The organism is Dyella jejuensis (assembly GCF_044904675.1).
Classification (GTDB): Bacteria; Pseudomonadota; Gammaproteobacteria; order Xanthomonadales; family Rhodanobacteraceae; genus Dyella_B; species Dyella_B jejuensis.
The window spans coordinates 57,400-106,049 of the sequence record NZ_JADIKJ010000018.1; the positions used below are offsets into that span (position 1 = coordinate 57,400).

Sequence of the window (48,650 nt, forward strand, 5' to 3'; positions counted from 1 at the left end):
GATACGTCCTTTCCCGGCGGCATCATCGCGGTGGCTTCGATCCTTGCCGCCGACCGCGCGCTGGCGTGGATATGCACGCGCTCGACGTGGATCAACCGCGTGGTCGAAGGCCGCCCGACGGTGCTGGTGCACGATGGCGAAGTGGTGCCCGGCGCGCTGGAGCGTGTAAGCATGCCTGCGGCAGCGTTCCGGCGTGCGTTGCACGCGGCCGGCCTGGAGGACGTCGCAACGATCAGCATCGCCAGGCTGGAGCCCAATGGACGCATCACGGTGATCAAGCGAACGCCGTGAGTCGCCTTGACGACCCCTCGACGCCCTGACGAGTAAAGCTGATTTCGCTCTTACATCGGAGATGTTTCCATGCCTGAGAAGAAGACTCGCCAAGCCGCTGCCAAAGACAAGCGCGAAGGAAAATCGGCCAGTACCCAGGCCGGCGAATACGTGCACGAGGAGATCGAGCACGTGCGCAAGGGCAAGCACGGTGCGCGTTCGCCGCAGCAGGCGATCGCCATCGGCCTGTCGAAGGCGCGCCGTTCGGGAGTCAAGGTGCCGCGCAAGAAAGCATCGACCAAAAAAGCATCGACCAAGCAAGCGTCGGCCAAGAAATCAGCCACCAGGAAAGCGGCGCGAAAGAGCGCCAGCACCAACAAGGCCGCCGCGCATCGCAAGCGTGGCAGTACCGCCAAACGGGCTACCGCCAAGCGTGCGAGCAGCAGCAAGCGTGCGAGCGCTTCCTCGAAGGCGCTGCGCCGGGAAGGTTCGAGCGCGGCATCGAAGCGTTCGCTGTCGGCGCACGCCAAGCGCGCTTCGTCCAAGCGCAGCGCCGCGTCGCGTTCGGCGGCGGCCAAGAAGGCAGCGCGCACGAAAGGCGCAAGCGGCCGTTCCACGGCGGCAAAGAAGGCCGCCAAATCGAGACGTTCTGGCTCGTAAAGCGGCGCTGGCTGGCCCCTCCCGCCGACAGGGAGGGGCGTGGGGATATACCTTTCAGCTTGGCTGTTACTCCTGCGCGTTTGCCGACGAGGAGGCGTTCAATGCCGCCGCTACCGCCGCATCGCCGTTGACCAGTTCGGTCCACTTCAGTTCGATCCCTTTGCGATGAGCCTTCCTGGCGATCTTGATGCCCGTTGCATCGAGCACCACGGTATAGGCCTGGCCTTCGATGTCGATCTCGCGTCGCAGCGGTTTATCCAGCATGGTCGTCATAAGCAATCTCCGTGCACATGAAAGGAATGGCAGTTGCCGTCATGGAGCTTTGTTCAACACTGCAATGGCCGAATCGAGCGACTGCCCGATCGCGGCGATGCCCTCCCACGGGTCCTTGCGCAGCCGCGCCAAGCGCCGGGGCAGGGTGTGAATGGTGAAAGCATCGCCGCGCTCGATTTTCGATAGTTCTTCCCAGCGCAGTGGCGTGGCGACCGGAGCACCCTTGCGGGCGCGCAGCGAATAATTGGCGATGCTGGTGGCGCCGCGGCTGTTGCGCAGGTAATCCACGTAGATCTTGCCGGCACGTTTGGCTTTGCTGGCCGTGTCGACGAATTCCTGCGGATGCATCGCGGCCATGGTCGAAGCCATGGCGCGCGAGAAATCCTTGACCTGCGCCCATGGACAGCCGGGATTGAGCGGCACGACCACGTGCAGGCCCTTGCCGCCGGTGGTGCGCAGGAACGATTGCAACCCGATGCGGCTCAACAAGCCGCGCAGCAGACGCGCCGCGGCGACCACGCGCGCCCAGCCCACCTTGGGCGCGGGATCCAGGTCGAACACGATCCGGTCAGCGTTATCCGGACGCGCGGCGGTGGCGCCCCATACGTGGAATTCGAGCGTGCCGAACTGCACCAATTCCAGTACCGAGTCGGCGTCCCTGGCGAACAGGTAGACCGCTTGCGAACCTTTTTCCTCCTTGAGCCGCACGGTCCCGACGCGATGCAGGCCCTGGATCGGGTGTTTCTGGAAAAAGCAGGTTTTCTCCGCGCCTTCCGGACAGCGGATGATCGACAAAGGCCGATCCAGCACGCCCGGCAGCAGCCATTTCATGATGCTGCGGTAATACTCCGCCACTTCGCCCTTGGTGATGTTGTCGCTGGGGTACACCACGCGATCGGGATGCGTGATGGTCACCGTGTCGTTGCCGGCGGATGCGGCGGGAGCGCGGCCGGATACTTTCTTTGCCGTGCCGTGTCGGATGGCCGGGCTTGGCCCCGGGGTTGCCTTTGCGACGCGGCGATCGGGTTTCCTGAGGTCGTCCGGGGATTTGTCCATGCGCAAGGTCTTCAGGCTGGGTTGCCGCAACAGATGGTTGTTGCCGATGCCGCGGTAATACACCTCGGCGACCAGGGTGGGAGAAATCCAGCGTGCGTCGCGCAGCAGCGGATCAATATTCTTCAGGTTCGATGGCGCGTTCCGCGATGGATGGGCGGTGATCAAGCTGGCCGTCTCGGCCAGCGAACGATCGGAAAAGCCGGTGCCGACGCGGCCGGCGAAAATCCATCCGTCACGGCGTTGCGGATCGGGCCGTGCCAGCAACAGCGAACCGAATCCGCTGCGGCTGCCCTTAGGCGGCGTGTAACCGACTACCGCGAATTCATCGCCCTCCAGCCGTTTCGCCTTGATCCAGTCGCCGCTGCGGCCAGCGTGATAACCCGAATCGGCACGCTTGGAGATGATGCCTTCCAGCTGATGCTCCACGGCGCGCTCCATCGCCGCGGCGCCGTCGCCGCGCGTGTGCGTGCTGAGCGCCAGATGCCGGCGGCCATCGCCCAGCATGCGCTCCAGCAATGCTTTGCGTTCGACCAGCGTCACACGGGAAAGATCGTAGCCTTCGAAGTAGGGCAGGTCGAACAATACGTAGACCAGCGGACGCTGCGCTTCGCCCGCCAGGGTCTGCTGCAGGGCATTGAAATCGCTGCGGCCCTGGTTATCGGTCGCAATCAGTTCGCCGTCCAGGTGCGCCGATTCCAGCCCCAGCGATTCCACCGCTTGCAGAATGTCAGGTATTTTTTCATCCCAGCGCAGCGCATTGCGCGACCACAACGCGACTTTTCCCTTGGCGATGGTGGCCAGAATGCGGTAACCATCCCATTTCACTTCGTGGATCCAGTTGTCGCCGGCCGGTGGCTCATCGCGCAACTGCGCGAGCGCAGGCTTGAAAAACGCCGCGCTCGGAGATGCTTTTCTTGCGTGCGGTAATTTTTGCGCCCGCGTCAGCAACGGCGTCTTGCGCACGGCGGCGCGCTTGGCAGGTGGCTGGCGGACTCGTGCGGTCGATTTCCTGGCCGCGGCGCGCGTGCTTTCCGACCTGGCGGCCCGGCGCGTGCTCGCACGCATGTTTTCGTCCATCAGGTCGTCGGCTTCCACGTCGCTGGCGTAGGCATCATCGGCCTTGATCAGGAACCATGACGGCTGGCGCTCCTTGCGCCCGCTGCGCACGAGATGCCAGCCGCCCTTGAGCCGCTTGCCGAACAATTCGAAGTGCAGGTGGCCCTTTTCCAGTTGCGCCAAAGGATCGCCTGCGCTGGACCACACGCCGAGGTCGAACTGGTCCACGTGGCCCTTGCCGTAGCCTTCCTCGATATCGCCCTCGAAATCCGCATAGGCTACCGGGTGATCTTCCACTTCCACCGCCAGTCGCTTGACCTCGGGGTTGTAGCTGGGGCCTTTGGGTACCGCCCAGCTTTTCAGAACATTGCCGACCTGCAGGCGAAAGTCGAAGTGGCGGCGCGATGCGTGATGCAATTGCACCACGAACAGCGCGCGCTTTCCTTCCGGCACGGCGGCATCCGGCTTCGGTTCTTTGGTACTTTCGAAACGGCGCTTGCGCTGGTATTCCCGAAGGGTCACGAATGCTCCGCGATCTCATGGCGACAAGGTGCACGGTGACAGCCATGCGCAGATGTCGATGGATTCGCGCACACCGTGCAACTAACTTGCAACGAATAACGTCAAGGACAAGGCAACCGGATGTGACCGGGATGTTCGGCAGTCAGGCAGCGCGCATCTATCGAACCGATGCACCCTAGATCAGGCCCAGCTTCTGCTCGAGCTTGTGCGCATCGAACGGCGCCTTGACCTTGGTGTCGTTGTCGAAATAGCAATAGATGTCGCGGCCGGTGCGCCGGCGTGGGCTTTCCCCGCTGTGGCGCCTGGCGTCCCGGGGCTGGCGCCCGTGCTGCCAGGCATCGATATGCCGGCGCCATCGTTGCAGCGCGGCGTTCGTGTAGCCGCTGGCGTAAAGCTCCTTGTCGCCATGCAGGCGCAGGTACATGAAGCCGGCGGTGACGTCTTCCAGGAATGGCCATTTCCCGGCTGTGTCGGCCACCACCAGCGCCACATCGTGGCGACGCAGCTGCGCGATGAAAGCGTCGTCCTCGAAGCTTGGATGACGCACTTCCATCGCATGCCGCACGCGGCGCTTGCGGTCCGCCTTGATGCTGGCCTTGGCGATGGTACGGTCGTGCCGGCGCGCGATCGCGGCGAGTTGTTCGGTGTCGTGCGGCAACTGCGATAAGAACGTTTCCAGCACTTCCTCGTCGTAGCGCAGGCTGGGCGGCAGCTGCCACAGGATCGGCCCCAGCTTTTCGCGCAGCTCCAGGATGCCGGAGGCGAAGAAATTGGCGAGCGGCTTTTCCGCGTTCTTCAGGCGCCGGATATGGGTGATGTAGCGCGGTGCCTTGACCGCGAACACGAAGCCGCGTGGCACGTCTTCGTACCACTTCCGATAGCTGCCGGGGCTTTGCAGCGAATAGAAGCTGCCGTTGATCTCGATGGTGCCGAACTGGCGCGAGGCGTAGTGCAGTTCTTCGCGTTGCGGCAGGTCTTCGGGATAAAAGACGCCGCGCCAGGGTGGATAGCGCCAGCCGGAGATGCCGATCCTGATTTTGCTCATGGCCGGATCGGTCGGCTGCATGGCAAGGGTGCCGGCATCCTGCTTTCTCTGCCTTTCGCGGAGAAGGCCCAGCTGAGCGGCCAACCTCGCGGCAAATGTCCGTGGCGGTCTGCTTTGGTTCGCTGCAGTCGCGGGTGGATCCGCTCAGCCCCAGCCTTTCCCCATGGAGAGCAGCGAGCAGCGGTATGCATGATTGCGGTGACGGTCATGGCTCGATTTTCAAAAAACGTCAACTGGCCTTGCGCCGGGTGCCCGATTTCTTCGCGCTCTTTTTCGCCGTTTTCTTGGTTGTCCGGCGCGCCGGCTTTGACTGGCCGGTTTTCTTGGCTGGCGTGCGCTGTTTGGTGTCGATGCTTTTCTTGAGCAGTGCCATGAAATCCACCACATTGGTGGTGTCCTCGGTTTCGTCCGCCTCGGGCTCTTCGATGCTGGCGAGTGCGCCCTTGGTCTTCATGCGTTTCTCGATCACTTTCTTCAGGCGATCGCGGAACTCGTCCTTGTACTCGACAGGCGCCCACTCGCCGGTCATCGATTCGATCAGCTGTTCGGCCATCGACAGTTCCCGTTCGCTGATGCGGTAGTGTTTGAAGGCTTCCTTGGGGATCGCGTATTCATCCGGGTCGACCAGTTCCTGCTGGAAGCGCATCAGCACCAGCACCAGGGCGTAATCCCTGGGCATGACGGCGGCGAGGTACTCGCGCGTGCGGATCACCACCCTGGCAATGCCCGCCTTGCGCGTGCGCTTGAGGGTTTCGCGCAACAACACGTAGCCTTTTTCGGCCTTCTTGCCAGGCACCAGGATGTAAGGTTTTTCGAAGTATTCGGCGCCGATGTGTTCGGCGTTGACGAAGGCTTCCACTTCGACCGATTCGCGGTTCTCGCTGGCGGCCGATTTGAGGTCCTCCGGTTCGAGCACCACATAGTTGCCTTTCTTGTATTCGAATGCCTTGACGATTTCCTTCCAGGGCACTTCCTCGCCAGTTTCGGCGTTGACGCGCTCGTAGCGCACGGGAGCCTTGTTGCGGCTGTCCAGCATGCGGAAGTGCAGGTCGGTGCCGCGTTCGCCGGACATCAGCGACACGGGCACGTTCAGGAGTCCGAATGTCAGGTTGCCGGTCCAGATGGGACGCGCCATGACGACCTCCGCCTAACGGGGAGGTTCTTTATTCCGGATCGGCCGTGATGCCGGCGAGAAGTCAGGCGGGCAGCAGCATGGGTTCGGCCAGCAGCGTGACCAGGAGGTTCTCGCGACGGGTATCGCAGCGCCGTACCGCATGCAACAGGTCATTCATGCCGTAAGGCTTGCGCAGTACCGTCATGTCGCGCTGGCAGCTGGGCTCAAGCGCATCCCATTCGCCGGAGGCGAGCACATAGTGCCCATGGGGCAGGTACTGGCGCATTTCGTGCGTCATTTCGAGGATGGAAAGGCGATGGCCACGATGCATGTCCATGATTACGACGCCGATATCCGGATGCAGCCGCGACAGGCGCAGGGCATCGGATACCCCTCTGGCGAGGGATACTTCGTAACCGGCCTTGAGCAAGGCGTGATGAAGCAGATCCCTGGTATCAAGATCGTCTTCAACAACAAGCACGTGCATGTATCGTTCCCCAAGCATAGCTGCGGCATCCTGTCCCCCAACCTGCGTATCATTCATGCCGGTCGTGACCCAGATGTGAAGGACATGTGTCCAGCCTGGGGCGGCACGGATTACCCGCCGCCCTGGGAGCTGGCCGAAAACGGCGGCTTGGCGAACCAGATCGCGACCATGGCAAAGCCGAAGATCAGGCTGAAGCACCAGAACACATCATTGATGGCCAGCGTGGCAGCCTGGCCGTCGACCACCTGGTTCATGGCCGCATAGGCTGGTCGGCCCTGTATGCCCAATTGCTGGACGCGATCCAGCCACTCGTTGGTGGCACGCGCGTCGGTATGCGTATGTTCGCTGAGTACCGCGTGGTGGTAGATGCTGCGGTGCGTGTAGAGGGTGGTGCTGATCGCGGTGGCGACACTCATCGCGATGGTGCGGAAGAAATTTGCCAGTCCCGACGCGCTTGCGACCTTGGAGGGTGGAAGGTTGGAAAGAATGATCTGGTTCACCGGCACGAAGAACAGCGCGATGCCGCAGCCCATCATCATGCGTGGCAGCGCCAGCTTGAAGTAGCTGACCTGGTCGTTGTAGCCCGACATCCAGTACGAGCATACGGCGAAGATGGCGAAGCCCATGGTGTTGAGCACGCGCAGATCGAACTTGTGCTGGAACCGGCCGACCAGCGGCGACATGAAGATCGCCGGGATGCCGATCGGCGCCACCGCGAAGCCGGCCCAGGTGGCGGTATAGGACATCACCTGCTGCACCCAGGTCGGCAGTACCACCGTGCCGCCAAAAAAGGCGAACATGCCCAGCGCCAGGCACAGCACGCCGACCGCGAAATTGCGTTGCTTGAATAAATACAGATCGACCACGGGCTGATCGTGCATCAGTTCCCAGGCGATCAGGAAGGTGATGCAGACCACGGCGATCAGTGCCAGGGTCAGGATCATGTTCGATGAAAACCAGTCGTAATCGTTGCCGTTGTCGAGCATGAACTGCAGGCAGCCCACGCCGACGGCGAGCAGGAACAGGCCCAGTCCATCGAGCTTGACCTTGCTGGTCTTGCTTTCGCGGTCGCGCAGCAGCATGTAGGAGATCAGCAGCGCGAACAGGCCTACCGGCACGTTGATGAAGAAGATCCACGACCAGTTGTAGTTGTCGGTGATCCAGCCGCCGAGGATCGGGCCGAAGATCGGCGCGACCACCACCATCATCGACCACAGCGCCAGCGCGATCGAGCGCTTTTGCGCTGGATAATTATTGAGCAGCAGGGTCTGCGACAGCGGCACCATCGGCCCGGACACCGCGCCCTGGCAAAGGCGGAACACGATCAGCATCGGCATGCTGGTGGCGAAACCGCACAGGCACGAGAACACGATGAACAGCATCACCGCCATGGTGAAGGTTTTCACTTCGCCGAAGCGGCGCGCGATCCAGCCGGTCAGCGGCTGCATCACAGCGCTGGCCATCGAATACGCGCTGATCGCCATGGTGCCTTCGGTGCGGCTGACACCAAGGTTGCCGGCGATGGTGTAGACGGCAACGTTGACGATGGAAATATCCAGCACTTCCATGAAGGTCGCCAGCGACACGCCGGCGGTCAGCAGCACCAGCATGCCGCCAGTGAGGGGCGGCTTGGATGAGCCGTCGGACTGTTCGTCGGCCATGCCTCAGTGTTCCGAAAGCGAGGACAGGTTCGCCCGCGCGCACGGAGCGGGTAGCACCGAGTGCGCGCTGGCCGGCTTGCCTTGCACGCAGAACACATCGGAAGAGGGCGCCGATACGGTATTGGCGCGGATGATCTCCTCGGCTTTTTCGTCCGCCTGGTTGACCTCCCGTTCGTACACGTCGGTACTCATCAGCGGGTGGTTCCTGACGCGGGTCGGCAGCATGATGCCGTTGCGGTTGTGCGTATCGACGTTGACATAGGTGGACAACCCGACCATCAGCGGATGCTTGCGCAACTCGTTCGGATCGAGCGACACGCGCACCGGCAGGCGCTGCACCACCTTGATCCAGTTGCCGGTGGCGTTTTCCGCCGGCAGCAGCGAGAAGGCGCTGCCGGTGCCTGCGTTGAAGCCCACCACCTTGCCGTGGTACGTGGCGTGCGAATAGATATCCGTGGTGATGGTTGCCGGCTGGCCGATGCGGATGTTCTGCAACTGGGTTTCCTTGAAGTTCGCGTCGACCCAAAGATCCGTCAGCGGCACGATGGTGAGCAGGTCCTGTCCCGGCTGCACGCGCTGGCCGACCTGCACCTGGCGGCGCGCCGCAATGCCGTCGATCGGCGAGACGATGGCGTTGCGGTTGTTGTTGATCCATGCGTTGCGGAACTGCGCGCGCGCCTGTACCACTGCCGGGAAGCTGTGCACATCGGTGCCGTCCACCTGGGCGTGCGCCGCATCCGCCTGCCGCTCGGCCTGCTCCAGCGCGGCATAGGCGGCGCGCATCTGACGGTTGGCGTTGAAGGCTTCTTCCGGCGCCACCGCATGCGCCTGTACCAACGGGAAGCGGCGGTCGTATTCGTCGCGCTGGGTCTGGTATTGCGCGCGCCGCTGTACCACTGCGGCGTCCGCCTCGGCGGCCTGTTCGATGCTCTGCTGCGCCTCGCGTACGGCCTGGGCCAATTGCCCTTCGGCATTCATCAGCGAGACCTGCGCGTCGGCGGGGTCAAGGCGCAGCAGCACTTGTCCGGCATGCACGCGCTCGGTTTCTTCCACTGCGATTTCCACGACGGTGCCCGCCACGCGGGGCGAGATGGTGACCAGGTCGCCGCGCACGTAGGCGTCGTCGGTGGTTTCGCGCTGGCTGAAGACAAAGATGTAAAGCAGCAGCCAGATCAGTGCGATGAGCAGGAACACGCCGGCGATGATCGCCATGACGATGATGCGCTTGCGTTTCTGCTTGCGCTTCTGCTCGGGATCTTGCTTGTCCTTGTCGCTGTCCTTCTTGTCATCATCCTTCTTGTCACTATCCTTCTTGTCATCGTCTTTCTTGCCATCGTCTTTCTGCTTGCCATCCTGGTCCTGCTTTTTGTCCTGCTCCTTGTCGTCGCTATCGGAGCTGTCTTTGCCGTCTTTCTTTTCATCCTTCTCGGCGCCGTATTTGTACAGGTATTTGTAGCGATACCGGTATGGGCCGGGCGCTTCATCGTCGTGTTGTTCGTGTTCGTGCTCATCGCGGTCCGGGCTCATCGCGAAGCATCCTGTGCAGTGGCGTTAGCGGGAAGCGAAGGCAGATCGGCCGCGTGATAGCCGCCGCCCAGCGCATGGATCAAGGCCAGGTTGGTGGCCAGCAGCTGGCCGCTGAGCTGCACTTGCGTATCGCGCTGCTGGTCCAGTTGCATTTGCAGGCCCAGCCAGGTGCGATCATCGTCCAGCCCTTGTCGGCGGCGGTGGTTGGCGCGTCCGTTTTGTGTGCTTACATCGGCCACCTGTCGATCGGTCTGGATTTGTTCGGCTTGCAATTGCTGCAGCGTGGCGATCTGCTCGGCGACGTCGTGCGCGGCTTGGACCACGGTGCTGTTGTAGGCCGCCACGGCGCTGTCGAGTTCAGCCTGCCTGCTTTCCAGTTGCGCTTTCAGGCGGCCGCCGGAGAAGATCGGCAGGCTGACGGAGGGGCCGATGTTGGCCAGTGCAACGTTGGCTTGCGTTCCTGAGCCAAGATTGGGATACAGCTGCAGGTAGGCGCCCAATCCCATCAGACTGACGTCCGGATAGTAGGCGGCCCTGGCCGAATCGATACCCTTGATGGAAGCTTCGATCTGCCAACGGTCGGCCACGATATCCGGTCGGCGGGCAATCAGTTCCAGTCCGGCGTAAGGCGGAATATCGGTGTCGGCGACCGGCAGCGCGTGCGCCTGCAGTGAACCCAGTTCCTGCTCGGAGACGCCGATAACCGCGGCCAGTTGCACCTGATCGAGCGAAATGCTGCCTTCGACCTGTGCTTCGCTGCGCAGCTGTTCGGCCAATTGCGCATCGGCTTGGTCGATCGTCTGCGGATCGTCCAGGCCGGCGTGCACCCGCAACGCGACCAGCTCGCGATAGCGGCTGGCGTCGCGCGCGGCGTCTTTGGCAAGCGCCAGTCGTGCCTGCTGGATTTGCCAGTCGAAGTACGTCCTGGCGACGTTGTAGTGCAGGGAGTCGGCGGCCATGGCGCGTTCGGCCCTGGCCGCGTTGGCCTGGCCGAGGGCTTCCGCCACGGCATCCTTCTGCTTGCCCCACAAATCGAGATCCCACGTGAAAAGCGCGGCGGCAAGGCCGCTGTTGCTCCAGCTGTGCCTGGGGCTGAGCTGGATGTTTTGGGTCGTGGTGCCAATGCTCGGCTGTGCGTGGATGTCGGCTTTGCTGTACGCATGGCCAGCGTCGAGATAGCCGCGCAGTTGCGGCCGCAATTGCGCCTCTTGCACCGCGACCGCGCGTTCGGCGGCGGAATAGCGCGCCTGCGCTTCCTGCAAATCGGGCGAATCGCGCGTAGCCAGCGCCATCAGGCGATCGAGTTGTGGATCCTGGTAACGTTTCCACCAGTTTTCTTGCGGCCACTTGGCCGTGCCTGCCGGCGTGCCGGCCAGCGGCGCCTGCCGACGCACCGGAAACTGCGGTGGCCGCGTCGGCGGCGCGCATGCCGTGATCAAGCAGACACCAAGGTATATCGGCCATCCGTGTCGAAAGTGGCAACGCATCCATTGCAATGCCGATATGCAATTCGCCATGAGTCATCCGGCGCACAAAATGGGGGAAAAGCTCATGCGGGACTGACGTTCCAGTATCGAAAGTAGCATCCATGCGCGTGGTCACGGTGTGATGGAAGACATTCACGCCATGGGTACGCGACGTGCAGCCTGCGTCATGCATTGCATGCCGCATCGATGCGTCGATGGATGACCGCAGTGGTCTCCTTTGCTGCGCCTGCACGCCAAGCGGCCTTTATTTTCACTCCGTCCAAACCGGCGACGTCGCATGGTGCGTCACGACGTCGTGCCCATTGATGAGGTGAGCTCCGTGGAGATTGATCACTCGTGCGCGTATGGTCCTTGCAAGTGCAAGGTTGCGGAAACGGGTCAGTATTGCAGCGATCATTGTCGGCAGGCGGACAAGTTGCGTGCGGAAGGTACGCAATGCACCTGCGGCCACGACGCCTGCAATGCGGCGCAATAACACGATACCCTTCCAGCCATCCATACCGCCAATCATCATGTCCGCAAAACTCGATCAGCAAAGCGTTGATACCATCCGTTTCCTCGCCGTCGACATGGTGCAGAAGGCCGACAGCGGCCATCCTGGCTTGCCGCTGGATGCCGCGCCGATGGCTTATGTGTTGTGGAAGCGCTATCTCAAGCACAATCCTCTCAATCCGCTCTGGCCAGACCGCGATCGCTTCGTGCTTTCGGCCGGACATGGCTCGGCGCTGCTCTATGCGTTGCTGTTCCTGGCCGGCTATGGCCTGACGCTGGATGACCTGCGGCAGTTCCGGCAATGGGGCAGCAAGACGCCAGGACATCCCGAACGCGGCCACACCCCGGGCGTGGAAACTACTACCGGACCGCTGGGACAGGGCTTCGCCAACGCGGTGGGCATGGCGATCGCCGAAACGCAGCTGGCGGCGCGCTATAACCGCGACACCTACACGATCATCGATCACCATACTTATGTGATCGCCAGCGACGGCGACATGATGGAAGGCGTGGCCTCGGAAGCGGCCTCGCTGGCCGGGCACCTGAAACTGGGCAAGTTGATCTGCTTCTACGACGACAACAGCGTCACCCTGGCCGGCAGCACGGACGTGACCTTTTCGGAAAACTGCATACAGCGTTTCCAGGCCTACGGCTGGCACACCGCGACGGTGGAAGACGGCAACGACCTTGCCGCGCTGGACAGTGCGCTGAGCGCGGCGCGGCTGGAGGTGGCCAGGCCATCGCTGATCCGCGTGCGTACCCACATCGGTTTCGGGTCGCCCGCACAGGATAGCTACAAGGCGCATGGTTCGCCGCTGGGCAAGGACAACGTGCGCAAGACCAAGGAAAAATTGGGCTGGCCGCTGGAACCGGATTTCCTGGTGCCTGACGACGTATCCGCGCATATGCGCGAAGCGGTTGCGCAGGGCCGCGATCAGGAAAGCGCGTGGATGCAGCTGTTCAACGACTATAAGAGCCACTATCCCGAGCTGTACGCGGAACTGCGGCAACGCCTGCAAGGCGAATTGCCGGAAGGATGGGCCGCGGATATCCCGCGCTTCGACACCGATGAAAAAGGTATCGCGACGCGCGAAGCTTCCGGAAAAATCATGAACGCGATCGCGCCGCGGCTTCCCGCCCTGGTCGGCGGCTCGGCGGACCTGGACCCGTCCACCAAGACGGCGCTAAGCAAGTTCGGCGATTTCCGCCCGCCGCGCACGGGTGAAACCGGGCCGCGCGATGCCGACGAAGAACATGGCGATTACACCGGACGCAATATTCACTTCGGCGTGCGCGAGCATGCGATGGGATCGATCGTCAATGGCCTGGCCGCGCATGGCGGTTTTATTCCTTATGGCGCAACCTTTTTGATTTTCTCCGATTACATGCGTCCGCCGATCCGTTTGGCCGCCTTGATGGGCCTGCATCTGGTGCATGTATTCACCCACGACAGCATCGCGCTGGGCGAAGACGGGCCCACGCACCAGCCGGTGGAGCAGTTGGCCAGCTTGCGTGCGATACCGAATGTCACGGTGATCCGGCCGGCCGACGCCAATGAAACGGCGGTCGCCTGGCAGGTTGCGGTAGAAACACGTGATCGGCCGGTGCTGCTGGCGCTGAGCCGGCAGAAACTTCCCACGCTCGATCGCGCCCGTTATGCGTCCGCTGACGGGTTGCGGCAGGGCGCCTATGTATTGTCGGATGCGCCGGACAGCCGCCCCACGCTGATTCTTATCGCCAGCGGTTCCGAAGTCAGCCTGATCGTGGCCGCCGCCGAACGGCTCGCCGCCGAAGGCATCGCCGTGCGTTGCGTATCGATGCCCAGCTGGGAACTGTTCGACCGCCTGCCGCAAGCGGAGCGCGAAGCGGTGCTGCCGCCGTCGGTAAGTGCACGACTGGCGGTGGAAATGGCGGTGACCCAGGGTTGGGAAAAATATGTCGGCCCGCAGGGCGCCATGCTGGGCATCGACCGCTTTGGCGCATCCGCACCCGGCGACACGGTGGTGCGCGAATACGGCTTCACGGTCGATCACGTGTGCCGTGCGGGCAAGGCGCTATTGAATCAAGGAGCAAGCACGAGGGATGGGTAGCTGTTCAGGCAGCAACCCATCCTGCAGGGCGGAGGAGACCATTTGTCGACTGTACAGTGAATGTGGACGGCCGCGTTGACGAGCATTCCACAACACCTTGCATACAAGTGGTTCACTGTGAGGCTCGTAATCGTTACCTCAGTAAGGGTTACTGATCCCACTCGGTACGACGCGAAAGATCACTTTGTCACGTCAGGAGAAATCTCATGAATCGCACGGTACTCGGCATGGCGGTTGCCTGCATCGGTCTGGCTATGGGCGGATGCAACCACAACCCCGACAACGGCAATAACGGTGCCGCCAATCCTTCAACGTCGCCGACGCCCATGGCGCCGGCCACCCCGGCGACCTCGCCCACCAATCCGGCGAACAGTCCGGCCAACAACAATACCCCGGTAACTAATCCGGCGTCTTCGCAGACTGCCGCCACGCCAGCTCCGGCGTCGACTTCGGCTGGTCATTGACGCAACGCAAGGCGCATGGTTTGTGCCCTTCCCCGGTTGCGGGGAAGGGCACTGCCATGCATGAGGGGCGCATCGGGCTGTCCGTGCGCTTCGCTTCAGTCAAGGCGCGTGGGCGCTCCGTGGCTGGGACGGTTTGCATCGAGCGCGGGCCGCATAGAAAAGCATTGGGATGAGCGTGATGGGCCACTGCAAGCCTGGGCCACGGATCAGCGATAGGGCGGCGAGTGCGGCGTGGGTGGCCGTGCTTCCTGATGACGGAGTGCGCGATACGCCCCCACCAGGATGAATCCGCAGAGGATCACCACAAACACGATCCAGCCAAATCGTTTCAGCACTTCGACCCATCGGCAGCAATGAGGCTGGCAAGCTAGTCAGCCGGCCGTCGCACCGCCGTGAACGTGCGCATGGTTTACACTATGCAACACGCATTTTGACCTCGGCTTCACATCGCTGACGTCCAATTGCCTTATCGTTCGCCTGCTTTGCATTTATTCATTGACCGTTGGGCTGCCGCCACATAACGTTCAGTTTGTTGCTGATATCGGCATGGCCGAGTGAGGATGGGATGAAGACTGTTCTGCTCGTTGATGATAATCGGGATGTCCTCGAAGTGACTGCTTTCATGCTTGAGGATGCTGGCTACGAAGTCGTGGCCGCCCATAATTCCGAGCAAGCCAGGCAGGTCGCTTCGACGCGGCCGGACATTGGCGTGATTGTGACCGACCTGAACCTCAATCAGGGGATGACCGGCATCGAGATGGGGGTGGCCATGCACGAAGATGGCCTGAAATGCCCGTTGATCGTGATGTCCGGCGCCGCCGAACCACCTGATAACAGCCTTCCCTCGTGGATGACCTACCTGCCCAAACCGTTCGATCGCAAGACGCTGCTTGCGGCGATCCACGGGCAACTGGAAGCCGCCTGAGGGCAAGGCTAATAGTGTGGTTCAGATCGACCAGGGAACAGGGAACGCGCTCCACCGGACCATGCACGCCGCATAGGGAATGACGGCCAGCGAGCCGTCGCGTGCTTGTCCGTTTGCCAAGAGTTCGCATGCAATACGCACCGCGTCAGCCGCGTATCGGATTCGGGATGATCGGCGGGTTTTTCCTGCTCGTGGCGGTGTGCGCGATGTTGGTCATCGCCACCTTTGCAAGTATCAGCGCCGACCGCCTGGTCAACCGCTCGATGCTGGTCCGCCAGACCATGGAACAACTGTTCGGCACGCTGGAAGACGCCGAGACCGGCCAGCGCGGCTACTTGCTGACGGGCGATCCCAGCTATATCAAACCTTTCCATGACGCGCAGAAACAGTTGCCGCTGCTGGAAGGACAACTGCGCCAGTTGACCGGGCAAAGCGCGCCACACCAGCGGCAGCTCGATACCCTGTACCGGCTGATCGCGGCGAAAATGCACGAACTGTCCGGCACTGTCAGCCAGCGCGAGGCAAATCACCCCGGCGCGGCGATGGCGCTGATAAAGACCAACCTGGGCCGCAACCTCATGGAGCAGATCCATGGCGTCGTGGCCGATTTCGATCGCACCGAACTGGACATGCTGCGCAAGCGCAGCGCGAGCGCCGCGACCCAGCGCAACCTGTTGACCTTCGCCACCATCCTGGCAGCCGTGCTCGCCGGCATCATGACGTTTGCGGTCATCATGAAGACGCGGCGCTATGCCATCGACTTGCGCGACAAGAACGATACGTTGCGCAGGGAAATGGCGCATCGCGAAAGCGTCGAACTTCAATTGCGGCAAGCACAGAAAATGGAAGCGCTGGGCCAGCTCACTGGCGGCGTGGCGCACGATTTCAACAATATGCTGGCGATCATCGTCGGCAACCTGGAAATGCTGATCAAGCGGCTGCCGGAGCAAGACGCCCGCTGCCACACGCTGGCCACGAATGCGCTCACTGGCGCATCGCGCGCCGCGGAACTCACGCGGCGGCTGCTCGCCTTTTCGCGCCAGCAGCCGCTGCAGCCCAAGCCGACCGACGTCAACCAGTGCGTGGAAGACATTGCGGTGATGCTGCGCCGATCGCTGGGCGAAAACATCGCCATCGAAACCGTGCGGGGCGGGGGATTGTGGCGCGCCTATGTGGATCGCGCGCAGCTTGAAAGCGCGATCCTCAACCTGGCGGTGAATGCGCGCGATGCGATGAACGGCGAAGGCAGGCTTACCATCGAAACCGCCAATGCCTTCCTTGATCGCGCGTATGCCGAGGCGAACAGCGAAGTTTCACCCGGGCAATACGTAATGGTGGCCGTCACTGATACGGGTTGCGGCATGCCGGCGGACGTGATGAACAAGGCATTCGAGCCGTTCTTCACTACCAAGGAAGTCGGGCAGGGCACGGGGCTGGGGCTCAGCCAGGTGCATGGATTCGCCAGGCAGTCGCGCGGGCACGTGAAAATCTACAGCGAACCGGGCGTGGGCACCACCATCAAGATCTACCTGCCACGCGATACCTCCAAGCCCGAAGAAGAAGTCCAGCACGAGCGGGTGCCGGACGCGCGGCCCGAAGAACGCCATACCGTGCTGGTGGTCGAGGACGATAACGACGTGCGCGAGTTCGTCATTTCCGCGCTGCAAGAACTCGGTTACGAAGCGATCGCCGCGGCGGACGCCGCATCGGCGCGCGAGCTGTTGGCACGCGAGCGGTGCATCAGCGTGATGTTGACCGACGTGGTGATGCCGGGGATCAATGGCCGCCAGCTGTTCGACAGCATCAAGGACGAGCATCCGGATCTGATCGTGCTGTTCATGACCGGCTACACGCGCAACGCTGTCGTCCATAACGGCATGCTCGATCCGGGCGTGCGCCTGCTCAGCAAACCCTTCACCATGGATGACCTGTCGCGTGAATTGCGCGCCGCGCTTGCTCCCGCTACGGCGTCCATCCCGCGCGAGCCGGTCTGATCGACGCGCGCGCCACTTTTCCTAGACGCCCGCGCAACCCATCAAATGTCACCGTGCTGCGCCATAGCGGCGAGAGGTGGTGATCATGCAGCGTTTCCAAGGTCGGGTAGTGATGGTAACTGGCGCGGCGTCGGGCATTGGCGCGGCGGTGGCGCGGCGCTTCTCGGAAGAAGGCGCGGACGTGGTGCTGGTCGATCGCGTCGATCCGCGGATCGTGGCGCAGCACCTTCCTGCCGCGCATACGCTGGCGATCGAGGCCGATGTCTCCAACTCCAAAACCATCGGCAACGCGGTCGAGCAGGCGGTGGAAAAATTCGGCAGGCTCGACGTGCTGGTCAACAACGCGGGCGTGCATGCCGAAGGGGAACCCGCCGAGATCAACGACGAGGACTGGAACAAGGTGATCGCCACCGACCTTAGCGGCGTCTTCTATGGCAGCCGTGCGGCGATTCCACATTTGAAGAAAAGCAAGGGTTGCATCGTCAACACCGCTTCCGTGTCCGGCACCGGCGGCGACTGGGGCATGAGTCCCTACAATGCGGCGAAAGGCGGTGTGGTCAATCTCACGCGGTCGCTGGCGCTGGACCTGGGCAAGAGCGGCATCCGCGTCAACGCCGTATGTCCCAGCCTCACTCGCACCGGCATGACCGAAGACATGCTGAAGGACCGGCAACTGGTGGCGAAATTCGAAGAGCGCATTCCGCTGGGGCGCGTTTGCGAACCCGAAGAAGTCGCCGCGGTGGTGGCGTTCCTCGCCAGCGACGACGCGAGTTTCATGACCGGCGCCAACGTTGCGGTCGACGGCGGCGTGTCAGCGTCCAATGGCCAGCCCGCGCAGTAGACGTCGGTGCTTGCCAGCGTCAGCGCTTCCCGCGTCGCTGTTGTTGCTTTGCCGTGAGCAGAAATGGCAAGGCTGCAATAAAACGAACAAGAAAACCCTGGTTCTTGACTGAACCTATCCGCGCCCGCGACCCGGTCCTCACACTTGTCGCAAAATAATGGACCACATCTTATTGAAGCAGGTGTGCTTATGAACAAGCGAATGCCGGCAAGCCTGGGATTGATGGGAATGCTGATGGCGATGAGCGCCGGTGTTGCAATGGCGCAGGACTATCCGGGGGCCACGCATGAAGTTTGTCGCCGGGTGCGAGTGGCGGACCAGCCGAGGGACAACCACCAGATCGCCGGTACGCTGGTTGGCGCGGCGGCGGGCGGCTTGGTCGGCAGCAAATTCGGCGGCGGCAGCGGCAAGACGCTGACTACGGTCGGCGGTGTCGTGGCCGGTGGCTATGCCGGCAAGAAGATCCAGGAAAACCACCAGGACAACAACGTCACCTATCACTATGAGCAACGTTGCTATCAGGCGCAGGGATAAAGGCAAAAATACGAATCGACGAATAGGATCGGCACAGCACAGGCGGCACGCACTCCGCTGTGCCGTGCAGCCTAGGGCAGCGGATGCCCGCCGGTCACGCCATACACTTCGGCCGTGACGTAGCTCGATTCCTGCGAGGCCAGGAATACATAGATCGAGGCCAGCTCGGCGGGTTGGCCGGGACGGCCCAGCGGTACGTTCTTGCCGAACTCCTTCACCTTTTCCTGCGGCTGGCCGCCGGAGGGTTGCAGGGGTGTCCAGATTGGCCCGGGCGCCACGGCGTTGACACGGATGCCGCGTTCGGCGAGCTGCTTGGCCAGCACCTTGGTAAGGCCGACGATCGCCGATTTGGTCGGCGCATAGTCACCGAGGATCGGTGACTGGTCATAGGCCTGGATCGATGCGGTATTGATGATGGTCGCGCCCCGCGGAAGGTGCGGCACGGCCGCCTTGCAGATCCAGAACAGGGCATAGACGTTGGTCTTGAAGGTCTGGTCGAACTGCTCCGTGCTGATGTCCAGGAAGCTTTCCTGGTAAGCCTGTTTGCCGGCCACGTTCACCACGATGTCCAATCCGCCCAGCTCCTTCACCGCCGTTGCCACCAGTTCCTTGCAGAACGCTTCGTCCTTGATGTCGCCGGGGAAGGTGTGCACCTTTACACCGCTGGCGCGAGTGATCTCCAAAACTTCCCTGGCATCTTCCTCTTCTTCGGGGAGGTAGTTCAGCATCAGGTCCGCGCCTTCGCGGGCGAAGGCGATGGCGACTGCGCGGCCGATGCCGGAGTCGCCGCCGGTGATCAGCGCCTTGCGGCCTTTTAGACGTCCAAATCCTACGTAGCTGTCCTCGCCGTGGTCGGGGCGCGGCTTCATGTTCTTGGCCAGGCCGGGCGCTTCCTGCGGCTGCTCCGCGAAGGGCGGACGCGGATACTGGGTGGTGGGGTCGCGCATGGTGTATTGATTGGTCGAGCTCATGGAGATCTCCTGGACGCCAGATAAGCAGGAATACGCTTGCAGCCGTCGAGGGAAGGTATGTGCCACAGGCATGGCGCGTTGACCTCATGCATGCGTTTTCTTCAAGCCATGCGTGGCACGGTGTGATCAATCAACGATCGTGGAGAATCGTTATGCCCCGGCGCCTGCACGTATTGTCGTTTTCGAAGTCCGCCCTGTTTGGCCCCGCTGTATTCGGCATGGGACTTGCCCTGCTCGCCCTCGGTGGCTGTCACGACCGGGATCCCGCGGTACAGCAGCCTTACAGTCCGACCGAGGCTTCCTCTTCGCCCACTTCCACTACGCCGCGGCAACCGGCATCGACGTCGAGCTTGACAAGCCCTGCCAGCCCCGCCGCCACATCGTCCACACCGTCGCCCTCCGGATCGGGCCCGTGAACGTCGGGCAACATAAATACCTGGCCGATCGCTCCGCACCGGGCCACGATTGCTGCGATCGCTGGACGCTGGTGGTGAGTAGCGATCCGGCGCTGCTCGCGACTTTGCATTGGGTGGCGGACGATCATTTCATTGGCCTTAAAACCGAGGCGGCGTTGAGCGAACTGCTGCATGATGCCGCGCTGATCTGACCTAGGGTGGCCGCGCTTGTTTCGTCATGAAGCGCTGTTATCCGCGCGATAACTATGCCTCGGCAGGAGGTGTTCCATGAAGAAGCGAATGGTATTCAGCGTCAAGGATATGGCCGGTGCGCGCGCGGCAATGGACAAGGCGCGTGCCATCGGCATCGCGGATGACGATATTTCCCTGATCGCGCGCAGCGACAAGTCGCAGCTGATTCCCGACGATCGCAAGGTGGTCGAGGGTGATTTTTATCCAGCCGCGGCCAAGGGTGCGGCAGGCGGCGCGGCGATCGGCCTGATCGCCGGGTTGGTGGCGGTAGCCATTCCACCGTTGGGCATCACAGTAGCGGGCGCGGTGGCCATGGCGGTGGGTGGCAGCGCATTGGGTGCGTGGTCGACCGCGCTCGCCGGTTCCGCGGTCGACGATCCGGTAAGCCGCCAGTTCGAGGACGAAGTGCAAGCGGGCCGCATCCTGGTGGTGGTCGACGGCGACGAGGAAAAAATTCCCGCCGCGCGCACGCAGATCGCCACGACTGGCGCCGTGCCGCTGCCGTTCGAAAAGCCGACGGCCATCACGTAGCCGTCAACGGCATCACCGCGAAACGGCGACCTTTACTTCACTTTTCAAGGAATACGGTCGCCATGCGCTGGCGCCATGGCCGCGTTGCGGCCTTCCAGCCGACCGTAAAGGGCGCGGCGAAAGTAAGGGCGTATTCCTAACGGGATGGATGACTGCGTTGCTTAAACCATGAGCCAGATCTTCCAGCCCGGTTTTGCGCTTTACGTAAAGCTTGCCCTGTTTGCTGCCCTGCTGGTGATTGTCGGTGCGTGCCTGGCATGGCGCGGCGTGGCGACCGATCCGCACCGCATCGACGAAGCGGTGAACCAGCCGGTGCCTTTCAGCCACAAGCACCATGTGGACGACGTCGGCCTCGATTGCCGTTTCTGCCACGCCAACGTCGAGACCTCGGCATTTGCCGGCATGCCGCCGATCTCCACCTGCATGACTTGCCATTCCCAGTTATTCACCGACACCGCGGTGCTCAAGCCGTTGGTCGACAGTTGGCAGCGCGGCGTGGCACTGCATTGGAACCGCGTCTATCAGCTGCCGGACTTCGTTTATTTCAACCACAGCATTCACATCGCCAAGGGCGTAGGGTGCGTCTCCTGCCACGGGCGTATCGACCAGATGCCGCTGACGCGCCGGGTAGCGAGCCTGTCGATGTCCTGGTGCCTGGACTGCCATCGCGCTCCGCAGAAATTCCTGCGGCCGCGCGAGGAAGTGTTCGACCTCGCGTGGCAACCGAAAGACCAGGATCGGCTCGGCCCCGAACTGGTGCGCGCCTATCGCATCGATACCGGCCGGATGACGGATTGTTCGCTATGTCACCGTTGATTCCCGCGCATGCCGCCGCGCGTGCGCGCCGCACGCTGGGCGACGCGAAAGGGCCGCGTTTCTGGCGGGCGCTGGAAGCATTGGCGGACGATCCCGAGTTCAAGCGCGAATTGATCGATGCGCTGCCGCAGTGGTCATCGATTGCGTCGATGGATCGCCGCCGCTTCCTGCAATTGCTCGGCGCATCGATCGCCTTCGGCGGGCTCGCCGCGTGCAGCGGGCCACCGCCGGAACAGATCGTGCCGTGGGTGACGCAGCCGCCGGGCGTGACGCCGGACGTGCCGCAATTCTTCGCGACCACGCTCGCCTATGCGGGCGACGTGCTGGGCGTGCTGGTGGAAAGCCGCATGGGACGTCCGACCAAGATCGAGGGCAATCCGCTGCATCCGGCCAGCCTGGGTGCGACCGGGCCGCTACCGCAGGCGGCGGTGCTGGAGGTATGGGATCCGGATCGTTCGCAGGCGCCCCGCTATCGCGGCAAAGCCGTGGCCTGGGATGCTTTCGCCGCCGATGCCGCGGCGTGGCGCGAGACGTTCACCAACGATGGCTCAGGTCTGCACGTGCTCAGCGCAAGCATTGTCTCGCCGACGTTGTTGGCGCAGCGCGACCGCTGGCTGGCGCGCTTCCCCGGTTCGCAATGGTATGAACACGAACCGATCGCGCAGGATAATGCTGGGCACGGCGCGATGCTGGCATTCGGCCAACCGGTGGCGGCGCGCTACCACTTCGACCAGGCCGATGTGATCCTGTCGCTGGAAGCCGATTTCCTGGCCAGCATGCCCGGTCGTGTCGCCCACGCGCGGGCCTTTGTGGACCGGCGCAAACCTTCGCAGACGGCACCGGGCATGAACCGGCTTTACGCAGTGGAAGCAACGCCGTCGCTGACCGGAGCGATGGCGGACCACCGCTGGATCGTTCCGTCGTCGGACATCGCCGCGCTGGCGCTGGAACTGGCCAATGCGCTGGATATCCCCGCGACGCCGGTCGGTGCGGTCGATGGCGTGTCGTCGAAGCGATTCAATACGTTGCTGTTCGATCTGGTTTCGCATCGCGGCCGCTGCCTGGTGCTGGCCGGTGAATCGCAACCGCCGCAGGTGCATGCGCTGGTTCATTTGATCAACGAAAAGCTGGACAACGTCGGGCACACCGTCGAATACGTGGAGTTGCCGGACGCGGTAAACCGGCGCCATTCCCTGCACGAACTGTGCGCTGCGATCCAGGCCGGCCGCGTCCAGCGGTTGGTCGTGCTCGATAGCAACGTCGCCTACGACGCGCCATCCGACCTGGATCTGCCGGCTCTGCTCGGCCGCGTCCCGCATGTCGTGCATTGGGGCCTTTACCAGGACGAAACCGCGCAACTCGCCGAATGGCACCTGCCGGCCAGCCACGCGCTGGAACAGTGGTCCGATGCGCAGACCTCGACCGGCGAAGCCAGCATCGTGCAGCCCCTGATCGATCCGCTTTACCAGGGACGATCCGTGCATGAATTGCTGGCATTGATGATGGGCGAAGCCGTGCAGACCGGCCTGGCGATCGTGCAGGCCTTCTGGCGCACGCAGCACTTGCCAGGTGCATGGCAGGACCATGTGCGCAGCGGCTTGATCGCCGGCACCGCTTATCGCGCGGCGAACGTGCAGGCGCGTGGTGATGCCCTGACTGGCTGGGCACCATCGCGTCCGCCGCAGGATGCGCTCGAATTGGTGTTCCGTCCCGATCCCGGCGTGTGGGACGGAAGCTACGCCAACAACGGCTGGTTGCAGGAGTTGCCCAAGCCGCTGACCCAGTTGACCTGGAGCAATGCGGCGCTGATCAGCGCGCAACTGGCCCGAGAGCAAGGGCTTGCCAACGGCGAGGTCGTCACGCTCGAATGCGCGGGCCGGCGGGTGGATGCGCCGGTCTGGATCATGCCGGGCCAGGCGGCGCGCTGCGTTACCGTGCACCTGGGCTATGGCCGCAAGCGTGCCGGCCGCGTCGGCGACGATCTCGGTTTCAATGCCTACGCGCTGCGCGGTTCGGCCCAATTGTGGATTGCCCAGGGACTAACCCTGCGCAAGACCGGGCATTCAGTCGAATTGGCCAGCACGCAGGATCACTTCGCCATGGAAGGCCACGAGCCGATCCGAAGCGTCACGCTGGCCGAACTCGGCGCCGATCCGCAGGCGGCCGAGCAGGGCGACACGACCCCACCGACGCTGTATCCCGCACAGCCGCAAGGCGAATATGCCTGGGGCATGGCAATCGATCTCAATGCCTGCATCGGCTGCAAGGGATGCACCATCGCCTGCCAGGCGGAGAACAATATTCCGGTGGTGGGCGCCGAGCAGGTGCGGCGCGAACGCGAGATGCACTGGATACGGGTGGATCGCTACTACGCCGGCAGCGTGGAAAATCCTTCCATGCATCATCAGCCGGTACCGTGCATGCATTGCGAGCACGCGCCTTGTGAACTGGTTTGCCCGGTCGGCGCGACCGTGCACGACCAGGAAGGGCTGAACGTGCAGGTATACAACCGCTGCGTTGGCACGCGCTTTTGCTCGAACAATTGCCCGTACAAAGTGCGCCGGTTCAATTTCCTGCAATTCAGCGATCTCACCAGCGAGACGCTCAAGGCGCAGCGCAATCCCGAGGTCACCGTGCGCAACCGCGGCGTGATGGAGAAATGCACGTATTGCATCCAGCGCATCGAAACCGCGCATATCGACGCCGACCGCGAACAGCGTGCCATTGCCGACGGCGAAATAGTCACCGCCTGCCAGGCGGCGTGTCCCACCCAGGCGATCACGTTCGGCAATATCCGCGATCCTGCCAGCGCGGTGAGCAAGTCCAAGGCATCGCCGCGCAACTACCAGCTGCTTGAAGAACTCAACACGCGCCCGCGCACCAGCTATCTGGCGCAGGTGCGCAATCCGCATCCGGACCTGAAGGACGAGGCATGAACACGCCAGGCCAGGTTTCCCGCGCGGACGACCGCCTGCTGGGAGAAGGGCAGACGTACAGCACGGTGTCGGAAAAAATCGGCGGATTGGTGTTGCGGCGTCCGTCCGGTCCCTTGTGGCTGACCGCGTTCTTGTGCGCGCTGGCGCTGACGATCCTGTTGGTCATCGGCGTCGGCGTGCTGTTCAAGAAGGGCGTGGGCATCTGGGGCATCGATATCCCGGTGGCCTGGGCATTCGCCATCGCCAATTATGTGTGGTGGATTGCGATCGGCATGGCCGGCACTTTCATTTCCGGAGCGCTTTACCTGGCGCGGCAGGACTGGCGTTCCTCGCTCAACCGTTATGCCGAGACCATGACCGTGTTCGCGGTAGCGGTATCGGGCTTGTTCCCGATCTTCCATCTCGGGCGGCCATGGTTCTTTTATTGGCTGGCGCCGTATCCCAATCGCATGGGCTTGTGGCCGCAATGGCGCAGTTCGCTGGTCTGGGATTTCTTCGCCATCCTCGCTTACCTGCTGGTATCGATCATGATGTGGTACGTCGGTTTGCTGCCGGACTTCGGTACCTTGCGCGACCAGGCACGATCGCGCGGCAAACGGCTTTTCTACGGATTCCTGGCGTTGGGCTGGCGCGGCGAAGCGCGCCACTGGAAGCGCTATGAAAGCGTTACTTTGATGCTGGCAGGGCTGGCCGTGCCGCTGGTGTTTTCCGTGCACAGCATGGTGGCGCTGGATTTTTCCGAAGGCATGCTGCCCGGATGGCATTCGACCATGTTTCCGCCGTTTTTCGTCGCGGGCGCATTGTTCTCTGGCTTCGCCATGGCAATGGTGCTCGGCATTCCGTTGCGGCACTGGCTCGGGCTGGGCGATTACATCACGCTCAAGCATCTGGACAACCTCGCCAAGCTGACGCTCGCCGCGGGCCTGTTCGTCGCCTACAACTATGCGACGGAATTTTTCATGGCGTTCTACAGCGGCGATCCCTACGAGATCGCCGAATCGAAAGACCGCTTGAACGGTGCCTATGCCTGGGTGTTCTGGACCGTGATTTTCTGCAACGTGGTGGTGGCCCAGCTGCTGTGGTCGCCGCGTATCCGCCGGCGACCGATCGCTTTGTTCGTGATCGGCCTGCTGGTGCTGATCGGCATGTGGTACGAACGCTTCATGCTGCTCGTCAACAGCCTGTTCCATCCTTACCTGCCTTCCAGCTGGGGCATGTTCTACCCGACTGTGTGGGACCTGATCTTCCTGTTCGGCTCGGCTGGCCTGTTCCTGCTGATGTTCACGCTATTCGTGAAATGGCTGCCGCTGATCTCGATGTTCGAAATGCGCAAACTGGTGCATATCCTCGACAGGAGCGGCCCGTGACAGGCGGCCAGCGCTACGGCTGCATGGCGTTCTTCCCGACCCCCGAGGCGCTGGTGCTGGCGGCGCGCGCGCTGCGCAAGGCCGACTATGCAGGGATCGAAGCGTACACGCCGTTCGCGGTCAAGGAGCTGGACGAGGCGCTGGAGTTGCCCGGCAACCATGTGGCGCTGGCGACTTTCGCGGGTGGTGCGATCGGCTTCGTCGGCATGCTGGTCATGGAGTACTTTTCCGCGGTCATCGACTATCCGATCCGCGTGGGCGGGCGGCCGTTCGCCAGCTGGCCGGCCTTTATCCCGCCGGCGCTGGAAATGACCTTCCTGTTCGCGGCGGCGGGCGGCGTATTGGCGATGCTGATCGGCAATCGCCTGCCGGCGTTCTATCACCCGGTATTTCATGTCGACCGTTTCGAACATGCCAGCCAGGATCAGTTCGTGCTGGTGGTGCGCATGGACGATTCGCAAGGCGACCTGGAGCGCCTGCGCGCGGTGCTGGAAGGCTTGCATCCATCGCAGGTCGAAGTGGTGCCGGTATGAAGCGCATGCTCGTGCTGCTGCTGGGCATGGCCGGTTTGTTGACCGGTTGCGAGCGCGCCATGCACGACATGTATGACCAGCCCAAGTACAAGCCGGGCGCGCCCAGCCCGCTGTTCGGCAACGGCAGCGCGGCACGGCATCCGCCGGATGGCACGCTGCCGGCGGCGGATGGCGAATTCGCGGGCACGTCGAGCGGGCGCATGGGGCGGGTGTCCGCGCCTGCGCCGCTACCGGCGGACGGGCATCCTTATCCGATCACGATGGCATTGCTGCAGCGTGGCCGCGAACGCTACGACATTTATTGCGCTGCCTGTCATGGCTTGACCGGCGCGGGCAACGGCATGGTGGTGCAGCGCGGTTTTCCCGCTCCGTTGTCGTATCTGGATGCACGGCTAGTGCAGGCGTCGGATGCGGATCTGGAACGTTCCATCCGCGACGGTTACGGCGTGATGTATCCGTTTGCCGATCGCGTCGACGCGCATGATCGCTGGGCCATCGTTGCCTACATCCGGGCCTTGCAACTCAGCCAGCGCGCACCGGCCGAGCAGTTGCAGGCGCAGGACCGGCAAGCACTGGACGCGAGGAAAACGCCATGACGCGCCGGATGACTAGGGCAAGCGCATTCGGTTTCGCAGTGCCGGCGGCACTGCTGGTCGCGGGCTTCGTGTTCGCGGCGGGCCATCTGCGGCATGCCTTGCTGGTTTATCTCGCCAGCTGGCTGTTCCTGCTCGGCGCCGTGCTTGGCAGCATGGCCTTGCTGATGATCCACACGCTCACCGGCGGCGCCTGGGGCGTGCGCCTGGGCCATGAACTGCGCGCGGCCATCCGGCTGATTCCGTACACGGCCTTGGCCGTGATACCGCTGCTGCTCGGCATGCACACGCTGTTTCCCTGGCTGCGGCAGCATGTGCCGGTGGATGATCCTTACCTGTATCACCAGCAGTGGTATCTCAATACGGCCGGACTGGTCGGGCGCACGCTGGTGGTGTTCGCGCTATGGATCGGCATGGCATATGGCCTGATCCGGCGTCGGACTATCAACCAGCGATTCGCCGCCGCTGGCCTGATCGTGATGTTGTTGACGGTGACGATCGCCGCGGTGGATTGGGTCATGTCGCTGGTGCCGTATTGGCATTCCACCGATATCGGACTGCTGCTGTTTACCAGCCAGCTGCTGATCGCCTTTGCCCTGGCCGTGCTGGTGCGGCTGGTGCGCAGCGCGCCATCGGCACGAGCGCCGTCGCGCACGTTGCGCGATTTCGGCAACCTGCTGCTGGTGATGGTGATGGGCTGGGCGTATGTCAGCTTCATCGACTACCTCACCGCATGGATTGCCGAACAGCCACATGAAACCGCGTGGTACGTGCCGCGGTTGCTGACCGATTGGTGGTGGCTAGGGGTGGCGCTTGCCTGCATGGGCTTCGGTATTCCTTTTTTCACGCTCTTGTTGGGCAAGGCCAAGGCATCCTGGCGTGCGCTGTGCGCGATCGCCGCGCTCAGTCTGTTCGCGCAATGGATCAACCTGGTGTGGCTGGTGTTGCCGAGCGCATCGGTGCATGGCGTGGCGCTGGCCTGGACCGATCCGCTGATCTGCATCGGCCTGCTCGGCTTGGGCGCGCTGGGCTACCGCGTCCGGCTGAGCGGTCGGGCGCGGGAGGACGAGGCATGAGCAAGGGCCGGCACGAGCCGCATGACGTGGACGCGCCGACGCTGCACAGGCTGGGCGCGATCGGCGCGCTGGTGCTGGTGCTGGTGTTATGCCTGATGTACGTGCTGTGGGAGCACGTGCATTCGCCGACGCTGAGTATGCCGCCGCCAGTGCTGCCGCCGGCGCCGCGATTACAGGCTGATGCGCCACCGGATCGCGTTGCGCAATATCGCTTGCAGACGCGGCAACTGGAGTCCTACGGCTGGGTCGAGCACGGCAGCGTGGCGCACATACCGATCGAGCGTGCGATGCACCTACTGGTGGCGCGGGATCGCGCGCTGTCCACGCAGCCCGGGCCAGGATCGTCGCCATGAACAAGACCTGGTTCGCGCTGCTATGGCTATGCTTGTATGCCGCTTGCGCAAGCGCCGCGCCGCCGCCACCCACCGACCTGACCGCGCGCGTCGGCTTTGACCAGAAGCTTGGTGCAACGCTGCCTTTGGATGCGCGCTTTACCGACGCCGCGGGTACGACGGCCAGTTTGCGGCAATGGATGGATGGGCATCCCGCGCTGCTGCTGATGGGCTACTTCCGCTGTCCCAATCTGTGCGACGTGACGCAGCAAGGACTTGCCCACGCCATGGCGGTATCGGGCTTGCGGCCAGGTCGGGATGTCAGCGTGATGTTCATCAGCATCGATCCGCGCGAAACGGCCGCCGATGCAACGCGCAGCCAGCAGATGGTGGCGCGGATGCCAGGCGATGCGAACGCCGCGGCCTGGCACTTCCTGCGCGGCGATGCCGCCGCCATCGCCGCCGTGACGCAGGCCACCGGCTTTCGCTATGCCTATGACGCGCGCCTGGGACAATACGCGCATCCAGCCGGACTGGTGATCGCCACCGCGGATGGCAGGGTGAACCAGTACCTGATGGGCGCGAACTATGTTCCGCAAACCGTGCATCTGGCGGTGGTCGCCGCCTCGCGGCATACGCTCGGCAGCATGGTCGACCAGTTGGTGTTGCTGTGCTGCGGCTATGATCCGGCCACCGGGCGCTACACCGTCACCATCGACCGGATCATGCAGGGCCTGGGTTTCGGTTTCGTGGCGGTGCTGCTGGGATTGTTCCTGCTGTTGCGGCGGCGCCGGCCGGGAGTTGCGCCATGAGCATCCAACCACCGGAAGCGTCCAATTTCGCGGTGCCGATCGATCGCATGTTCGACGCCATGCTGTTGCTGTGCGGCGCGGTGGCGGTGGGCGTGTTCGTGGCAATGATCTGGTTGTGCATCAAGTACCGGCGCGGCAGCAAGGCGAACCGCGAAGGCGGCGCGCGTCAAAACCTGGCGGTCGAGTTGAGCTGGACCTTGATTCCGTTCGTGCTGTTTTGCGGCATCTTTGCCTGGAGCATCGATCTGTGGACGACGCTGCGCTCGCCGCCGGCCAACGCGCTGCCGATCTACATCATCGCCAAGCAGTGGATGTGGAAAGTGCAGCACGCCAACGGCCGCCGCGAGATCGATACGTTGCACGTGCCGCTGGGGGAGCCGGTGCGATTGATCATGACCTCGCAGGACGTGATCCACAGCTTTTATGTACCGGATTTCCGCGTCAAGCAGGACGTGGTGCCGGGGCGCTACACCGCGTTATGGTTTATCGCGACCAAGCTTGGCGAGTTCCCGCTGTTCTGCTCCGAATTCTGCGGCACTGGCCATGCGGCGATGATCGGCACGGTAGAAGTGGTCTCGCCTGCCGACTACCGCAAGTGGCTGCAGGCGAAACCGACGCTGGCGCCGGCCGTGGTCGGACGGAAACTGTTCGAACAGTTCGGTTGCAGCGGCTGCCACGATCCGCACTCGGGCATCCATGCCCCCGACTTGCACGGCCTGTATGGCACGCAGGTCAGGCTTGCCGATGGTTCGGCGGTGGTCGCCGACAACCGTTACCTGCATGACTCGATCGTGCTTCCGTCGACGCAGATAGTGGCCGGCTACGCACCGATCATGCCCGTGTACGAGGGACGCATCGATGAGGAAGACATTCTGTCGCTGATGGCCTACATCAAGTCGCTGGGTCCGCAGCCGGCCGCACCGAAGGGAGACGTTCATGAGCAGCGTTAGCGCGAACGCCGGCCCAAGCGAAGCCGGCTATCTGGTGGAGGGCGGCCGCACGCTGCGGTCATGGCTGTTCACGCATGACCACAAGCGCATCGCGCTGCTGTATACCCTCTCGATCACGCTGTTCTTTTTCCTCGGCGCGGTGGCGGCCACCCTGATCCGGCTGACGCTGATCCATCCCGATGGCCGGCTGATGTCCGCCGAAACCTACAACAAGACCTTTACCTTCCATGGCGTGGTGATGGTGTGGTTTTTCCTGATCCCTTCGATTCCTTCCACGCTCGGCAATTTCCTGGTGCCGTTGATGATCGGTGCGCGCGACGTGGCCTTTCCGCGCCTGAACCTGTTCAGCTGGTACCTGTACATGGCGGGCGGCCTGTTCACCATCGCCACCTTGTTGCTCGGTGGCGTGGACACCGGCTGGACCTTCTACACGCCGTTCTCCACCATGTTCTCCAATTCCAATGTGATGCTTACCGTGATCGGCGTGTTCGTGGTGGGCTTTTCGTCGATCCTCACCGGCCTGAATTTCATCGTGACGATCCATATGATGCGGGCGCCGGGCATGTCCTGGTATCGCTTGCCGCTGTTCATCTGGGCGATGTATGCCACCAGCATCGTGATGATGCTCGCCACGCCGGTGCTGGCGATGACGCTGGCATTGATCGGACTGGAGCGGCTGGCCGGCGTGGGCATCTTCGATCCGGCGCTGGGTGGCGACCCGATCCTGTTCCAGCATTTTTTCTGGTTCTATTCGCATCCGGCGGTGTACATCATGATCCTGCCCGCCATGGGCGTGGTCAGCGAGCTGATCTGCTGCGGCGTGCGGCGCAAGATCTTCGGCTACAAGTTCATGACCTGGTCGATGCTCGCGATTGCCTTCATCGGCTTCCTGGTATGGGGACACCACATGTTCGTGGCCGGGCAGTCGATGTATGCCGGCATCGTGTTCTCGATCCTGAGTTTCGTGGTGGCGGTGCCTTCGGCGATCAAGGTCTTCAATTGGTTGACCACGCTGCACAAGGGCACCATCGATTTCCACGCGCCGATGCTTTACGCGCTGGGCTTCGTCGGCCTGTTTACCCTGGGCGGATTGACCGGGCTGTTCCTGGCCGCGGTGGCCCTGGACGTGAATCTCACCGACACCTACTTCGTGGTCGCGCATTTTCACTACATCATGGTCGGCGGTTCGGTGATGGCGTACCTGGGCGGCATCCATTTCTGGTGGCCGAAGATCACCGGCCGCCTGTATTCGGAGCGCATGGCGCAACTGGCGGCCGTGCTGATGTTCATCGGCTTCAACCTCACGTTCTTCCCGCAATACGTACTTGGCTACATGGGTATGCCGCGCCGTTACCATCAATACCTTCCGCGCTTCCAGGAATTGAACATCCTGTCCTCGATCGGCGCGGCGGTGCTGGCTATTTCCTATTTGCTGCCATTGTTCTATTTCGCACGCTCTCTCTACCGCGGCGAGCGCGCCGGACCGAACCCGTGGAACGCAACCGGCCTGGAATGGACCACCGCTTCACCGCCGCCGGAACATAACTTCCAGGTCACGCCCGTGGTGACGGAAGGGCCATACGAGTATCGCCACCGATGAACGCTTCCGCGCACGACTTGGCGGTGCAGCAGCAGTTCGATGACGCGCCCCAGCAGAAAGCCGCAGCGATGCTTGGCATGTGGGCGTTCATCGCCACGGAAGTGCTGTTCTTTGGCGTACTGTTCGCCGGCTATGTGATTTGCCGCTGGCGTTTTCCGCTGGCCTTCCTGGAAGGCAGCGCGCATACCGATTTTGCGCTCGGCACTACGGAAACGGCGATCCTGCTGACCAGCGGCTGCATTGCCGCGCTGGCCGTGCGCGAGATCCAGCTCGACAACGCGCGCCGCAGCGCCATCCTGCTGGTGGTAACGGCGCTGCTTGGCGTGGCCTTCCTGGTGCTGCACGGCATGGAGTATCACGACGAATACGGCGAAGGGCTGATTCCCGGCCTGCGCTATACCCAATCAGGCCCGGGCGCGGCGCCGATGGAGATTTTTTTCAGCCTCTACTACGTCATTACCGGCTTTCACAGCTTGCACGTGCTGATCGGCGTGGTGTTGCTGCTGACCATGGCGGTGCGTACATGGCGCGGCCAATTTCACGCGGATTACTACACGCCGATCGAAGTGGCGGCACTGTACTGGAGCCTGGTCGATATCGTGTGGATCTTTGTGTATCCGGCGATCTATCTGGTAGGGAGCTCGGGATGACGCAACGCGAGGTCCCTTCATTGGGCAGCCATCTATGGGTGCTGGCAGCGCTGCTGGTATTGCTGGCCGCGTCGGCATGCCTGTCGCGATTGCCGCTCGGTTGGTGGGTGCTGGTGATCAGCGCCACGGTAGCGGTGGCGCAGGCGCTGCTGGTGCTGGTGGTATTCATGCGCCTGAAAAGCGCCCATCCCATGCTGCGGATCATCGCGGTGATGAGCTTTACCTGGCCGTTGCTGCTGGTGGCCTTGTCACTGGGCGACGCTATGACGCGCTCGCTGCTGCATGCGCCGTGGTGAGTGCGGCGCATGCGTGGCCTTGTCTGGGTTCATTCCCGGGTCTTGGAAGGTACGAAAGCCGAAACCGGATCGCTGGCGGGGAACGTTTCCTCCAATGCGTGATCGTAGTTCTCGTTCTCGTGCTGTTTGCGCTGGTCACGTGTTGCCTGGTTTTCCGGCTTCAATGGCGCTTTGTCGATGGGGTGGGGTGAATCTTTGCGGTCGTGCGAAGACATAGGGGCACCTCGCGATGTGCAGGCCCATGCTCCCACGCGCTGCGTGACGTGCGAATCGAAAAGATGTAAACGGCCGTTGCTTTCCGGTGATCGGCATGACGAATGCATGAGCGCGCTCGCGCGCAGCATTCACGCCGCATCCGGACCGGCAAGCGCAAAGTGAGTCCACTGATTGCACATGAGCGAGTGAACAATGGACGAGCGCGATAACACCAGACCGCCGCATAACTCCGGCTATCCGGAACCGGAGCCGGCCGGCAAGCACCAGCAAGAGCCCGATGCGAATTCGCCGCACGAGTCGCAGAACGTGCCGAAGAAGAAACCGTATCCGTCGTCGGGCTGAGCCGTGCAGATCGAAACCTTCCTGTTCGAGAAAAATGGCTGGATGCCGAACAATCCGCGATTTCCGGTCTTGCTGTACAAGAACGCACTCGGCGATCGCCAGGACATCGGGCCGAACGATGTGGAGGACTTGTTTCGAAGCAACGGCTGGGAGCCGCGTTGGCGCGCTGGTGTCTACGGTTATCACCACTATCACAGCACCGCGCACGAGGCGCTTGGTTTCGTGGGCGGCTGTGCGTGCCTGATGCTCGGCGGCCCGGGCGGATCCCGGGTCGACGTGCGGCCAGGGCAGGTATTGGTATTGCCTGCGGGCGTGGGCCACTGCAGCGTCAGGGCTGAGAAACACTTCCTTGCGGTTGGCGCCTATCCGCCGGGACAGGATTGGGATGTATGCAGGCATGCCGCCGACGCCGCGGCCCTCGAGCGCATCCAGCGCTTGCCGAGGCCGGCCACCGATCCGGTGGAAGGCAAGGACGGCTTGCTGCTCGACCTATGGCGCTGAGCGTTCTCCTGGATCGATCACCTCCATGCTGACGCCATGTTGCTGAGCCTGCGCGTTGGCCACTTCGCGCACGCGCCTGGTCACTCCGGCGTCTTCCGGTACCTCGATCTCGATCGAACAAAGGCCCGGCAGGATATCTTCCTCGACCTGCGGCATCAGCTCGGCAATTTGCGCGACGTGTTCGACGCCTTCGACGTCATGCAGGGCGGCGATGAGATCGTCGGCGTCTTGCTGACTTCCAATCAGGCGCAACGTGAGACTGGGCATGGTCTTCTTCCGTGTGGTCCTCCGACGAAAAGCTACACACCAAAAAATTGCCAGTGCGCGAAAGGGCGATGAACGGCAGGTGATGATTGCGCCAACCGTGTAGCAGTAGTCGATTCCGCTTTCGCTTCGCCTCGACCTCGCGTGTACCGCCGCTGCGACAGCATGCCTGTACTGGCTGATATCCGGGCTTCTGCTGTCCTGCGTGCAGCGCGCGGTGAACGAGGGGAATCCCGCCTGATCCCAGTGCCCTTGTTCAGGCTTGAGGACGGTGTGCCATGAGCGACGAAACGATTTCCACTTCCCGCCGGCGACTCATGCAGGGCGCCTCTCTCGGTATGGCCGTGGCGATGAGCGGCGCGGCCTGGAGTGCGCAGAAAGAGGAGGGCGCCAACGCCACCGACCAGGCAGCGGCGCCGCTGCGGGATCCGCGCCAAGGCTATCCGCACCCGCCATTCCAGGAACAGTCGCAACCCTGGCCCGGCTTGGCCGGAAAAATGACGCCACGCCCGGACCACGGCGAAACCAGCTATCGCGGTTCCGGCAAGCTGCTGGGGCGAAGAGCGCTGATTACCGGCGGCGATTCGGGCATCGGACGCGCAACAGCAATCGCCTTCGCCCGCGAAGGCGCGGACGTGGCCATTTCCTACCTGCCGGCCGAAGAACCGGATGCCAAGGAGGTGATCGAGCTGATCCAGAAGGCCGGACGCAAGGCGCTGGCGCTGCCGGGAGATATCCGCGACGAAACCATGTGCCAGAACCTCGTGGCACGGGTGATCGCGGCCTTCGGCGGCATCGACTTGCTGGTCAATAACGCCGGACGGCAGCACAGTTTTGATTCGATCCTCGACATCACCACCGAATACTTCGATTGGACCTTGAAGACCAATCTCTATGCGATGTTCTGGATCACCAAGGCCGCGGTCGCGCACATGCCGCCGGGTTCGTCGATCGTCAACACCGCTTCGGTGAACGCCTACGATCCGGCAGTGAATCTGCTGGACTATTCGCTGACCAAGGGCGGCATCGTCGCCTTCACCAAGGGGCTGGCCAAACAGATGATCAAGCGCGGCATTCGCGTCAACGGGGTGGCGCCGGGGCCGTTCTGGACGGCGCTGCAGGTCAGCGGCGGGCAGACGGAGAAAAACATCAAGGATTTCGGCGGCAACACGCCGATGGGCCGTCCGGGCCAGCCGGCGGAAATCGCCCATGTCTACGTGCAGCTCGCCGCAGCGGAATCCTCCTATGTAACGGGGCAAATCTACGGCGAAACCGGTGGACGAGGTGAACCATGATGGCGCGAACCCTGTGTGTGCTGGGCATGGCGCTAGCCTTGGCTTCAGCCGCCGCGTATGCGCAGCAGCATGCGCCGCTGGATACCCGCGAGCAGGCTTTCGTGGCACAGGCCACTTCCGATGACGCCATGCAGATCGCGCTGGCGCAATTGGCGCTCGGCAAATCAAGCAACGGCAAGGTGCTCGCGTTGGCGAAGAAAATCGTCAGCGACCATACCGCGCTCAACCTGCAATTCGCGCAGCTGGCATCCAATACTGGCAGCAAGGGCCATGCGCATGGCGTGCCTGCGCAGAATATCGCGGGGATGAAAGCGCACCTGCAGTCGCTTAATGGCGAAGCCTTCGATCAGGCATTCGCCGGCATCATGGTGAAAGAGCACCGAAAAATCATCGCGGCCTATGAAGTCGCTGCGCAGACATCCGCCGATCCGCGGCTGAAGAAAATCGCCAGCCAGGGCATTCCGGTCCTGCAAGGGCATCTGGCGATGGCGCAGGCGTTGATGAAGGATGGCAGCCCGGCGGAACAGCGGCGCGAGGCCAAGTAAGGCGGATCATGTGTCGTCCTGGCCCGTTTTCGCGGGCTTCGCCTTGGACGATTTGGGCTCTTCCTTTTTCTTGCCTTTGCTTGGCGTGCCGCCACCGCGCTGGGTGTCGAAATCGAGCGAGGCAACGCGCTCTTGTTCGTGCATTTCGTTCTTGCGATTGCGCATGGCCAGGGTTGCGTTGCGAATGTTCATGGCGTTCCGTGATGCGGGGATATGACCTGGCCGCACGTTCGCAGACGACACCTGAAAGCGGCGCGCAGGACATGTCAACAGCAGCCTTCACGATCTGCCAGAGCATCACCTAGAGATCGATCTTGGTGCCGATCTCGATCAGCTGCCGGGCGGACATGCCGTAGTAGCTGATTGCCGGCATTGCGTTGCGCGCCATGTAGATGAAGAGTGCCTTGCGCCAGCGCGACATCCGCTGCTTGCCGGAGGCAACCGGTTCGTCGCGGCCAAGGAAATAGGTAAGCAGGTCTGGATCCAGTCCCGGTTCGAAATCGAGCGCCTTGAGTCCTTCGGCCACGTTCATGGTTTCGGAAAAGCCGTAGCGCAAGGTGACCGAATAAAAGCCTTCGCCAAGATCGTGGATTTCGCTGCGAGCATCCTCGCCGACCCGCGATGCATCGCCGGAATCGTCCACGTGCAGCAATACGTTGCGCTCGTGCAATACCTGATTGTGCTTGAGGTTCTTCAGCAATGCCTGCGGCACCCATTCGTCGTTGATGGTGAGAAATACCGCCGTGCCCCTGGCGCGCATCGGCGGCGCTTCCCGGATGTGGGCAATCAGGTCGCTGATGCGCTCACCCTCGCTGTGCAGTCGCTGCAGCATCAGCTGGTGGCCGCGCCGCCACGTCGTCATGATCAGCATGGCGCCGACCGCGATCAGCAGCGGGAACCAGCCGCCGTTGACGACCTTCAACAGGTTGGCAGCGAAAAACGCGCCATCGATGAGCATGAAGACCAGGCTGAACGCGATCAGCGCCGCCCAGTTCCAGCGCCAGTTGCAACGCGCCACCACCATCAGCAGCACGGTCGTCAGCAACATGGTGCCGCTGACGGCGATGCCGTAGGCGCCGCCCAGGTGCCGGGACGATCGGAAGAGCAACACCGCCGCGAGCACGGCCACCAGCAGCATGGCATTGATCGCAGGCACATAAATTTGCCCTTCCATTTCCCGCGAGGTGTGATGGACCCGGGCGCGCGGCAGATAGCCGAGCTGGATGCCCTGGCGCACCATCGAAAAAGTGCCCGATACCACCGCTTGCGATGCGATCACGGTAGCGCAGGTGGCCAGCGCGATCATGGGATAAAGCAAGGCATGCGGAACCAGCAGGTAGAACGATGCGTGCGAAGCCTTTGGCTGTTGCAGCAGCAGCGCACCTTGCCCGAAATAATTGAGCAGCAGCGCGGGGAGGGTGAGGCTGAACCAGGCCAGGCGGATAGGTGCGGTGCCGAAGTGCCCGATGTCCGCGTAGAGCGCTTCGGCGCCAGTCAGCACGAGCACCACCGCACCCAGCGATTCAAAGCCGCGGAAGCCGTTGTGCATCATGTACAGCACGGCATAGGCCGGGTTGGCGGCGGCAAGCACGTGCGGGTTGCGCACGATACCGGCCGCGCCGAGTGCGGCGGCGGCCAGCAGCCACAGCGCCATCATCGGTCCGAACAGACGGCCAAGCAGGGAGCTGCCGCGCTTTTGCAGCATGAACAGGCCGATGATGATGACCACCGCGATCGGTAACACCCACGGCTTCATCCCCGGCTCGGCCAGTTGCAGTCCCTCCACCGCGGACAGCACGGAAATGGCCGGGGTGATCACGCTGTCGCCGAAGAACAGCGCGACACCAAGCAGGCCCAGCATGATGATCAGCCAGGTCAGCCAACCTCGCCCACGCAACGCGCCGCGAGCGAGCGCGCCCAATGCCATCATGCCGCCTTCGCCGTGGTTGTCGGCACGCATCACGAACACCACGTATTTGCCGGTCACCACCAGCAGCAGCGCATACAGGCATAGCGAAAGCAGGCCGAGCACGTTGTCGTGCGTCGGCATTACGCCTTGTTCGTCGAAGCCCTGCTGCAGGGCATAGAGCGGGCTGGTCGCGATATCGCCGAACACCACGCCGATGGCCGCAAGCGCGAGCATCGGTAACGGAGGCTTTTTGTCGTTTTGCTCGCGGCCTGGCTGCATGGGAAGCTAACGACTCTGGCGGAGCCCGATAGGTGCGCGCGTTTCGTGGACGTGGGCGCCAGGCGCGTCCAGCACTGCCGAAGCCTCCCATCACGATGGTGAACGAGAGGTGGTGGCGCTTATCGGCAGCGGTTCACGCCGGGCTTAACGATGCGATCTGCGTAACCAGTTCTGCCATGGCCTGCTTCACCGAGTCGGCGCTTGAAGCAAATTCCGTCTCCGGATCAAGCGCAGCGCCATGACGGATGACATCTTCCGACAGGGTCAACGCCGGCGAGGTTGCCACCATGCCCATCTTCAAGCCGGCGGCGACTTGCCTGAGCTGCTCGGCACACTTGCCGCCGCCATGGCCGCCATAGGTGATGATGGCCGCCGGCTTGCCTCGCCACTCGCCATAAAGATGATCAATGGCGTTTTTCAGCGGTGCGGGGTAGCCCCAGTTGTATTGCGGGCTCACGAACGCCACCGCGGCGGCGGCGCTGATCTTCTCGCTCCATGCCTGCGTGTGCGGTTGCCTGTAGCTGCCACGATGAGGAAGTTCGGGTTCGTCATCCACGGGAAGGGGCCAATCGGCCAGGTCCACGACTTCGAAGGCGAGATCCGTGCAGGCTTCGCCGATCTGCGCGATCCATTGGGCGATTTGTGGACAGACCCGGCCGGAGCGTTGGCTGCCCATGATAAGCAGCACCACCGGCCTGGTGCGGTGGGAGGACTCGATCGGATGCTTGGCGGGCGTATTTGCATGTATCATGCACGCAATATAGCCGGCCACGCCAAACAAGTAAAGCATGTACGATACACGTAATAAGGATGCGCTCGCGTCCGCCCTGCTTGACCTGATGGGCTGCATGAACAGTCCGCGCCAGGATGACTTTCTGTTGCGCGAAGCTGGCGTATCGCTGGACCGCGCCTTGTTTCCGCTGCTGGTTTGCCTCGGGCGCGCAGGCGTCATGGGCGTGGCGGAACTCGCCGATCAGGTAGGCCGGGACCCCTCGACGATCAGCCGGCAAGTGTCGAAACTGGAAGAGCTGGGCCTCGTGCGGCGCAAGCGCAGCAAGGAAGACCAGCGCATCCGGGAGGCCAGCATTACCAAGGCGGGAATCCGCATGATCGAGGCCATCGTCAATGCGCGCCGTCGGCTGCTGGACCAGCTGCTTGATGGCTGGACCAAAGAAGACCGCGATAACCTGCCCAGGCTGATGCAGATGCTTGCGTCGGCCATGAAGGAAAAATATAGGGCCGAGGGTTGAAAGCCAGGTACATGCAGGAGCGGCGGACCATCGTCGAACATATTCGATATGCTGCGAGCGCCGACGCATAAGCGCAGCTTGCGAGTGTTCTGATCGACGAGCCATTCGTACTATGCGAGTCTTGGCGCTCCACCGAACTAAGGAAAGTTCTTATGAATCGCCATCTTCTTTTTATTACCCTATTGCTCGCGAGCATCACTGCGCACGCCGCGACCTCGCTGCGCGTCGGCAGCAAGGTGCTGACCATCGGCGACAGCGCAGTACACGTGTTGCAATTGATGGGCGAGCCAACGATACGCACCTTCAAGCAACAACAAGCTAATGGCTTGCCGGATAACCAGCTTGCGCTTGCCGAACAATGGCAATACGCACAGGACGGCAAAACCATCGTCATCACCATCGTCGGGGGCAGGGCTACCAATTTTGAGACGCTTTACGAGTGACCATGGGTCTCGTGCGGCCATTGAGTGCAGTCATTGGAAGCTCATCGGAGCGCATGGCCGAAGGCATCCCATAAACATCCAGCGGCTCAGCGGCTACGCCGCCGCGCTGCCTTCGAATCGCCATGTCATTGCCACCATCGACCGGGCCATGGGCGTCAGAATCCGCGCAGCCGTCACAAGCCTGGGGACGAACCATCGCCCTGGCTCAGCGGCAACCAGGAGGACGTATGAGACCGTCGTGGTTCGCGCTGTTTGCCGTCGTTGCCATAAGTGGCCTGCATGCACAGCCGCAGGTCTGGCAGCCTTCGCCGGGGCATACGCAAATACCGTTATGGCCCGGAACCCCGCCCGATGCCCAGCCCGTGCCGGGACCGGAATACGCCACGTCAGACCCCAAGTCGCTCATCGCCGGCAAACCGATGATCGCGGAAAGCAATGTGTCGCAACCGACGATGACGATCTATGCCCCGGAGGGAAAAAACACGGGAGCCGCGGTCATCGTTTTTCCGGGTGGCGGCTTCCAGATTCTGGCCATGGACCTCGAAGGCACGGAGGCGTGCGACTGGCTTACCTCCAAGGGCATCACATGCGTATTGCTGAAGTATCGCGTCCCGAGTACGCCTTATAACTGGCGATGCAATTGCCGTCCTGACGATTTTTCGCTATCGGTGCCGGCGTTGGAGGATGCCCAGAGAGCGTTGAAACTGGTGCGTTTTCACGCCGCGGAGCGGCGCATCGACCCACACAAGATTGGCGTACTCGGGTTTTCGGCGGGCGGTTATCTGGTGACGGAAGCCAGTACGAACTTCAGACGCCGCTTGTATACGCCGGTCGATGCGGCCGACAGGGAAAGCAGTCGCCCGGATTTCGCCTTGGCGATTTATCCGGGCCATCTGGCAACCGATAAGGATGCGTTGAACCCTAACGTTCCGGTTTCCCGTGAGACGCCGGCCACGTTTTTGCTGCAGGCAGAGGACGACGACACGGATGGTGTAAACCAATCGCTGGTCTATTACGCCGCGCTGAAGCACGCTGGCGTGCCAGTGGAGATGCATCTATACGCCAAGGGAGGCCATGCCTTTGGCATGCGAAGCACGGCCAACCCCATCACCCATTGGCCCGAGTTGGCATCGACTTGGCTGCAGACCATCGGAATATTGCCGGCAAGGTAAGCAGCAAGCACATTGGAGGAGCGCAGGGCTCTTCGGTATATGCCTCCTCTGGTCAAACGCGGTTTCATCACGGAAAGCGCCAATGAATCGATGCGGGAGAAATGCTGCTTTTAAACACGGTCGAGTTTATCCATTACGACGTCCAGAGCAACGTCGCTCTTTTCCGAACCCTGAATTTCCGTCTTAATGCCGGGCAAGCTTCTCTTGAGGTTATCTTTGTTTATCTTATACAACATCTTGCTTTTTGTGTTTGCATCATCTGGCATCCACAAAAAAAATATCAAACTAGACCCGGTGCTGTTACTATAGTCAAACCATTCTACTGCATAGCGGCAATCGTCGTCCGGAAGCTGAGCTAAAAAATCGTCATGGGACGCAGACCGATCTCCCTGGCTGTCGACGATAATCTCCGTCAGGTTATCGCTAAATTTGTAAGTAATATACCGATTTGTATTCTTAATTTTCATGTTATTGAACGTGGTTACGACCAGGTCGTTCACTATCGCATCGGTATTGGCCATGGCGTTGCCTCCGCAAGTAGGGCGATTCACTCTGTAAGAGTATCGGTGTCTATTAGTTGGCGCGTTGCTGGTCGCGCCAAAACCAGTGGAAGGACTGTATCTGTCATGCCGTTAATATGGGATGTTTCGTTCTGTGCTTTTTTATCGCAAGGGAATAACGGGATCAGGTGCTGTTGAATTCCCGTAAGCCGTAATCGATTGTGAACGCTTTGGACAGGACAAGGATAGTTCAGTGAGGCGGGCGAGAACCCCGGGTGCCTATGAGCATTAAAATCACCACAACAAGACCAATATAGATGCCCTCTTTGGCGCCGGCTCCCAAGGCCACGGATAGAAGTGCCGAACCGTTGATTTCGATGCCACTCGAAATACACTTAACGACACCGACAGCAATTCCCAATATGTCGGTAAGCAGGGCAAACGTGATGCCTGCAAGGAGAATCTTTAAGTGGCGCATCATTTGTTACCACTGGTTGTTGCCTTGTCCACTACAGCGTTTCCTACTTCAGAAACACCAGCACCAAGTGTGTTGCCCGCGATAACTGAACCAAGCGACGAAAAAATCGGCGTCTTGGTCCAATTGATTCATCAATACCTATTCTGACCGACGACTCTGGAACCTGCTTGATCCGTTGCGCATTACCGATTCGGTATATGAGCCATCCGCACTCACCCACTACGCCCTTCCGAGCATCGGTCAAACAGATGAAGGTAAAACGATAATTACCAAAAATTTTTAACATGTTCGCCATTTAGCTTATTTATATATATTAAATGCACAACCAAAATCCATATTGGAATGCAAAAAGCAAGTACGGTTGTTATATTTGTCGTCAAAAAAATTTTATAGGTCGCCATTAAGCCACCAAATAATCCAAGAAAGAATCTAAATCCCAAGCGAAATGATCGCCCTCGAATGACAGAAAGCGCAAGCATCCAAACCAAAGAAATGCTAAATATCCCGCCGATATTAGGAAGCAAGTCAAAAAACCTGCCAAGAAATCCACGCTGATCTGTACTTATTGGAAATATCGCTTCAATGATGGCAAGTAATAAAACTGGCGCAGAATACAAGGCCAGAAGCGTCGGCGCGGTCGCAAGAAAAATTATTTCAACGAAAAGCCATTTTTTCATGTCCTGTCCTTATCTATTGCAGTTGGGACACCAACCGGTGCCGCCTCCGATAAAGATCGGGTATTGTTTCGTGTACCAAGTACCTCCTGGCGTCCAAGCTCCCAGCGGCGTTCCGCCAAACGCCCGCGGTGGAACGTTGGGCAGCGTAGTAAACGGTGTGGGCGACGTTAGCCGCCGCGCCACCGATGCCCACGTTGATCCCGTCCTGGCTCACCTTGCGGCCTTGATTGATATCGCTGGTGCCAACGGCCGCATCGATGGTGACGTTGTTGCCCACGATGTCGGTACCGGTCTAGCTGGGCACGCCGCTGCTGATGATGTGCACGGCATTGCCGCCAATGAAAATGATCATTATCGCGATACACTACTAGTCAAGGATCTCAAATGATCATCGGTAAAGGTGGAATCATTATTATGATCAGGCTGATGACACCAATCATCGCAACAGATATCCATCCGTAAATTTTCAACGCCGTCAAATTTTTATCGTAAATGTTATATAAATATATTAAATGCCATATGCTTAAAAGAGAAAATGTTCCGGAAGAAACAAGAAAGATAAAATCAATTTTCCCAAGCCGAGCTAAGCTATTACCCAAGAGCGATATGGCGAACCTTGCAGACATGGTGGCCGCTATCGTGGTAAAAACAAAAAGGATCAAATAAATAGAATTTTCAAATCGCCTATTCCTTGCCATATATATCATCAAAAAAACGCTCACTATGTAAGAGATAGCGTGTATTGCAACAAGTGGCCCATCTTCTACTAGTCTAGATGAAATAAAAATTATTACAGTTGGAGAAGATGAAATAAGTGCCAGGATTCCAATCCTGCCAAAGTCGTTCGCCATAATTTTTACCTCGAATCACGAACTGAATCTATCTGGCTTTTACCGTAACTAATTCGGTCTTGCATATCAAATATATTTTTCTTACGTTTTTAATAAAACAACAAAAAAAATATAACCACATTGAACCAGGCGCTCCGTGTCTCCAAGTGGTCGTACAGCCTGCGACAACTATCAAAATGGAGTTCGAGGTCGAGTACCTCCGATTAGCGTAAGAATGAAAATTACGCATCCTGCCCAAGCTCCCATTTTCATTGCCAGTGGAATGGCAATTGAAAAATTATAAGGAATACTAGAGTCAAAGCATTTTACATAAGAAATTGCTATTGCCATGATAAATACGGCGATGAAAGCAACTAGTCCAGAAAAGGCCAGATCTTAACAATCTCGTTGTTTAATCTGTCATTGAGTGTTTAGAGAATCTTCAATTTTTTCCTCTTTAACTTCTTATCGGATGGATTAAATAGAAACGCGATCCAAACGAAAAAAAACCAACCATGCCAATGATGGCAAGAATGAAGCCCCCGCTTTGGGTGGTAATGAACCAGGAGACCGAAGTCAAAGCCTTCATCCGCACATAACATGAAACGGCGACCCTCCCGTCATGCTAGATAAGCAATAGAATAATAAAATGAAAGCGCTTCTCCATTGGAAAATATTTTGCTTCATTTGCAAACTCCTACATAACCATTTGCGCCCATTATTTGGCAACCAAATTCGATTTATTGATTCACATCCATCGCATCGATCTTATAAATAGCTCATCCAGCTTCAATTACAAGTTTTGTAAGCCAATCTTGCTGCTCATAAATCGGCTGCAAAAGCTGCTGCTCGTTGTTGAACTGCTGCATGCTCCAGTTATTCTGTTCTGCACGGAGCAATTGACGAACTTCGAGATGGCCAGAGTGATTTTCTGCTCCACCAAATCATAGCGGCATAGTAAGAGACATTAAAAGGAATATAAATTATTATAGCCATAATTCCAAAATTTGGAATTCCAAATGCAAATACGTAAACAAACAAGTGAAGAGCCAATGCGGCGTCCCAGCGCATAAATAAGAAAAAATTTCCAGAAAATGCAATCGTATAAGCCGGCATTAATGGCGGTATTAAAAATAAGAACCAATGTGGAAATATATTTTCCGCGTGACCTATGAAATGCATGTATGCATAGTAATAAATTAATATTAATGATATGACGTATGTCACTGAGTAATTTAAAAACATTTTCCTATCAATGCCAAATGAATCAATGATCTTATTCATCGTATAAACGAATAAAAAGCTAAGCAAAACAAATGGTGCCGCAGGTGTAGCGTAGGCATAGTATTTGCCTGCTCTTGTGGCTATAAGGATGCTCAAAACAATGCCCCTGTAGTGCAAAACCAATGCGCCGCATAGCATGCTCGTAAAACAGTAAGCTGAAAATAGGCATATTTCTATAATGCGCGAATGGCCTTTCATTATTGGCAACCTCCTTGATAGCCAAATACAGCCAATCTTGTGCAGCCAAATTTAATTCTTTCATTGATATTTATTGGATTGATCTGGTAACTCCCTTCTCCGCCAAGCCAAATCATTCCTCGCGTCAAGCTATTTTGCTGCTCATAAACCGGCTGCAAAAGCTGCTGCTCGTTGTTGAGCTGCTGCATGCTCCAGTTATTCAGATCGAACGATGGGCTCTGATAATTCCGGTAGACGTTAGCAAAGCTGTTCTGGCCATTCTGCATGATCAAATTACCAGCCTGGTTGCGCCAATCGACTAGCCCACCACCCGTAAGAAAGTTCCCTACGCTGAACTTTGCGCCCATCAAATCTTCTTTGGATGTTTCCTGTGCTGCACCAAACCAGGGCGCACCCGTCTGTTGAAACATCGCTCCAAAGAAGTTGGCACGTGCATCGATCGTGTTGATGGTGCCGTAGGCTGACTGATTAGTCATGACTAAGGCTAATACGTTGCCGCGCGATTGGATAATGTCATCGGTTACCGATCCGGACACACCAGCGTAGGAAGGTATGGCGTAATTGCCTGCAGATGTGTTGGCGTAGTTCAGTGCCTCACGCACGCCGTCTTGGCATGAGGCGCTGCTCGGCGCGGCTGCGCAAGTTTGCTGGAGTGCTACGTCGTTCTGCTTTGATAATGCGGTGTATTGATCAATGACATTCTGGCAATCGCTTTGACTCCCGCACGATTTCAGTGCTTGCCTCAAGGCATCCATTTGCTGATGCGACAAGTAGTTGTAGCGCGTTCCGTCCAACGCCGTGGCCGCGCCGGCACCCCCACCCACGGCCGCACCCACCGCGGTGCTGGCGAGTTGCAGCATTGAGGCGAACTCCGGCGTGCCGGGTTTGTAACCCTGGCTTTGCAGGTAATCGGCCATCTGTTGGACTACCAGCTGATTGGCTGCTGCACCCAACGCACCTTGAGCCACGTTGCCACCGCCCAAGGCGGCGATGCCCGCACCCACCACGCCGTGCAGAATGGTGCGTTGCGGACTGCCTTCAGCCCAGCCCATCTGGTTGGCGAGGTCGCCCGCTGCCCGCATGCCGACATAGCCGGCCACCTGACTCAGTTCCATGTTCTCCTGCACCTTTTGTGCATCGAAGATCGGATGGAGTTTTTCGTTGCCTAGCGTAGGGTTGCGATCCAGGTCACTGAGGTCCTGGTTCGGGTTATCGCGCACGATGATCGTGCCTTGTGCGATGCCAGCATTCGTATCGCTGCTGCTCTTCCCATGCTGCGGCGTCGTCAGCGAGAGCGCGGTGCCGATGCCGCTGAGGGCATTGCCGACCGTACTGCCCCCTGCACCGTAGCCGCCGCTGATTCCCATGCTGCTGGCGCTGTAGTTCGCTTCGTTGTGGATGTTCTCGTAAGTGAGGCTGCCGGTGTCGAGGACGTTCTTGCTCGGATCGGCACTGCTGGCGATCACGCCGCCGACCAGATGCGTGTTGCCGCCCACGGCAAGCTGGAAGCCGCCATCGCCCGCCTGGATGCCGCTGACCTCGTTGACGCTCTGATAGTGGCTGTCCACCTTGCTCTGGTTATAGCTCAAGCTGCCACCGGAACCGTAGCCGATCACCACCTTGCCGCCGGCCTGCCACTGCTGGCTGGCGTAGTCGTCGGTGTCCTGTTCGCTTTGGATCAACAGGTTGTGGCCGATGGCGCCGATGACCTGATGGCCGATGAGTTGCGCACCCTTGAGGGTGGTGTCGTTGCCGCTGATCAGGGTAAGGGTGCCGTTGGCGTTGACGGTGGTGTCGGCGTGCGTGATGCCGTTGCCATGCGCCTTGCCTTCGCCGCCGGATGCCTGGGCATAGATGCCGATGCCGTCGCTGCCGATTTGCAGGCCCACGCCGCCACTGACGTTGTGGTTGGTGTTCTGCAGGCTGTGGTTTTCCGCCTGGCTTTGCAGGTTGAGGTTGTTGGCCGCAGCGAGTGCGACGTCTTGGCCGGACACCTGGCTACCGATGAGGTCCAGGTCGCCGCCGGTGGCCGCGAGGGTGACGTTGCCTTGGCTGATGATGTGACTGCCGTAGGCGATGTCATCGTGGGTGGTCGTGGTGTTGCCTGCGCTGCTGCCGCCAAGGCCCACTTGCAGGTTGATGCCGCTGGGGCTGTTTGTTTGGGTGGCTTCTTGCAGTCCGCCCTTTTGGGCCATGCCCACGGCATCGCTGGCCTGGTAGCCCGCTTGCGCGGCATAGAGCGCGGACAGGCGGCCGTCTTGCACCTGGCTGCCGCGTTGCCCGCTGTAGAGGGCGCCGTTCACGGCGTCGGCCGCCGCGCCACCGAGGCCCACGTTGATCCGCCCTGGCTCACCTTGTGGCTTTGATTGATATCGCTGGTACCCACCCCCGCATCGATGGTGACGTTGTTGCCCACGATGGCGGTGCCGGTCTGGCTGAGCACGTCGCTGCCGGTGATGTGTACGTCATTGCAGGCGCTGGAATGGGCAAGGCCGACGCCTCTCCGTTTTGAGTATCGGTTGCCAATATTACTTGCATTCTCGAATTGATTTTGCACTGTAGTCCATGTGCAACTCAACAGTTGCAATTCCTTTAAAAAAAACTGCTCGTCTATTGAATTGAAGAAAGATCCCTCCCTTGCAAAAAGCACCACTACCTTTATCATCCCATCCATTAGACGCTAAATAATTTATATCTTTCTTATATATGTCATCTGTTAATGATGAGAAAGATATTCCTCGCAATAAAGACGAAACGCCATATTTAGACAGGTCATTAGAAAACACTACATCCCCGCCATTTTTAAGAAGTAGATCAGCCTCTTTCTGCATTTCATTCAACTTCAATGCTGTTGTTTTAGCTGAAGGGTTTTTGCGGATTATGAATATAAATAGCGACAGCCAAGCTATACCAATAAATATTTTCAAAAATAGCGGGATCTTAATATTTGATTTTTTAATACTCATTGCTGCACTCCTGACCCCTCGCCTGAAATAGATAGCATGGCCCCTGTCCCGGCGTTTCCCGATAATTTATTTTTAACTCCAATTCCCCAGCCAATTTCGATAGCAGTTGCCCCGCCATATGCATGGTTAATACCTATGCAGAGCAGGTAACAAGCTGCACCCGAGCCGCCTCCTCCATTTAAGAAATTGTCCGTATTCACTGCTGGATCGTATGCGGCGGATCCACCGTTTAAGATCCACCCAAAAACAAACCCGGCACCAGGCTCCACGGGCACACTACCTCCAACCCCTCCGTACATCTGACCGTTGTGCAAATTCATCGTGACTGCACCAGATGCACCCAGCGCGTTGCCACCAGCTGATGCGTAGTCCGGAGGCGGTATTTGGTAAATTGAATCCGTCGGATACTTATAGACTTGAGGTGCCATCATCGCAGGCAACCCCAATCCGTCCGTCTCGTTTATCAACTGGCGATTTGACAAATAAGGCGAATCACCAATGATTGTCACGGCCCGATTGAGCAGTGTTACGTAAGCTTGGCTTGATGGATCGGTGTCGCGCAATTGATCTATCAGCGAGGGCGGTAACGCTGCCTGGGAGATCGCCCATTCGGCCATCGAGACATTTTGATTGTCACTGATGGTTTGCCATTTGGCTTCAGTGTTGTAGGTACATGCTTGATTGCTACCGCAAGCGGCAAGTTCTTGAGCTTTTTGATCCCGTTGCTGATGGCTCAAGTAGTTGTACTTCATCCCGTCCAACGCCGTCGCCGCGCCGGTACCGCCACCCACGGCCGCGCCCACCGCGGTGCTGGCGAGTTGCAACATCGTGGCGAACTCCGGTGTTCCTGGCTTATAGCCTTGGCTGGTCAGGTAATCGGCCATCTGCTGAAT

The 48,650-nt window shown here is 60.4% G+C and carries 54 protein-coding genes (1 of these 54 running past the window's edge); 30 read left to right on the forward strand and 24 right to left on the reverse strand.

Translation table 11 applies throughout. The features are described 5' to 3' along the window. Together ISP15_RS15880 and ISP15_RS15885 are read left to right on the forward strand one after the other, a co-directional pair. A protein-coding gene (locus ISP15_RS15880; protein ID WP_404548666.1) for a DUF421 domain-containing protein crosses the window boundary here: on the forward strand, window positions 1–291 show its 3' portion. It extends 186 nt beyond the left edge of the window; only the last 291 of its 477 coding nucleotides appear in the window; the start codon falls outside the window, past its left edge; the stop codon is at window positions 289–291. 69 nt (window positions 292–360) lie between these two features. After that, on the forward strand, window positions 361–930 hold the full coding sequence (locus ISP15_RS15885; RefSeq protein WP_404548667.1) for a DUF6496 domain-containing protein: 570 nt from the start codon (window positions 361–363) through the stop codon (window positions 928–930). A 66-nt stretch (window positions 931–996) separates the two neighbouring features. On the opposite strand, the gene ISP15_RS15890 is transcribed toward ISP15_RS15885, so the two are convergent. The 9 genes from ISP15_RS15890 to ISP15_RS15930 form a co-directional block, all read right to left on the reverse strand. After that, complete coding sequence (locus ISP15_RS15890) at window positions 997–1,203, reverse strand: hypothetical protein (protein WP_404548668.1); 207 nt, start codon at window positions 1,201–1,203, stop codon at window positions 997–999. Window positions 1,204–1,242: 39 nt separating this feature from the next. After that, window positions 1,243–3,837: a DNA ligase D gene (ligD, locus tag ISP15_RS15895; RefSeq protein ID WP_404548670.1), complete on the reverse strand. Its 2,595-nt coding sequence runs from the start codon at window positions 3,835–3,837 to the stop codon at window positions 1,243–1,245. A 175-nt stretch (window positions 3,838–4,012) separates the two neighbouring features. Then, window positions 4,013–4,882, reverse strand: coding sequence for a DUF72 domain-containing protein (locus tag ISP15_RS15900; protein ID WP_404548671.1), 870 nt, complete (start codon window positions 4,880–4,882; stop codon window positions 4,013–4,015). 229 nt (window positions 4,883–5,111) lie between these two features. Then, complete coding sequence (gene ku, locus ISP15_RS15905; protein ID WP_404548672.1) at window positions 5,112–6,017, reverse strand: non-homologous end joining protein Ku; 906 nt, start codon at window positions 6,015–6,017, stop codon at window positions 5,112–5,114. 61 nt (window positions 6,018–6,078) lie between these two features. Next, window positions 6,079–6,483, reverse strand: a complete 405-nt coding sequence (locus ISP15_RS15910) for a response regulator (protein WP_404548673.1) — start codon at window positions 6,481–6,483, stop codon at window positions 6,079–6,081. Window positions 6,484–6,593: 110 nt separating this feature from the next. Further along, on the reverse strand, window positions 6,594–8,144 hold the full coding sequence (locus ISP15_RS15915; RefSeq protein ID WP_404548675.1) for a DHA2 family efflux MFS transporter permease subunit: 1,551 nt from the start codon (window positions 8,142–8,144) through the stop codon (window positions 6,594–6,596). A 3-nt stretch (window positions 8,145–8,147) separates the two neighbouring features. Then, window positions 8,148–9,671, reverse strand: coding sequence for an HlyD family efflux transporter periplasmic adaptor subunit (locus ISP15_RS15920; RefSeq protein WP_404548677.1), 1,524 nt, complete (start codon window positions 9,669–9,671; stop codon window positions 8,148–8,150). After that, entirely contained in the window at window positions 9,668–11,110 is a 1,443-nt protein-coding gene (locus ISP15_RS15925; RefSeq protein ID WP_404548678.1) for an efflux transporter outer membrane subunit, read from the reverse strand. Before ISP15_RS15925 ends, ISP15_RS15920 begins: the two co-directional genes overlap by 4 nt. Window positions 11,111–11,408: 298 nt before the next feature. After that, entirely contained in the window at window positions 11,409–11,672 is a 264-nt protein-coding gene (locus tag ISP15_RS15930; protein WP_404548679.1) for a hypothetical protein, read from the reverse strand. Here ISP15_RS15930 and tkt point away from each other — a divergent pair. The 6 genes from tkt to ISP15_RS15960 all read left to right on the forward strand — a co-directional run bounded on the left by tkt (window position 11,671) and on the right by ISP15_RS15960 (window position 18,498). After that, the gene (gene tkt, locus ISP15_RS15935; RefSeq protein WP_404548680.1) at window positions 11,671–13,740 is read left to right on the forward strand and encodes a transketolase; all 2,070 of its coding nucleotides are present in this window, start codon (window positions 11,671–11,673) and stop codon (window positions 13,738–13,740) included. The two genes, ISP15_RS15930 and tkt, sit on opposite strands and share 2 nt — an antisense overlap. A 206-nt stretch (window positions 13,741–13,946) precedes the next feature. Further along, window positions 13,947–14,204 (forward strand): hypothetical protein, encoded by a 258-nt coding sequence (locus ISP15_RS15940; protein WP_404548681.1) that lies wholly within the window; start codon window positions 13,947–13,949, stop codon window positions 14,202–14,204. Between the two features lie 565 nt (window positions 14,205–14,769). Beyond that, window positions 14,770–15,129: a response regulator gene (locus ISP15_RS15945; protein ID WP_404548682.1), complete on the forward strand. Its 360-nt coding sequence runs from the start codon at window positions 14,770–14,772 to the stop codon at window positions 15,127–15,129. A 128-nt stretch (window positions 15,130–15,257) separates the two neighbouring features. Then, window positions 15,258–17,123 carry a CHASE3 domain-containing protein gene (locus tag ISP15_RS15950; RefSeq protein ID WP_404548684.1) on the forward strand — a complete coding sequence of 622 codons (1,866 nt, stop codon included), beginning with the start codon at window positions 15,258–15,260 and terminating at the stop codon, window positions 17,121–17,123. A gap of 85 nt (window positions 17,124–17,208) precedes the next feature. Further along, on the forward strand, window positions 17,209–17,964 hold the full coding sequence (locus ISP15_RS15955; protein WP_404548685.1) for an SDR family NAD(P)-dependent oxidoreductase: 756 nt from the start codon (window positions 17,209–17,211) through the stop codon (window positions 17,962–17,964). A 189-nt stretch (window positions 17,965–18,153) separates the two neighbouring features. Continuing rightward, on the forward strand, window positions 18,154–18,498 hold the full coding sequence (locus ISP15_RS15960) for a glycine zipper 2TM domain-containing protein (protein WP_404548686.1): 345 nt from the start codon (window positions 18,154–18,156) through the stop codon (window positions 18,496–18,498). Between the two features lie 71 nt (window positions 18,499–18,569). On the opposite strand, the gene ISP15_RS15965 is transcribed toward ISP15_RS15960, so the two are convergent. Both ISP15_RS15965 and ISP15_RS15970 read right to left on the reverse strand, forming a co-directional pair. After that, the gene (locus ISP15_RS15965) at window positions 18,570–19,469 is read right to left on the reverse strand and encodes an SDR family oxidoreductase (protein WP_404548688.1); all 900 of its coding nucleotides are present in this window, start codon (window positions 19,467–19,469) and stop codon (window positions 18,570–18,572) included. Between the two features lie 280 nt (window positions 19,470–19,749). Beyond that, on the reverse strand, window positions 19,750–19,899 hold the full coding sequence (locus tag ISP15_RS15970; RefSeq protein WP_404548690.1) for a hypothetical protein: 150 nt from the start codon (window positions 19,897–19,899) through the stop codon (window positions 19,750–19,752). On the opposite strand from ISP15_RS15970, the gene ISP15_RS15975 reads away from it, so the two are divergent. The 14 genes from ISP15_RS15975 to ISP15_RS16040 all read left to right on the forward strand — a co-directional run bounded on the left by ISP15_RS15975 (window position 19,882) and on the right by ISP15_RS16040 (window position 32,608). Further along, a complete protein-coding gene (locus tag ISP15_RS15975) occupies window positions 19,882–20,076 on the forward strand; it encodes a hypothetical protein (RefSeq protein ID WP_404548691.1) in 195 nt (64 codons plus the stop codon). The two genes, ISP15_RS15970 and ISP15_RS15975, sit on opposite strands and share 18 nt — an antisense overlap. A 76-nt stretch (window positions 20,077–20,152) precedes the next feature. After that, window positions 20,153–20,647, forward strand: coding sequence for a hypothetical protein (locus ISP15_RS15980; RefSeq protein ID WP_404548693.1), 495 nt, complete (start codon window positions 20,153–20,155; stop codon window positions 20,645–20,647). Window positions 20,648–20,815: 168 nt separating this feature from the next. Continuing rightward, window positions 20,816–21,463, forward strand: coding sequence for a cytochrome c3 family protein (locus tag ISP15_RS15985; RefSeq protein WP_404548694.1), 648 nt, complete (start codon window positions 20,816–20,818; stop codon window positions 21,461–21,463). Beyond that, complete coding sequence (locus tag ISP15_RS15990) at window positions 21,451–24,399, forward strand: TAT-variant-translocated molybdopterin oxidoreductase (protein WP_404548695.1); 2,949 nt, start codon at window positions 21,451–21,453, stop codon at window positions 24,397–24,399. Before ISP15_RS15985 ends, ISP15_RS15990 begins: the two co-directional genes overlap by 13 nt. Continuing rightward, window positions 24,396–25,766: an NrfD/PsrC family molybdoenzyme membrane anchor subunit gene (gene nrfD / locus ISP15_RS15995; protein WP_404548696.1), complete on the forward strand. Its 1,371-nt coding sequence runs from the start codon at window positions 24,396–24,398 to the stop codon at window positions 25,764–25,766. Before ISP15_RS15990 ends, nrfD begins: the two co-directional genes overlap by 4 nt. Then, the gene (locus ISP15_RS16000; RefSeq protein ID WP_404548697.1) at window positions 25,763–26,299 is read left to right on the forward strand and encodes a DUF3341 domain-containing protein; all 537 of its coding nucleotides are present in this window, start codon (window positions 25,763–25,765) and stop codon (window positions 26,297–26,299) included. Before nrfD ends, ISP15_RS16000 begins: the two co-directional genes overlap by 4 nt. Then, on the forward strand, window positions 26,296–26,895 hold the full coding sequence (locus ISP15_RS16005; protein ID WP_404548699.1) for a c-type cytochrome: 600 nt from the start codon (window positions 26,296–26,298) through the stop codon (window positions 26,893–26,895). The genes ISP15_RS16000 and ISP15_RS16005 overlap by 4 nt, the downstream gene beginning before the upstream one ends. Then, a complete protein-coding gene (locus tag ISP15_RS16010; RefSeq protein ID WP_404548700.1) occupies window positions 26,892–27,968 on the forward strand; it encodes a hypothetical protein in 1,077 nt (358 codons plus the stop codon). The genes ISP15_RS16005 and ISP15_RS16010 overlap by 4 nt, the downstream gene beginning before the upstream one ends. Further along, window positions 27,965–28,321, forward strand: a complete 357-nt coding sequence (locus ISP15_RS16015) for a hypothetical protein (protein WP_404548701.1) — start codon at window positions 27,965–27,967, stop codon at window positions 28,319–28,321. The genes ISP15_RS16010 and ISP15_RS16015 overlap by 4 nt, the downstream gene beginning before the upstream one ends. After that, a complete protein-coding gene (locus ISP15_RS16020) occupies window positions 28,318–29,112 on the forward strand; it encodes an SCO family protein (RefSeq protein ID WP_404548703.1) in 795 nt (264 codons plus the stop codon). The genes ISP15_RS16015 and ISP15_RS16020 overlap by 4 nt, the downstream gene beginning before the upstream one ends. Next, window positions 29,109–30,062, forward strand: coding sequence for a cytochrome c oxidase subunit II (gene coxB, locus ISP15_RS16025; protein WP_404548705.1), 954 nt, complete (start codon window positions 29,109–29,111; stop codon window positions 30,060–30,062). Before ISP15_RS16020 ends, coxB begins: the two co-directional genes overlap by 4 nt. Continuing rightward, window positions 30,049–31,662, forward strand: a complete 1,614-nt coding sequence (gene ctaD / locus ISP15_RS16030; RefSeq protein ID WP_404548706.1) for a cytochrome c oxidase subunit I — start codon at window positions 30,049–30,051, stop codon at window positions 31,660–31,662. The genes coxB and ctaD overlap by 14 nt, the downstream gene beginning before the upstream one ends. Then, window positions 31,659–32,312: a cytochrome c oxidase subunit 3 family protein gene (locus ISP15_RS16035; protein WP_404548707.1), complete on the forward strand. Its 654-nt coding sequence runs from the start codon at window positions 31,659–31,661 to the stop codon at window positions 32,310–32,312. Before ctaD ends, ISP15_RS16035 begins: the two co-directional genes overlap by 4 nt. Next, window positions 32,309–32,608: a cytochrome C oxidase subunit IV family protein gene (locus ISP15_RS16040; protein WP_404548708.1), complete on the forward strand. Its 300-nt coding sequence runs from the start codon at window positions 32,309–32,311 to the stop codon at window positions 32,606–32,608. Before ISP15_RS16035 ends, ISP15_RS16040 begins: the two co-directional genes overlap by 4 nt. A 29-nt stretch (window positions 32,609–32,637) precedes the next feature. On the opposite strand, the gene ISP15_RS16045 is transcribed toward ISP15_RS16040, so the two are convergent. Continuing rightward, the gene (locus ISP15_RS16045) at window positions 32,638–32,823 is read right to left on the reverse strand and encodes a hypothetical protein (RefSeq protein WP_404548709.1); all 186 of its coding nucleotides are present in this window, start codon (window positions 32,821–32,823) and stop codon (window positions 32,638–32,640) included. A 193-nt stretch (window positions 32,824–33,016) separates the two neighbouring features. Between ISP15_RS16045 and ISP15_RS16050 the strand changes: the two genes are divergently transcribed. Then, window positions 33,017–33,166, forward strand: a complete 150-nt coding sequence (locus ISP15_RS16050) for a hypothetical protein (protein WP_404548711.1) — start codon at window positions 33,017–33,019, stop codon at window positions 33,164–33,166. A 3-nt stretch (window positions 33,167–33,169) separates the two neighbouring features. Next, entirely contained in the window at window positions 33,170–33,667 is a 498-nt protein-coding gene (locus tag ISP15_RS16055; protein ID WP_404548712.1) for a cupin, read from the forward strand. Here the strand turns inward: ISP15_RS16055 and ISP15_RS16060 are convergent. Continuing rightward, a complete protein-coding gene (locus ISP15_RS16060; RefSeq protein ID WP_404548713.1) occupies window positions 33,656–33,934 on the reverse strand; it encodes a hypothetical protein in 279 nt (92 codons plus the stop codon). The two genes, ISP15_RS16055 and ISP15_RS16060, sit on opposite strands and share 12 nt — an antisense overlap. A 275-nt stretch (window positions 33,935–34,209) precedes the next feature. On the opposite strand from ISP15_RS16060, the gene ISP15_RS16065 reads away from it, so the two are divergent. Both ISP15_RS16065 and ISP15_RS16070 read left to right on the forward strand, forming a co-directional pair. Continuing rightward, window positions 34,210–35,226, forward strand: a complete 1,017-nt coding sequence (locus ISP15_RS16065; RefSeq protein WP_404548714.1) for an SDR family oxidoreductase — start codon at window positions 34,210–34,212, stop codon at window positions 35,224–35,226. Continuing rightward, entirely contained in the window at window positions 35,223–35,771 is a 549-nt protein-coding gene (locus tag ISP15_RS16070) for a DUF4142 domain-containing protein (protein WP_404548715.1), read from the forward strand. The genes ISP15_RS16065 and ISP15_RS16070 overlap by 4 nt, the downstream gene beginning before the upstream one ends. Before the next feature lie 6 nt (window positions 35,772–35,777). On the opposite strand, the gene ISP15_RS16075 is transcribed toward ISP15_RS16070, so the two are convergent. The 3 genes from ISP15_RS16075 to ISP15_RS16085 all read right to left on the reverse strand — a co-directional run bounded on the left by ISP15_RS16075 (window position 35,778) and on the right by ISP15_RS16085 (window position 38,749). Next, complete coding sequence (locus ISP15_RS16075) at window positions 35,778–35,963, reverse strand: hypothetical protein (RefSeq protein WP_404548716.1); 186 nt, start codon at window positions 35,961–35,963, stop codon at window positions 35,778–35,780. Window positions 35,964–36,072: 109 nt separating this feature from the next. Beyond that, entirely contained in the window at window positions 36,073–37,914 is a 1,842-nt protein-coding gene (locus tag ISP15_RS16080) for a potassium transporter Kup (protein WP_404548717.1), read from the reverse strand. Window positions 37,915–38,092: 178 nt separating this feature from the next. Continuing rightward, window positions 38,093–38,749 (reverse strand): NADPH-dependent FMN reductase, encoded by a 657-nt coding sequence (locus ISP15_RS16085; protein ID WP_404548718.1) that lies wholly within the window; start codon window positions 38,747–38,749, stop codon window positions 38,093–38,095. Between ISP15_RS16085 and ISP15_RS16090 the strand changes: the two genes are divergently transcribed. The 3 genes from ISP15_RS16090 to ISP15_RS16100 all read left to right on the forward strand — a co-directional run bounded on the left by ISP15_RS16090 (window position 38,748) and on the right by ISP15_RS16100 (window position 40,824). Further along, on the forward strand, window positions 38,748–39,209 hold the full coding sequence (locus ISP15_RS16090; RefSeq protein WP_404548719.1) for a MarR family winged helix-turn-helix transcriptional regulator: 462 nt from the start codon (window positions 38,748–38,750) through the stop codon (window positions 39,207–39,209). The genes ISP15_RS16085 and ISP15_RS16090 overlap by 2 nt on opposite strands. 152 nt (window positions 39,210–39,361) lie before the next feature. After that, the gene (locus ISP15_RS16095) at window positions 39,362–39,652 is read left to right on the forward strand and encodes a DUF2845 domain-containing protein (protein ID WP_404548720.1); all 291 of its coding nucleotides are present in this window, start codon (window positions 39,362–39,364) and stop codon (window positions 39,650–39,652) included. 227 nt (window positions 39,653–39,879) lie between these two features. Further along, window positions 39,880–40,824, forward strand: a complete 945-nt coding sequence (locus tag ISP15_RS16100) for an alpha/beta hydrolase (RefSeq protein ID WP_404548733.1) — start codon at window positions 39,880–39,882, stop codon at window positions 40,822–40,824. A 110-nt stretch (window positions 40,825–40,934) separates the two neighbouring features. On the opposite strand, the gene ISP15_RS16105 is transcribed toward ISP15_RS16100, so the two are convergent. Then, window positions 40,935–41,345, reverse strand: a complete 411-nt coding sequence (locus ISP15_RS16105; protein ID WP_404548721.1) for an actin-binding ADF family protein — start codon at window positions 41,343–41,345, stop codon at window positions 40,935–40,937. Window positions 41,346–42,068: 723 nt separating this feature from the next. Continuing rightward, window positions 42,069–42,479: a hypothetical protein gene (locus ISP15_RS16110; RefSeq protein ID WP_404548722.1), complete on the reverse strand. Its 411-nt coding sequence runs from the start codon at window positions 42,477–42,479 to the stop codon at window positions 42,069–42,071. A gap of 136 nt (window positions 42,480–42,615) precedes the next feature. Between ISP15_RS16110 and ISP15_RS16115 the strand changes: the two genes are divergently transcribed. After that, window positions 42,616–42,867, forward strand: a complete 252-nt coding sequence (locus ISP15_RS16115) for a hypothetical protein (protein ID WP_404548723.1) — start codon at window positions 42,616–42,618, stop codon at window positions 42,865–42,867. Here the strand turns inward: ISP15_RS16115 and ISP15_RS16120 are convergent. From ISP15_RS16120 to ISP15_RS16145, 6 genes are all read right to left on the reverse strand, one after another. Then, complete coding sequence (locus tag ISP15_RS16120; RefSeq protein WP_404548724.1) at window positions 42,860–43,330, reverse strand: hypothetical protein; 471 nt, start codon at window positions 43,328–43,330, stop codon at window positions 42,860–42,862. The genes ISP15_RS16115 and ISP15_RS16120 overlap by 8 nt on opposite strands. A gap of 855 nt (window positions 43,331–44,185) precedes the next feature. Further along, entirely contained in the window at window positions 44,186–44,791 is a 606-nt protein-coding gene (locus ISP15_RS16125) for a hypothetical protein (RefSeq protein WP_404548725.1), read from the reverse strand. Next, the gene (locus ISP15_RS16130; RefSeq protein ID WP_404548726.1) at window positions 44,791–47,094 is read right to left on the reverse strand and encodes a hemagglutinin repeat-containing protein; all 2,304 of its coding nucleotides are present in this window, start codon (window positions 47,092–47,094) and stop codon (window positions 44,791–44,793) included. Before ISP15_RS16130 ends, ISP15_RS16125 begins: the two co-directional genes overlap by 1 nt. After that, window positions 47,091–47,234 carry a hypothetical protein gene (locus tag ISP15_RS16135; protein WP_404548727.1) on the reverse strand — a complete coding sequence of 48 codons (144 nt, stop codon included), beginning with the start codon at window positions 47,232–47,234 and terminating at the stop codon, window positions 47,091–47,093. Before ISP15_RS16135 ends, ISP15_RS16130 begins: the two co-directional genes overlap by 4 nt. Before the next feature lie 85 nt (window positions 47,235–47,319). Beyond that, window positions 47,320–47,757: a hypothetical protein gene (locus ISP15_RS16140; RefSeq protein ID WP_404548728.1), complete on the reverse strand. Its 438-nt coding sequence runs from the start codon at window positions 47,755–47,757 to the stop codon at window positions 47,320–47,322. Continuing rightward, window positions 47,754–48,650: hypothetical protein (locus ISP15_RS16145; protein WP_404548729.1), on the reverse strand; the 897-nt coding region annotated here is incomplete at its 5' end. The genes ISP15_RS16140 and ISP15_RS16145, both read right to left, overlap by 4 nt.

Excerpts from the sequence above, each read along its gene's own strand:
- ISP15_RS16120 (WP_404548724.1), bottom strand. The coding sequence starts at position 43,330 with ATGGCGAACGACTTTGGCAGGATTGGAATCCTGGCACTTATTTCATCT.
- ISP15_RS15900 (WP_404548671.1), bottom strand. The coding sequence starts at position 4,882 with ATGAGCAAAATCAGGATCGGCATCTCCGGCTGGCGCTATCCACCCTGG.
- ISP15_RS16090 (WP_404548719.1), top strand. The coding sequence starts at position 38,748 with ATGTACGATACACGTAATAAGGATGCGCTCGCGTCCGCCCTGCTTGAC.
- ISP15_RS16040 (WP_404548708.1), top strand. The coding sequence starts at position 32,309 with ATGACGCAACGCGAGGTCCCTTCATTGGGCAGCCATCTATGGGTGCTG.
- ISP15_RS16105 (WP_404548721.1), bottom strand. The coding sequence starts at position 41,345 with ATGGCCAATACCGATGCGATAGTGAACGACCTGGTCGTAACCACGTTC.
- ISP15_RS15890 (WP_404548668.1), bottom strand. The coding sequence starts at position 1,203 with ATGACGACCATGCTGGATAAACCGCTGCGACGCGAGATCGACATCGAA.
- ISP15_RS16100 (WP_404548733.1), top strand. The coding sequence starts at position 39,880 with ATGAGACCGTCGTGGTTCGCGCTGTTTGCCGTCGTTGCCATAAGTGGC.
- ISP15_RS16005 (WP_404548699.1), top strand. The coding sequence starts at position 26,296 with ATGAAGCGCATGCTCGTGCTGCTGCTGGGCATGGCCGGTTTGTTGACC.
- ISP15_RS16075 (WP_404548716.1), bottom strand. The coding sequence starts at position 35,963 with ATGAACATTCGCAACGCAACCCTGGCCATGCGCAATCGCAAGAACGAA.
- ISP15_RS15950 (WP_404548684.1), top strand. The coding sequence starts at position 15,258 with ATGCAATACGCACCGCGTCAGCCGCGTATCGGATTCGGGATGATCGGC.
- ISP15_RS15965 (WP_404548688.1), bottom strand. The coding sequence starts at position 19,469 with ATGAGCTCGACCAATCAATACACCATGCGCGACCCCACCACCCAGTAT.
- ku (WP_404548672.1), bottom strand. The coding sequence starts at position 6,017 with ATGGCGCGTCCCATCTGGACCGGCAACCTGACATTCGGACTCCTGAAC.
- ISP15_RS16125 (WP_404548725.1), bottom strand. The coding sequence starts at position 44,791 with ATGAAAGGCCATTCGCGCATTATAGAAATATGCCTATTTTCAGCTTAC.
- ISP15_RS15955 (WP_404548685.1), top strand. The coding sequence starts at position 17,209 with ATGCAGCGTTTCCAAGGTCGGGTAGTGATGGTAACTGGCGCGGCGTCG.
- ISP15_RS16060 (WP_404548713.1), bottom strand. The coding sequence starts at position 33,934 with ATGCCCAGTCTCACGTTGCGCCTGATTGGAAGTCAGCAAGACGCCGAC.
- ISP15_RS16015 (WP_404548701.1), top strand. The coding sequence starts at position 27,965 with ATGAGCAAGGGCCGGCACGAGCCGCATGACGTGGACGCGCCGACGCTG.
- coxB (WP_404548705.1), top strand. The coding sequence starts at position 29,109 with ATGAGCATCCAACCACCGGAAGCGTCCAATTTCGCGGTGCCGATCGAT.
- ISP15_RS16050 (WP_404548711.1), top strand. The coding sequence starts at position 33,017 with ATGGACGAGCGCGATAACACCAGACCGCCGCATAACTCCGGCTATCCG.
- ISP15_RS15940 (WP_404548681.1), top strand. The coding sequence starts at position 13,947 with ATGAATCGCACGGTACTCGGCATGGCGGTTGCCTGCATCGGTCTGGCT.
- ISP15_RS15915 (WP_404548675.1), bottom strand. The coding sequence starts at position 8,144 with ATGGCCGACGAACAGTCCGACGGCTCATCCAAGCCGCCCCTCACTGGC.
- ISP15_RS16110 (WP_404548722.1), bottom strand. The coding sequence starts at position 42,479 with ATGAAAAAATGGCTTTTCGTTGAAATAATTTTTCTTGCGACCGCGCCG.
- ISP15_RS15885 (WP_404548667.1), top strand. The coding sequence starts at position 361 with ATGCCTGAGAAGAAGACTCGCCAAGCCGCTGCCAAAGACAAGCGCGAA.
- ISP15_RS15960 (WP_404548686.1), top strand. The coding sequence starts at position 18,154 with ATGAACAAGCGAATGCCGGCAAGCCTGGGATTGATGGGAATGCTGATG.
- ISP15_RS16095 (WP_404548720.1), top strand. The coding sequence starts at position 39,362 with ATGAATCGCCATCTTCTTTTTATTACCCTATTGCTCGCGAGCATCACT.
- ISP15_RS16065 (WP_404548714.1), top strand. The coding sequence starts at position 34,210 with ATGAGCGACGAAACGATTTCCACTTCCCGCCGGCGACTCATGCAGGGC.
- nrfD (WP_404548696.1), top strand. The coding sequence starts at position 24,396 with ATGAACACGCCAGGCCAGGTTTCCCGCGCGGACGACCGCCTGCTGGGA.
- ISP15_RS15910 (WP_404548673.1), bottom strand. The coding sequence starts at position 6,483 with ATGCACGTGCTTGTTGTTGAAGACGATCTTGATACCAGGGATCTGCTT.
- ISP15_RS16070 (WP_404548715.1), top strand. The coding sequence starts at position 35,223 with ATGATGGCGCGAACCCTGTGTGTGCTGGGCATGGCGCTAGCCTTGGCT.
- ISP15_RS15985 (WP_404548694.1), top strand. The coding sequence starts at position 20,816 with ATGAGCCAGATCTTCCAGCCCGGTTTTGCGCTTTACGTAAAGCTTGCC.
- ISP15_RS15980 (WP_404548693.1), top strand. The coding sequence starts at position 20,153 with ATGAAGAAGCGAATGGTATTCAGCGTCAAGGATATGGCCGGTGCGCGC.
- ISP15_RS15990 (WP_404548695.1), top strand. The coding sequence starts at position 21,451 with ATGTCACCGTTGATTCCCGCGCATGCCGCCGCGCGTGCGCGCCGCACG.
- tkt (WP_404548680.1), top strand. The coding sequence starts at position 11,671 with ATGTCCGCAAAACTCGATCAGCAAAGCGTTGATACCATCCGTTTCCTC.
- ISP15_RS16045 (WP_404548709.1), bottom strand. The coding sequence starts at position 32,823 with ATGTCTTCGCACGACCGCAAAGATTCACCCCACCCCATCGACAAAGCG.
- ISP15_RS16035 (WP_404548707.1), top strand. The coding sequence starts at position 31,659 with ATGAACGCTTCCGCGCACGACTTGGCGGTGCAGCAGCAGTTCGATGAC.
- ctaD (WP_404548706.1), top strand. The coding sequence starts at position 30,049 with ATGAGCAGCGTTAGCGCGAACGCCGGCCCAAGCGAAGCCGGCTATCTG.
- ISP15_RS16085 (WP_404548718.1), bottom strand. The coding sequence starts at position 38,749 with ATGCTTTACTTGTTTGGCGTGGCCGGCTATATTGCGTGCATGATACAT.
- ISP15_RS16080 (WP_404548717.1), bottom strand. The coding sequence starts at position 37,914 with ATGCTCGCGCTTGCGGCCATCGGCGTGGTGTTCGGCGATATCGCGACC.
- ISP15_RS16010 (WP_404548700.1), top strand. The coding sequence starts at position 26,892 with ATGACGCGCCGGATGACTAGGGCAAGCGCATTCGGTTTCGCAGTGCCG.
- ISP15_RS15930 (WP_404548679.1), bottom strand. The coding sequence starts at position 11,672 with ATGATGATTGGCGGTATGGATGGCTGGAAGGGTATCGTGTTATTGCGC.
- ISP15_RS16020 (WP_404548703.1), top strand. The coding sequence starts at position 28,318 with ATGAACAAGACCTGGTTCGCGCTGCTATGGCTATGCTTGTATGCCGCT.
- ISP15_RS15970 (WP_404548690.1), bottom strand. The coding sequence starts at position 19,899 with ATGTTGCCCGACGTTCACGGGCCCGATCCGGAGGGCGACGGTGTGGAC.
- ISP15_RS15945 (WP_404548682.1), top strand. The coding sequence starts at position 14,770 with ATGAAGACTGTTCTGCTCGTTGATGATAATCGGGATGTCCTCGAAGTG.
- ISP15_RS16140 (WP_404548728.1), bottom strand. The coding sequence starts at position 47,757 with ATGAGTATTAAAAAATCAAATATTAAGATCCCGCTATTTTTGAAAATA.
- ISP15_RS15920 (WP_404548677.1), bottom strand. The coding sequence starts at position 9,671 with ATGAGCCCGGACCGCGATGAGCACGAACACGAACAACACGACGATGAA.